Below are 57,671 nucleotides of genomic sequence, written 5' to 3' on the forward strand. Positions count from 1 at the left end.
ACTCAGCGACAACGCCAGATAAAATTTGCTGATTAAACGCGCGCTAAACATCTCGGTAAAACCCGCGGCGGCCTGCGGTGAGGTTGCCAATAACAACAAACCTGAGGTCACTTTATCCAAGCGGTGTACCGCATAGAGTTTTTGCCCGAGCGCAGCTTCAACCGCAACAACAAGGCCGGGTCCATCTTCAGAATGAAAACTGACCCCAGCGGCTTTATCCACTAAGACAAAATCTGCATGGCGAAACAACAAGCGAAAAGAAGCCTGCTCATCAATAACACCTGCCGGCATCAGATCGGTCATGCGCCCGCCGCAAGTGCAACGGCGCGGGCTTTTTCTAAATCCGCCGGCGTATCAACACCCAGTGCCGGTACTTCCAGTGCGGTATCGACATGAATGGCTTCACCTTGCCATAACACGCGCAGCTGTTCTAAGCATTCAATTTGTTCCAGTTCGGATACCGGCCAACTGACGTAATCGCGGATAAAACCAGCGCGATAAGCATAAATACCAATATGACGGCGATAGATCCGGGCAAATTCGGCCGTAAATGCGCCATCGCGGTCAAATGGCACCGTCGCACGACTGAAATACAGTGCATAACCAGCCTGGTCGCAGACCACTTTGACGACATTGGGATTAATGACATCGTCCTGATGCGCCAGTGGCACTGCTAATGTCGCCATCCGGGCTTTGTGCTGCCCCGCCAGATTCAACGCGACCTGCGCGATAATGGCCGGCGGAATAAACGGCTCGTCGCCCTGTACATTGACCACGACCTGTTCAGCAGTCAGTCCGAGACGCTCGACTACTTCGGCCAGCCGCTCAGTACCGGAATTATGTGCGGCAGATGTCATCACCACTTCGGCGCCAAAGGCTTGTGCCGCTGCTTCAACCCGCGAATCGTCTGTGGCGACTACCACCCGGCTGGCGCCGCTTAGCACTGCCTGCTCCCAGACGCGCTGGATCATGCTTTTACCGGCGATATCGGCCAGCGGTTTACCTGGCAAGCGGCTACTGGCGTAACGCGCCGGGATCACAACTACGAACGCCATTGTTCTGCCTCATCTGCGCTCAGTTCAGTCGATTCTGTCGCCAGCAACACCGGAATATCCTGTTTGACCGGATACGACAGCCGGTCAAAAGTACAGATCAGGCGCTGCTGCTCTTTATCCAGCTTTAGGCGGCCTTTACACAATGGACAGGCGATGATGTCCAGTAACGCAATATTAAATGCCATCAGAACTCCCTGCGACAGCCAACGGCTGCCGGATTATTTCAGCGCCTTCACACGCTCGATGATGAATGTTTCTACTTCGCTCGGCAGTACCGCCTGCACCGGTAAACTGTACCAACCCGATTTGGCAAATGACCGGCACTTCACCGCATCTTTTTCCGTCATCAGCAGCGGTGTCGGGATCTCTGCCAAATCACCTTCGGTAAATGGATGGTGATCAGCAAACCAGTGTGTACCGGCAATGCGATATCCCAACTGCTGTACGGTATGCAAAAACCGCTGTGGATTACCGATGCCGCTGACCAGCTGCACTGCGATTTCCGGCGCTAGGAGCGGGTTATTGGTAAGCAGAGGCTGTGGCGTCGAGGCCTGCAGCATAAAGCTACCATGGCTGTATTGCGCCAGCGGACTCTCTTTCAAGTCGCCATTACTGAGCACAACATCGGCCTTTACCAAACGCCAGCGTCCTTCACGCAACGGCCCGGCCGGCAATAACAAACCATTGCCAAGGCCACGGCTGGCGTCAATCAGCACAATTTCTAAATCACGTTTGAGCCCATAGTGCTGCAAACCATCATCACAAATGATGATGTCACAATCGGTATTCGCCAGCAGAAACTGCCCGCCCTGCACCCGATCGGGAAAAATCACCACCGGGCAACCGGAGCGCTGTGCCAACAACACTGGTTCGTCACCACTTTCAGACGGTGAATCATCAGGTTTTACCAGACGCGGCGCAGTTAACTTCACACCATAACCACGGCTGATAATGCCAGGACGCCAGCCGTTGGCTTGCAACATCTGACATAACCGGAGCGTCACCGGCGTTTTACCGGTACCACCGACACTGATATTGCCAACCACAATGACAGGCACCGGCAAACGATGACTGGCTTTTAAGCCGCAACGAAACGCCAGCCGCCGTATCCCACTCAGGCCCGCAAACAGCGCGCTGAGTGGCAATAACAGCCAGCTCCAGCCAAATTTTTGATACCAGCTGCGCTCCAGTGCGTTCACGCAGGATCGCCAAATTGCATTTTATACAAACTGGCGTAATAACCATTTTGTGCCAACAGGCTTTGGTGCGTGCCACATTCAACAATGCGGCCCTGATCCATTACCAGAATTAAATCGGCGTTTTCGATGGTTGATAAGCGATGCGCGATAACGATATTGGTGCGGTTTTTCAGCAGCTCATCCAACGCGCCCTGAATTTTGCGCTCCGATTCGGTATCCAGTGCGGACGTCGCTTCATCCAGCACCAACAGCGGCGACTGACGGAGTAATGCGCGGGCGATGGCGATGCGCTGGCGCTGGCCGCCGGATAAGGTCACGCCGTTTTCACCAATTTCGGTATCGAGGCCAAGCGGTAACTGGCTGGCGAACTCCAGCACATGGGCTTTTTCCGCCACCAACTCAAGTTGGGCGCGGCTTAATTCACCTTCAAAACCATAAGCGATGTTGTTGGCAATAGTGTCATTGAACAACACCACTTGCTGCGACACTACCGCAATTTGCTTGCGAAGACTGGCCAAAGTGCAGTCGCGAATATTGTGGCCATCGATCAATATTTCGCCGTCTTCCACTTCATAAAACCGCGGTAACAGACTGGAAATAGTGGTTTTGCCACTGCCGGAGCGGCCAACCAGCGCGACCGTCTGGCCTGCCTTTACGCTGAAATTGATATCCTGCAGCACCTGCTTGTCATGGCCCGGATAACGGAAATTCAGGCCCTTGACTTCAATATTGCCCTGCACACGGTTCAGTTCAGTGCTGCCGGTATCTTGTTCCGGCTGTTCATCCAGCACTTTAAACACTGCCGCAGCCGCTGCCATGCCTTTTTGGAAATCACTGTTCACTGTCGTCAGCTGTTTCAGTGGTTTTAACAGCAGCATCATCGACGTCAAAATGGCGGTGAATTTACCCGGTGTCAGCGTTTCCAGCATTTCCGGGAAGCTGGCCAGATAAATCACAAATGCCAGTGCACAAGAAGCAATCGTCTGGATCAGCGACACGCTGATCGCGCGGGTCGATTCGAGCTTGACGTCTAAATGCCGGTTGCGGTTATTGATGTCGCTAAAACGCTGATCTTCAATCGCCTGACCGCCAAAGGATAAAATCACTTTGTGACCATTCAGCATTTGCTCTGAACTGGAGGTAACATCACCCATCGCACCTTGCATCCGGTTACTGATCAGGCGAAAACGTTTGGATACCAGTGACACAATCACCGCAATCAATGGGGCGATCAGCAGGAAAATCGCCGATAACTGCCAGCTTTTGCTAAACATCACGATCAGCAGGCCAAGTACAAAGGCGCCCTCGTGGATCAGCACCACTAACGCTTTACTGGAGGCTTGTTTGATTTGTTCGGCGTCATAAGTAATTTTAGAAATCAGTTCGCCGGTGGAGTGTTTGTCGTGAAAACTGACCGGTAAACGCATCATCTGGCGAAACAGCTGCTGGCGTAAGTCTTTAACAATATGCGTCCCAGCCCAGCTCAGGCAGTAACTGGAGATAAAGTTAAACACACCGCGTATTGCAAACAGCAGTACCACGACAATAGGTGCCCAGAAGAAGTAGTTTTGATCTTTTTCGGTGATGCCGCGGTCGATAAAGGTTTCAAACTCGTTAATAAAATATACGTCGATCGCCGCGTAGCCGATCATGCCAAGAATGGCCAGGATAAAACCGCCACGATACGGTTTGGAGTAGCGCATCAGTCGCCGAAAGGTCGACACTGAGCCCTGTTGCTGAACTGTCAAAATTGCTTTCCTGTCAAAGACAAAACCCGTCTATTCTACTCGTTTGCGACAACAGTTTCAGCATCAGTGACGGAATTTTCCAGCCAGCGCGCGAAACGCCGCGGCCGAAACAGTTGATAACGCACTGTGGTGTCACTCAAATCGAGCCGGATATAGCCGCTGTCGGCGGTATTCAATAGCGGAATTTGCAATAGACTTAAGCGTGCACGAGTTTCTGGTGCCGGGTGACCAAACTGATTCTGATAACCACTGCTGACCAACGCCAGCTTCGGTTGTAATGCCTGCAAAAACCTCAGACTACTGGCTGTTTTACTGCCGTGATGGCCGAGCACCAGTACATCGACTGGGCCGGTGCTGGCTGCGAGTGCGTCCTCACGCGCGCCGATATCGCCAGGCAGTAATACGCGGTGATGACCCGTGTCCAGCAACAGCGCACAAGAATCTTCATTGGCCGGCTCCGGCCGGTAACTGCCGGCGCGGATCGCCTGCAAGCGCACGCCACGCCATTGCTTTGGCAGGTCAGTGCAATGAAAACGCGGCGCCAGCCGGCGAATATCACTGACCAGCTGCGCGCTGGGATAACGCGCCCGCAATGTTGGCCAGTCGCCGCTATGGTCGCTGTCGTCGTGGCTGATCAGCACATAGTCAAGCTGGCGGATGCCCTGATAACGCAAAAACGGCAACAGCACCTGGCGGGTCGCACTGACAGGACCGTAAGCCGGCCCTAAATCAATCACCAGTGCCGCGTCGCCTTGTTGCAGGACTGCCGCGCTACCCTGACCGACGTCCAGTATGTGTAACTGCAACGGGGCATCCGACACATCATGCGCAGTGTCGGATAGCAGTATCGGCAGCGAAATCGGCAACCATAAGGCCGCTGCCGCCAGCTGCCAACGACCTCGGCAACACCAGAACAATAACAGAGCGGGCAACAGCAACAACGCGTTTTGCCACGGCAGTGCCGGTAAACTCCACCAGCCATCCGCTTGCCCGGCCCAGTCTAACAGCCATAACAGCGGCCAATAAAGCGCATCGAGTAGCTGCCAGCACCAGGGCGCAACACTAAAGCCAAGACACATGATGCCAAACAACAGCAATAGCAGCGGGATACCAAGTATTGTCATCAGTGGCAATACCAGCAGATTGACCCAGAGCGCAAACGGCGCGATACCCTGAAATAGCAACAAACCAATAGGTAACAACAACAAACTGAAGCCACACTGGAAAAGCAAAAAACGCCTCAACAGTGCAGGAATACCGGGTTGTTGCGGATGCTGCCATTCCAATAATGCCAGCACGGCAAGCGCCGCCGCCGACAGCCAAAAGCTGAAACTGAGCAGTAAAAACGGCCACAGCAATAACAAGCAGGCACTGACCAGCCAACTGAATTGCCAGATTGACGCGCGATGCCACAACAAGCGCAGCAGCACCACGACAGATAGTGTCAGCACCGCCCGCAGCGTAGGCACGGCAAACCCGGCCAAAGCGGCATAAAACCAGGCCGCACCAAGCGCGAGGCTCCACAACGACAGGCTGCGCCACGGCTCTCGCAAGCCGAGCTGTGCCAGCAGCGGTTTGAACATTAAACACAACGCAAATAACAACGCGATGTGCATGCCAGAAATGGACAATAGATGCGCCAAGCCAGCGTGTTGCACGCCCTGCCACAGCTCTGCCGAAAACGGCCGCTCGCCGATGGTCAATGCCAGCCACAGCGGATACGCGGCATATTGCAGGCAGCAGTCGGCAAATTGATCGGCCAGTTGCTGACGCACAGAGGGGGTGTCTTGCAATAAACGGGCACCGGTTGCAGACGATACCGTCGCCACCGCCAAAACACCGTCGACCAGCGCATTGGCTTCACGCCATGGACTGCCGGGATTGGCAAGCCCCCGTACGGGTTTGATCAGCACCGGTAAACGCCAGTGCTGACCAGCTTTGATGGCGGGTAGTATTTCTCCGGCATTTGCGTACCAGCGCAGCTCCAGCCTGCCGCCGGCGCCAATTTGCTGTTTTTCTGCGCAGTCGTCACTCAACTGCAAGATAAAACGGCTACTTTCGACAAATTGGCGCGGCAGACTGACCACTTGTCCGCAAACTTCTGTGCTATGCTCGGCCACAATCTGCTGTACCGATTGCATCTGCCAGGCAAATTGCAATGACAGGCTCAACAGGTAAGCGAGCGCACCGCAATACAATGCCGTGTGCCGCCAGCACAAAAGTGCAGCACAGAATAAAATGGCCAGCGGGATCACCGGCGGTAATTGCTCCAGCCACAACGCCAACATTGCCGCGGCCAGCACACCAAAGCTAAAACGTTCCATGTTTCAATTTGGTTAATGAGTTGTAATGGCTAAGAACTTTATTAAAAAATACCTGCCAGATCCAGATCTGATCAGAAATCATAAATCGATGCAGATCTTCGGTAAATTTCTGCATGACGGTAATTTATGGCATCTGCACCGCCGCTCGGCGCGTGGGGCTTTTGCCGCAGGCCTGTTCGCGGCATTGATGCCGATGCCAGGCCAGACGGTACTTGCCGCCGCGCTTGCGATTATTTTCCGTTGTAATATCCCCATCGCAGTCGCGTTATGCTGGCTGACCAACCCTTTCACCATGGCACCAATTTTTTACATTTGCTACAACATTGGCACCTGGGTACTCGGCATGCCGCCGCTAAATGTCGAGTTTCACGCCACTTTTGAATGGCTGGTGGCGAGTATCGATTCGGTCGGCAAACCCTTTTTGGTTGGCAGTATTATTTTTGCCGCTTTTGTCTCAACAGCAGCTTGGTTTTTGATTGACTGGTGCTGGATCATTGCCGTGCGTCGTGCTTGGCGTAAACGTGCTGAACATCACAAAAAAGCTGACTGATGCCAACACCTCCCCGGCGTTTCTGGCAACTGCCCGATGCTCAAAGCCTGCAGCAACAAGCCTGGTTACAAAAATTTGGCCCCCGCCTGCATACTCCCGCCTTGTGGCGGCTACGTCGTCGCTCGCTGCAACGCGCTTGCCTAATCGGGATCTTTTGTGCCTGGCTACCGTTGCCCATCCAAATGCTTTTAGCCGGCGCTTTGGCAGTGCGATTTCAGGCACATTTGCCGCTGACGCTCGGTTTGGTCTGGCTGAACAACCCGCTAACGTTACCATTGTTGATTGTGGCTGGTTATCAGGCTGGTGTGGTGATCCTACAGCAGAGCGCGCAACCATTCGTGTTTGAAGCCAGCTGGCAGTGGTTTGCCAGTTCGCTGCAGCAGGTCGGATTACCGCTGTTATTGGGTTCTGTGGTATTGGGGATAGTCAGCGCACTGCTAAGCTGGCCGTTGTCGACGTGGATTTGGCGTTATCGCGTAAAGCGCCGTCGTGCCGCACAGCAGCTTGAACGGCGCGCACGCCACAACATCTAGTACGATCGGTTTAATACTGCCCCAGCACCTGAGCCGGCTCTACTTTTGCTGCGCGCCGCGCCGGGTAAATAGTTGCCAGCAAACTCAGTAACAAGGCCACTGTGACGGTTAACACCACATCCGGCCACTGAATTTGCGACGGCAGTGTGTCGATAAAATAAATGGTCGGATCTAACAGACTGCGGCCGAGTAAGCCGGACACCAGGCCAAACAAGTTCTCGATTTGCCAAGCCAGCAACAGCCCCACCGCCGCGCCCCACAGCGTACCTTTGATGCCGTTTAACCAGCCAAGCCAGACAAAAGCTTTTACCAATACGCCAGGCGCCGTGCCCATCGTTAGCATAATGGCGATATCGGCTTCTTTTTCCCGCACGGCCATGACCAGCGTCGCGACGATATTAAAACAGGCCACGCTAATCACCAGTGCCAGTACCAGATACAAAATACTGCGTACCATCTGGATATCCTGATACAGGTGGCCTTGCGTACGGAACCAATCCAGCATATAGACATAGTCGGTCGCCTGATTGCCCAGCTCCCGCGCCACATTGCCGGCCTGAAAAATATCCTGAATTTTAAAAGCAAAGCCCTGCACAGTAGCTGCCGGCATTTTCAGCCAGTCATTTAAAGCATCAAGTTGCACCCAGATCTGCTGATAGTCGAGCTGACCGCCGATCCCGACAATAGCGATGACTTCCAGCAGCACATTCTTCTGGCCGGCTAAATCGCCTTGTTCAGTCAGTTCGGGTAGCATCAGCTGGACCTGATCGCCGACTTTTACCCCAAGTTCCTGCGCCACGCCCTGGCCTAAAATGACCTGTTGCGCGGTAGGTTCGGTTAATGCACCGCTTTGAACAAAGCGGTCAAGCTGGCTGATGTTACTTTCATAAGCCAAATCGATGCCGCGCACCGCAATGGCTTTGACTTTGCCCTGTGCGCGCAATAGCCCATCGGTACGGATATAAGGCGCTGCGGCGACTACTCCGGGCTGCATGCTCAGTTGTTGCAACTTCGCCGGCCAGTTGGCAATAGGTTTATCCACCGCCTGCAGTTCAACGTGCGGGATCACGTTTAACAGTTTTTGCTCGAGTGCCTGCTCAAAGCCATTCATCACGGACAACGCCAGGATCAGAATGGCCACACCTAAACCGATGCCCCAAGTGGAGGATGCCGCAATAAAGCGGATAAAAGCGCTGCTGGAACGGGTGTGGCGATAACGCTGCGCCAGCTGCCAGGACAGGCTAGCCATGCAGCTCTCCTAACTTGCCGTCACGCATGTAAAGCTGGCGGTCGAGCTTGGCAGCAAGATCCGGATCATGTGTCACGACAATAAAACTGGTGCCTAAATCGCGGTTTAATTCGCGCATTAGCTGGTAAATGCTCTCGGCAGTTTGGTGGTCCAGATTACCGGTTGGTTCATCGGCCAGGATCAGCGAAGGTTCCCCCACCACAGCACGGGCAATGGCTACGCGCTGGCGTTCACCACCACTGAGTTCAGAGGGTCTATGCGTCAGACGATGCCCAAGCCCAACCCGCTCTAACATCATCCGGGCTTTTTTCAGCGCATCAGCTTGGGACATACCGCGGATCAACAGCGGCATCGCGACGTTTTCTTCAGCAGTAAAATCCATCAGCAAATGATGAAACTGATAGATAAACCCAAGCTGCTGATTACGTAGCTGGGATTTTTGTGTCGGGTTTAGCGCAGAAATTTTCTGACCGGCAAGGATGAGCTCCCCGCTGTCGGCCTGGTCCAGTGTACCAAGAATATGCAATAAGGTACTTTTACCAGAACCGGAACTGCCGACAATCGCCACCATCTGGCCGGCCGGTACCTGCAAATTGATATGATGCAAAACCGGTGTGACATGAGTGCCATCGCGGTAGCTTTTACAGATATTTTCACAGCGTAACATCATGATTTTGCCTGTTTTATATTATTCGTCGCGCAGCACTGCTGCCGGCTCTACCTGGACCGCACGCCAGGCCGGATAAATCACCGCCAAGGCAGTTAACAACACCGCTGACAGCATAATCAGCAGCACATCAGTCCACTGTAAAATCACCGGCAGCGCCATGCCCGGCACTAGCTGTAATCCGAGCAACGCCAGCAAGTCATTTAAACCCAGCGTCAGTAACACACCCGCTACCGCACCGGTGACGGCACCGGTGATACCATGGCTCATGCCCTGCGCGGCAAACACATAAAACAGCTGACGATTAGTCATGCCCTGAGTTTTTAGAATGGCGACTTCGCGTTGTTTTTCCGTCACCATCATCACCAGCGCGGAGACGATGTTAAAGGCGGCGACCGCTACAATCAGCAATAACATCAGCCACATCATGGCTTTTTCCATCGCTACCGCTGAAAACAGTTTGCCATGGCTTTGCCGCCAGTCGGTGACCTGACTGACACCTTCAAGCTGACCGATATCGCTTTGTAACTGTGGCGCTAAAAACGCATCGTTTAAGCCGATACGCCAGGCGGTTTCTTTGTTGCCGGTGAGTTTTTGCAAATCTTGCAGGCGGAGTAGCACCACGACTTTATCCACTTCAGAGCCGGTATCAAAAATGCCGGCCACGGTAAAGTTGCGCTGGCGTGGCATCCAACCGAGCGGCGTGTAGCTGCCGCCGGTCGGTAAAATAAGCCGGATTTGCTGGCCTAGTTGCACCCGCAGTTTGTCAGCGAGGCCACTACCGAGCACCACCTGATAGCGACTGGCGGCGAAGTCTTGCCAATCGCCCTGCTGCAACGACTGTTGTAAAAACTGCGGCAACACACTGACATCAACGCCCTGTAGCATGGCGCCAGTTAAATCTTTACTGGATTGAACCAGCGCTTCACTTTGCAAAAAAGGACTGATTTGTGCGATGGCCGGAAACTGTTGCTGCAGCCGCGCAGGCAATGTCACATCGCTACTATGGACAATTAAATGCGGGATCACACCCAGAATGCGCTTTTTCAGTTCACCTTCAAAACCATTCATCACCGAACTGACCACAGTCAATGCCAGTACACCGAGAAAAATCCCGGCCACTGAAAACAAGGTAATAAAAGACAGGAAGGCATTACCTTTACGGCTCTGGCTGTAACGTAACCCTATGAATATCGAAACCGGAACTTGCATCCTTTTCTCAGGACTTCAGCCATGCAAAGTGATAAAGTAGCGGAATCATAGAGATAAACGGGGGCGCTTACAAGCGCGGTGCAGCATGGAACCATCACAACTGAACCTGTTGAAAGACCAATACAACGATTATTTCATTATTGAACATGATATCCGCATCAACGTAAAACCCTTCAACGACGAAGAACCGGACGACCACGGTTTTGAGCGACTGATCCCGGAGCCTTTTTTGATGGCCGGCGAGCAGGTGATGCTGGAGCAGTCCGCGTTAAAGTCGCTAAATCGGCTTGGTGATTTGGCGGAAGAGCTCGCTGTTTATTTGCGCATTCAGGCGCGCAAAATTGACAGCATGATGCGTTATATCCTGCTGATGCAGGACGATCCGCAACATCGCTGCTTCAGCCACAGTTACGGCGGCTCTGCGCTGTGTTTTGACCATGAAACTGCTTTTGCTGAAGGTCAACTTCTGGAAGTCAAAATGTTTCTCGAACATAACGATGGCGCAGTATTCACCCTGGTCCGAGTCATTGGCGTAGAACCAGTCGGTGACAAATTCCGCATCCGCTCTACTTATACCAGATTACGTGATCAGGACCGAGAACTGATCGTTCGAGCCAGTCTGCACCAGCAATCACGCCAGTTAAAACGTAAAGCTGAACAGCGCATGAGCCAAGGGTCGTAATAGTGTTGTCAGGGTTTCGTTTACCGCCGGAATGGGCGCCACAGGATGCGGTGCTACTGACCTGGCCACACGCAGGCACCGATTGGGCCGATGACCTTGACGCTGTAGAACTGGTATTTGTTCAGCTCGCCGCTACTATTTTGCGTTATCAGGCGCTGGTCGTGCTGTGTCATGACGCACCGCTACGTGACCGCCTGAAAACGCTGTTTGCCAGCCAGACAGCAGCATTGCACCCGCTGTATTTTGCGTTAATCCCAAATAACGATAGCTGGGCGCGTGACCATGGCCCCATTACGGTGCTGGATAACACTGACGAACCGGTCTGGCTAAATTTCTGTTTTACCGGTTGGGGCGATAAATATAGCGCGACGCTCGATAATCAAATCAATGACCGCTTGTTCGGTGCGCCATTTATTGCGGTCAGAAAGATAGAACGGTTGGATCTGGTGCTTGAAGGCGGTGCCATTGACAGTGACGGCCGCGGCACTTTATTGGTGACTAAACGCTGTCTGCTGCACCCGAACCGCAACCCGGGCTTGAGCCAGAGCGAACTGACCGCACGGCTCAACGAATTGTTTGGCCTGCAGCAAATTATCTGGTTGGATCACGGCGCATTGGCCGGCGATGACACAGACGGTCATATCGATATGCTGGCACGTTTTACACCAAACGGCGCCATTGTGTATCAAGCCTGTGATGATAAGGCAGATCACCATTTTGCTGAGTTACAGTCGATGGCGCAGCAGTTAGCTCGGTGTTGCGATGCGCAAGGCCAACCTTATCCGTTGCTCGCCCTGCCCTGGCCATCCGCCAAGTTCAGCCCTGACGGCACTCGACTGCCGGCCAGTTACGCCAATTTTCTGATCATCAATGGCGCGGTACTCGTACCTCAATACGCAGACGAGGCGGACGCCCGCGCCCGTGCAGTGATCGGTCAGGCCTTTGCTGGCTACGACATCATCGGCATTCCTTGCCTGCCGCTTATCCGCCAGCGCGGTAGTTTGCATTGTGTCAGCATGCAACTGCCCCGTGGCGTTCTTCAGACTTTTGTCCAAGGGATCACGCATTAATGGCTTTGTTGACACTGCCTCAGATCAAACATGACACCGACCAGCTGGGCTGGGGCAATTTAGCCGGCGCCGCGCTGCCACTGGCCCTCAGTGAACTGGTGCGGACCGAACCGGCGTTATACCTGTTGATAGTACCAGATACGCCAACTGCACTGCGGTTAGAGCAGGAACTGGCGGTCTTTTTGGGTGACAGCGTGCCGCTGTATAGTTTCCCGGATTGGGAAACACTGCCTTATGACCAGTTCTCGCCGCATCAGGATATTATTTCACAGCGCCTGCGCACCTTGTATCAGCTGCCCGCTGTGACACATGGTCTGGTACTGGTGCCGGTCAGCACCTTAATGCTGCGATTAAGTGCGCCTGAGCATCTGCAACAACAAAGTTTGTTGCTTAAAAAAGGTCAGCGGCTGGATCTCGGCAGTCTGCGCCAGCAACTGGTGCAAGCCGGTTATCGTGCGGTTGAGCAGGTGATGCAGCACGGTGAGTTTTCGGTGCGCGGTTCTTTATTAGATCTGTATCCAATGGGCAGCCCGCTGCCGTACCGAATTGATTTTTTTGACGATGAAATCGACGGCCTGCGTACCTTTGACCCGGATAATCAGCGTACTGTGGCGCAGGTCAATCAAATAGAGTTGTTACCGGCGCACGAATTCCCGCTGGATAAAACTGCGATTGAACGGTTTCGCAGTCGTTACCGCGAACGTTTTCAGCAACGCAACGAAAAAGAATCGTTGTATCAGCAAGTCAGCAGCGGTGCTTTACCCGCCGGCATTGAATATTACCTGCCACTTTTTGCCGAAAGTACCGGTTCATTGTTTTCCTATCTGCCGGCCGCCACCCGTTTGCTGGCGCTAGGCGAGCTGGAAGCCAGCGCTCAGCGCTTCTGGCAGGACGTGCAGAACCGCTACCAGGACCGTGCTATTGACTTATTGCGGCCTATTTTGCCGCCGCAAGAATTGTATTTCACCGTCGATGAATTATTTGGCCTGCAGAAAAAATACAGCCGTATTCGCTTGTCGCGCGCTGAACTGCCGAACAAAGCCGGTGTACAAAATGCGCCTGCACTCGCCCTACCCGACTTAACCGTCAACCATCAGCTGGCGGAGCCACTAACGGCACTGCGGCAATATCTGACCGTGATTAAACAGCAGCAAGGCCGGGTGATCTTTCTGGTGGAATCGGAAGGACGCCGTGAAAGTTTGCTGCAATTACTGCATAAAAGCGGCATCCGCCTTAGTCAGTACAGCGATGTCCACACCGTGCTCAGCGCCGATGTCGATGTAGCTATTGCCGTCGGCGCGCTGGAACAAGGCGTGCAGCTTAACCTGCCATCACCGCTCGCGCTGATCAGTGAAAACGAGCTATTTGGCCTGAAAGTCAGCCAGCGCCGGCGGCGTAAACACAGCCAGCAGATCTCCAGCGAAACCATTATTCGCAGCCTGGCGGAATTATCGATTGGCCAGCCGATTGTGCATCTGCAACATGGCGTGGGGCGTTACCTTGGCTTGCAGGTGCTGGAAGCAGCCGGCATCGTCGCCGAGTTTGTCGCCATTGAATACGCCGGCGGCAGTAAGTTATATGTGCCGGTGTCGGCACTGCATTTACTCAGCCGCTATTCCGGCACAGAACCAGAACATGCGCCGCTGCATAAACTCGGCCATGACGCCTGGGACAAAGCGCGGCGTAAAGCGGCAGAAAAAGTGCGGGACGTCGCGGCAGAATTGCTTGATGTCTACGCTTTGCGCGCCAGTCAGAAAGGCTATGGTTTTAAAATTAATGCTGAATCCTATCAGCGCTTTGCCGACGGCTTTCCGTTTGAGGAAACTGCCGATCAGCTTGATGCGATTAATGCGGTACTGAGCGATATGCAAACGCCGCGGGCAATGGACCGGCTGGTCTGTGGTGATGTTGGTTTTGGTAAAACTGAAGTGGCCATGCGCGCTGCGTTTGTCGCAGTGGATGATGGCCATCAGGTAGCGATTCTGGTACCAACTACTTTGCTGGCGCAGCAACATTTTGAAAACTTCCGTGACCGCTTTGCCAACTGGCCGGTCCGGGTTGAAGTGTTGTCGCGGTTTATCAGCGCCAAAGAGCAAAAAGCCATTTTGGCCGATGCCGAGGCGGGCAAAGTTGATATCCTGATCGGTACGCACAAACTGCTGCAGGATGACATTAAATTCCGTGACCTTGGGCTTTTGATCGTCGACGAGGAGCATCGGTTTGGCGTACGGCAAAAAGAGAAAATCAAGGCGCTCAGAGCCAATATCGACATCCTGACCTTAACCGCGACGCCAATTCCGCGCACACTGAATATGTCACTGTCCGGCATGCGGGATTTATCCATTATCGCAACGCCACCGGCGCGCCGTCTCGCGGTCAAAACCTTCGTGCGGGAATACGAAACTGGTCTGGTACGTGAAGCAGTGCTGCGCGAAATTTTGCGTGGTGGCCAGGTGTATTTCCTACACAACGACGTTGCCAGTATCGAAAAAACTGCCACTGAATTACAAACGCTGGTGCCGGAAGCCATAGTGGGCATCGCGCACGGACAGATGCCGGAACGTGAGTTGGAACGGGTGATGGCGGATTTTTATCATCAGCGCTTTAACCTGCTGTTGTGTTCGACCATTATTGAAACCGGTATCGACGTGCCGACCGCGAATACCATTATCATCAACCGCGCCGATAATTTTGGTCTGGCCCAGCTGCACCAGTTGCGTGGCCGTGTCGGCCGTTCGCACCATCAGGCCTACGCCTATTTGCTGACGCCACCACCAAAACGCTTAACGGTTGACGCGCAAAAACGGCTGGAGGCTATCTCGAGTCTGGAAGATCTAGGTGCAGGTTTTGCTTTAGCCAGCCACGATTTAGAGATCCGCGGTGCCGGTGAATTGCTCGGCGATGATCAGAGCGGTCAAATCGAGTCGGTCGGCTTTACGCTGTATATGGAAATGCTGGAAGAGGCAGTACAGGCACTGAAAGACGGCCGTGAGCCGAGCCTAGATATGATGCTGAGCCAGCAAACCGAGCTGGATCTGAAAATTCCGGCGCTTCTGCCGGAGAAATTTATTCCCGATGTCAGCCTGCGCTTGTCGTTTTACAAACGCCTCGCCAGCAGCAAAGATGCGCAGGAACTCGATGAAATTCAGGTTGAACTGATAGACCGATTCGGCTTGCTACCGGATGCAGCTAAACATCTGGTCGCGCTGACACAGGCGCGCCAGGTTGCGCAGCACTTAGGCATTCGGCGCATTGAGATGAATACCAAAGGCGGTCTGGTCGAGTTCGCGGAACGGACCAAAGTCGCTCCAGCGTATATCATCAGGCTGATCCAGACCCAATCGCGCATTTATAAACTCGAAGGCGGCCAAAAACTGCGCTTCAATATTGAAAGCCCCGGCAGCAGTGAGCGGCTGGCCTTGTTAAAAACTATGCTGGCCGATTTTCAGGCCAACAGTCAGTGAAGTGGACCATGAACAGATTAATGTTACGCCGTATGATCACAGCGGTTTTATTATGCAGCATACCTGCAGTGCAGGCGCAAAGCGCTGACGATCCCTGGTTTGAAATTGAACTGATCGCCTTTGAGCGCGGCAGCCTGAACAGCACGCTGGAAAAATTCAACGACAGCGTCACGCCGATAGCCGTGCATCGCAGTCTGGATTTATTAAAACCGCTGTACCAGCCCGATATCCGGGCACTCTATAGTGCGTTACCAGTGTGCCAGCCAGATCAGCAGCTGCCGCTTGATGCAGAGTTACAGTTTGGCGCCTTTGTCGCACAGCCCTGGTTTGATGAGATCCAGCTGGCCGAACAGAGTTTGCGCCAGTTCAATCATGCTTTCCCGCCAGAGCCGCTGCTGCAATGGCCTTTGGCCTGTCGACAAGCACCACGCGTGCAGGAAGGCATCATTGCGCCACAGTTGCTGGCGGACAACAGCGATCAGTTAGTCGCCGGCCCGCAAGTGTTACCGGTGATCCCGGCTCTTGTCGCACCATTGCCACTCGCTCATCAAAACAGCCCTTATCTGACCGATGAATCGACTTTTTTACTGAAAGATCTGGCCTGGCAGCTCAGTCATCGCGCTGGCCATAAACTGTTGTTGCATACCGCCTGGCGCCAGCCGCTTGGCGTGAAACGCCGCAGTCAGAGCCTGCGTTTTTTCGCCGGCCAGCGTTTCAGCCCACAGTTTGATTATCAGGGGCAGGCAAAAAATCCAGCTGCGGAATTGCACGCTAATCAGGCTGATCTGCAAACTGCAATTGACCAAACCTATCAGCAACTCCAACAACAGCAACAATTGCAGCAGGATACCGCGAGCAAAACTGTGGTCGGCCTGCCGCAGCAAGTCTGGCAGTTGGATGGACTGATCCAGCCGTATAATGAGCGGATGTTGTTTGCTGATACTGAATTTAACCTGCGTCAGCTGGCGCCGGGTGCCGGTGGTGACAAACTGCAAACATTCTATGTCAAAGACAACGTGCGTTTATTGCTTGGTGAAATTCATTATCTTGACCATCCACGCTTTGGCCTGATATTACAGATCAGACGTTTCACCCCACCTGCCACGCCCCTCGCTGGCGAAGGAGTTAGCCCTTGAAAAAGTTAGTGATTTTAACCGGTGTTTTGTTGTTAGCCGGTTGCAGCAAATTGTCGATGGAAAACTACAATCAGCTTAAAGTCGGCATGAGTTATCAGGAAGTCACAGCGATTATTGGCGATGCCAGTAGCTGTGAAGAAGTGATAGGCACGCGCAGCTGCGTCTGGGGCGATGACAGTAAAAGCGTCAAAGCCGGATTTGTTGCAGACAAAGCCATTGCGTTCAGCCATAAAGGCCTGAACTGAGGTCAGATGTCGTTACCTGCCGCCACCGCACAGTCCCGTTTTGCATTGCGGGACTACCAGCAACAAGCAGTAACGGCCGTGATCCAGTATTTTCGGCGTCTGTCGGATCCAGCCGTGTTGGTGTTACCGACCGGCGCTGGTAAAAGTCTGGTCATCGCAGAGCTGGCCCGACTGGCGCGTGGCAGGGTGCTGGTGCTGACGCACGTCAAAGAGCTGGTTAGTCAGAATCAGCAAAAATACCAGAGCTATGGTTTGGATGGCGGTATCTATGCCGCCGGGCTTGGCCTGAAACAAACCTCCCAGCAGGTCATTTTTGCCTCGGTGCAATCGGTAGCGAGGAATCTGGCTGATTTCAGCGCGCAGTTCAGCTTATTAATCATCGACGAATGCCATCGGGTGCCACTGGCGGAAGACAGTAGCTATCGCAGTGTGATCAGCCACTTACAGCAACAAAACCCCGGCCTGAAAGTGCTGGGGCTGACGGCCACGCCGTACCGGCTCGGTCAGGGGTTTATCTACCAGTTTCATTATCAGGGTGCAGTGCGCGGTGACAGCGACTGCTTTTTTCGCTGGTGTATTTTTGAATTGTCGATCCGCCTGTTGTTGCAGCGCCAATATCTGACACCACCAAACCGGCTGGACTGCGCGGTACTCAGTTACGATTTCTCCGGCCTCAAACCTGCCAGCAACGGCCATTTCCGCGAGGCAGAGCTCAATCAAGTGATTAATCACTACAAAAGAGTCACGCCACAAATCATTCAGCAGGTACAGCAATACGCCGCCACACGAAAAGGCGTGATGATCTTTGCCGCCACCAGCCAACATGCCCGCGAAATTCTGGCGTTATTGCCGCCGGCGGAAAGCGCGTTAATTCTGTCCGCCACGCCTTCTTCGGAGCGCGCTGCGCTGCTGGAGCAATTTAAACAGCAGCAACTGAAATATCTGGTCAATGTCGCAGTACTGACTACCGGTTTTGATGCGCCGCATGTTGACCTGATTGCAATTTTGCGGCCGACTGAATCACTGAGTTTGTATCAGCAAATAGTCGGTCGGGGCCTGCGGTTATCTCCCGGCAAAACCGATTGTCTGGTGTTGGATTATGCCGGCAATCTCTATGATTTATTCAGCAATGATCCGGGCCCGCCACCGCCGGATAAAACGTCCGTTCAGGTGACAGTGCCCTGCCCATTGTGCCAATACCCAAATCAATTCTGGGGCAAACAAAATCCCGATGGGCTGGTATTAGAACATTATGGCCGGCAATGTCAGGGCATGCGGCTGGACACATCGCAACAACCGGTGCCCTGTGGGTTCCGGTTTAAAGCACGGTTTTGCCCGGAATGTGGCACGGAACATGACATCGCTGCGCGTCTATGCCGCAGTTGTGGTTTTGTACTGGTCGACCCGGATAAAAAGTTGCAGGACGCGCTGAAACTAAAAGATGCACTATTGCTGTATCCGACCCAGCTTGAGGCGCAAACCGAAACCGACAGCAACGGTAAAGCACGGCTACGCTTGCGTTATGTCGATGCTGAAGGCCAACAACTGCAGGAGTTTTTTAGTCTGCACAGCCGCAGCCAAATTCAGCGTCTGTGCAAGGTCGTGTTACCGCCGTTTATCGTGGACCGCCATGTCCCGTTTCAAGCCAATACAGTGTTACAACTGGAAGCCCAGCTACACCGCCTGATCGCACCCGCCGTGGTGATTGCGCAAAAAGACGGTCGATTCTGGAAAATACGTGACAAATTATTCGAAATTAACAAATCAGCCTAGTTTCTTCACATTATTATTTATATTCAAACACTTAGAATTAGCCATTTAAAATTCTATCACTGGCTTTACATTGAGATTCGCTTAGGCAAGAATAGAACCATTGGCCGCATAGGAAGCAACGACCGTGTATAAACTGTTTTATTCACCTGGCACTGCCAGTATGGTCATCCATCAGCTGTTAATTGAGCTAAAGCAGCCTTTTGAGCTGGTGTTAGTCGATTTTGCTGCCGGGCAACAAAAATCTGCCGAGTTTTTACAGTTAAACCCACAGGGCCGGGTCCCGGTATTGGTTGATGCAGAGGTAAGCATTTATGAATCTGCTGCCATTTTGTTGTATCTGACAGAAAAGCATCAAGCATTGACGCCGCCTCCAGGTACTAAAGCCCGTGCCTTGTTTTTACAGCAGATCGCCTTCCTGACCAATAACCTTGCCCCGCAATTTCGCTTTTGGTTTTATTCGCCAGATTTAGGTTTCGACGAATACCCACTGGCATTAAAACAACAACTGCAACAGAACATTACCAGTATTTGGCAACAACTTGACGATCAGTTAACCAGCAATGGCCCTTATTTGCTCGGTGACGAGTTTAGTGCCGCCGACCTGATGCTGACCATGTATATGCGCTGGTCGAGGAATATGCCGACGACTGCGCTAGCTTGGCCTGCACTGCAGCGTTTAGCTGATTTGGTTCGTTCAAGACCCAGCTGGCGACAGTTATATCAACAGGAAGGCCTCACTGAATGGGCAGGCTTCTAATAAACAGGGAACAGTAACACTAATGCAACTGGTTGATATCGATAAAAACACCTACCGCAGTCATCTCAATGTCGTCATTGTGTCCGCCGTTGCTGTTTTTTCTGCACTGGGAGTGGGGATTTCCGCAGCACTGGTGTATTGGTTTGGCGCTGCACAAGGCCAGAACTTTTACCTGAACTTATTAGGCGTCTGCGTTGGCGGCGCTATTGCAGCATGGTGTCTGCACCGCCTAAAACGGACGCGCTATTTCTATGAAGTCGCTTATGTTTGGGATTTGAAACAAGAACTTAATCTGATCAACCGCAAACTTACGGTGTTAAAGAAAGCGGTTGAACTGCAGGACCCGGATGCCATGCTGGTTATGCTCTACAATCTGCAGGGCTCTAAACAGCTGTGGCAATTAGATGATAATATTTTGAATTTACAAGAATTAGAGCTCGAATTAATTCAACTGGAACACAAGATCCGCGGCTGTGGCCTAACGCTCGATGCAAACCAGTATCAACGGACTTTATTAGAAAAATTTTAATTTCTATTGGATCCGACTTCTCGTTGATGACCTGACTAAGCAGATGATCTAGAAGTTGTTTTTAATCACACTATCGCATTTTATTTTTTAATTTTTTTTTATTTCCGGCTGTGAAAGCGCTCTGAGTTGGACAATAATCAACTTCATCGTGACTCACATCTTCTGTGTACATTAGAGACAAGGTTCTTATTTATGCCAGTTCAAAATGCCTTATTAACTATTCTGATTGAAAAAGTCCGCACCGATACACTGGTTTTACCCAGCTTGCCGGAAATTGCTCTGAAAATCCGCAAACTGGCGGAAGATCCAAACGTGAATCTGGCCAAAATGGCCGAAATGATTTCACATGATCCGGCGCTGTCTGCCCGTATCATGAAAATCGCCAACAGCGCTTTTGTTGGCCGCGGCGTACACGTCAATACGCTGCAACAGGCGACTACTCGTATCGGTTTAAGGTACATTAAAAACGTCGTCACTGCAATGGCAATGGAACAGTTGTTTGTCTCTAAAAGCCCGATGATCAAAAAGTACATGGACAATGTCTGGTCTGAGACGCTTGAACTGACCGCTTTTGCATTAGCCGCTATGCAGCAATACAACTCAAACTACAAATACACAGCGGTCAATTTCGATACGATGACACTGGCGGGTCTTGTGCATAACATTGGCGCATTGCCGGTATTGACCGAAGCTGAAAAACAGCTGGATGTGTTTGGCAATGAAGAGTTTTTGAAACAGGCGACTGCTTCTATCGCTGGACCTATCGGCTCTACTATCCTGCGGTCTTGGGGATTCCCGGACGAACTGATTGAAGTTGCTGAACACTGGGATCATCCGGATTATCAGCCGAAACACCCATCATATGTCGATTTCATCCGCATCGCGGCGATCAAACAAGGCCGTTATCATGCAGAAGGCGAAATCGCCGACCTGCTGACACCTTATGTTGAATTAGGCTTAATTCCATCAAATGAATTCTACCGCTCACCTGAGTTCGTAGCGTCATTTAACGAAATCAAACAGTTGTTTGTATAGAACTGAATAAACCCTGAGTGGATTTCAACAAATACTCTCAGGGTTTAGTTGCGTGCCTTTCGATTAAAAAAGCCAGTGTGAACGCTGGCTTTTTTTGATGACTCAGGCTGCCTGAAACAAAGCCTGATGCAGCTCTTTGACGACACCTGGCGCTTCATTGTCCTGCACCAGGAAACAGAGATTGTGCCGGCTAGCGCCGTGACAAATCAGCCGCATATTGATTTGCTCGAGGGCCTGGAACAAAGATCCTGTAATGCCCCGCGTGCTATGCAGGTGATTGCCAATCACCGCCACCAGACTCAGCCCCTGCTCGACTGTCACTTCCGAGAATTCACGCAGAGCCGCTAATGCTGGTTCAATCGCAGTACCAAAAGCACTGCCCGGCGCATCATCCAACGTCAGCGCCACGCTGATTTCAGAGGTTGTGACTAAATCCACTGAGATCTGGTGTTGGCTTAAAATGGCGAACACGCGGGTCAAAAAGCCGGCGGCATGCAACATCGCCGGGCTTTTAACCGTGATCAACGTTTGATTCTTGCGCAGTGCAATAGCGCGATAAGATGGGCGTGCATCGACCTGTTTTGAGATCCAGGTACCACCCGCTTCCGGTTCACGGCTAGAGCCGACAAACACCGGAATATTCTGCCGCATCGCCGGAATTAACGTTGCCGGGTGTAACACTTTGGCACCAAAAGTCGCCATTTCGGCGGCTTCATCGAAGCTAATTTCCGGGATACAACGAGCGTCCGGTGTCAGGCGTGGATCTGTGGTGAAAATACCTACTACATCAGTCCAAATCTGTACCACTTTGGCGCCGATGGCTTCGCCCAGAATCGCAGCGCTATAGTCTGAACCGCCGCGTCCAAGCGTGGTGGTCTGATTGGCACTGTCAGCGCCGATAAAGCCTTGTGTCACAATAATCTGGGAATTCAGTAAAGGGGCCAGATATTGCTGAGTCAGCGCAGTGATCTGATCAACCTGTGGTTCGCCTTTGCCAAAACGCGAATCAGTCCGCAACACCTGACGTACGTCAAAACTGCTGACCGCCGCGCCGCGCTCAGCAAGTACCTGCGCAAACAACACCGAACTTAACCGCTCACCAAAAGATTGTACCAGGTCTTTTTCACTGTCAGTAAAAGCCACAGTACGGCCAATCAGCGTTTTGAGCTCCAGCAGCAGCTGTTCAATAGCGGCGCCGACCGCAGCTTGCTGCTGCAGCTTTTCCAGCACCGCGTAAGTGATACGTTCGATACCGGTATAATGGGCAAAACGCCCTTCAATGATGTCTTCTTTAGTGATAGCGACTAACAGGTTGGTGACGCCAGAACTGGCACTGACGACAACTAACCGGATCGAAGGGTCAGCAAGGACAATATCCGCGCAGCGCGACATGGCGGCGAAATCTGCCACTGAGGTACCGCCAAATTTGGCGACGATAAATTGATTAGACAAGGTGTCTCTCCTTATGGACAAAATAAGAAGAGCATGGCATTTGCAGAGCAACAATCAGATACAACAAACCCCGGACGCAGCAGCGCGGTGTTGTTGTCTACTTGCAGACACAACAAAGGCCAGAAGCTCTCCACCGAAGTTTCAGGTGACAGTCGCAGGGATTCAGCCCTGACAACCGAAAAACATGTTGCTACTGCATGTTTTCCTCGGCGTTCATCCCCCTCCTTCAGTCTGCGGTGTATAGCCACCTACACTGAATTACCTGGTGAACGCTCCTCTTCTGGTCTATCAGAATGATTGACGCAGCTACCTTACCCTGACTTGCCGCAAAAGGCAACAGCCTTTTAGACGTCTGTAATAAAATTACAGAATTTACCAAAGCGACACAGCTCACTGTGCAAGTTTCGGCTGGAAAATAATGCCAAACAGCTACACCGTTTGTACAAGGCGCTCCAATTTAGTAATAAAAAAACGGCGCCGTAGCGCCGTCTTTTATCAGTGTCAGCGTTAACAAGCGAACTGTCCGATAACAAATACACCGGCATAACCGAGGCTGTAGCATAACAGCAGGTAGCCACCCATTTTCAGATAGCTGCCAAAAGTCAGTTCTTTTAACTTACTCATCGCGATGATACCGGCCGCAGAACCAATAATCAGTAACGAACCACCAACACCCACGGCGTAGGTCAATAGCAGCCATTCCGCAGTGCTCAGAGCCAGGTCTGCTTTTAACAGCGCGGCAGTCAAAGGTACGTTATCGATCAATGCAGAAGACAAGCCCATCAGATAGTTCGCTTGCACCGGCGGCATCACCGCATAGAGATTGGTGAAGTTCTGCAGGAAATTCACTTCTTTTAGTACGCCAACCAACAACAACACACCTAAGAAGAACAGTAACGTTTCAAATTCCACTTCACGCACGTAATTCAAAATACTTTGTGTGGCTTTTTTGCGGAACAAAAACTGTGCGCTGAGGAACATCAAGCCCAGGCCAAACAGGAACGTCAGCACCGGCGGGATCGAAAACAGAATGTTAAACACTAAAGTCGCGAAGATAGTTCCTACGAAAATACCGGCGATCACCGCATCCCGCTTTTCAAATGGTTTGGTATTTTTTTCTACAGTCAGCGCCTGATCCATACCGCGGGATAGCAAAATTGCCAATAACATCACAGCACCAAAAGCCGGCGGCACCAGCCACAGCAAGTTCGGGATCGTCACTTTATCCGCAAGGAAGAACATCAGTGTGGTGACGTCACCAGTGATCAGCGATACACCACCACTGTTCACCGCGAAGATAATCAACGCACCAAATTTGATTTTTTTCGCTGCTTCGAGCTTCACACCAGAGATCACCGCAATAGTCACCAAAGTGGCTGTGACGTTGTCAGCGAACGAGGAGAAAACAAAGGCAAAAGTTGCGACGATAAACATCAATTTGCGTTCGGTCAGTTCAGACGGCAGAATGCGCTGAACCAGCTGGGCGATAAAGCCTTTGCTATTTAAATAAGCGACAAAAGTCATAGTTGACATTAAAAATAACCACAACGTGGCGATTTCTAACAAATTGTGTTCCAGCTGATGCTGAACATGCTCACGCGAGGCATCACCGTCTGCAAAAATAAACAGTAAAATCCAGCACAGAGTACCGAAAAAAAGTGTCGTTTTTGCCTTGTTTACGTGGATAATATCCTCTATAACGATCAGCATAAAGGCAAGCGCAACCAAGCCCAGTAAAATACCCGTTAGCATAAATGACCACCCGCAATTATTAATAAATTATGAAATATTGTCGGGGCGGCATTCTAGCACCGCGGTTCGTCGCACTCTACTGGAAATTGGTCGTAGATCTTGTAATGAATCAAATAATCACCGGATGAAGCAACTCCCCTCATGTTATCAGCAAAAAAAATACTGAAATGCCTGGATGATGACTGGCCGGTACTCGAAGCGCTGGCCAATCGCAGTCAGCTCTACAGCTTTAGTTTTCAGGACGTGCAGGCGTTATTCACGCGCTATTTTCCGCAACTTTCGAGTGAGCAGGTATTTCGCGAAGCACAAAAGCTGCTGGCGCAGGACATCCTGATCCCGCAGGCCAAATCCAGCCAACTGGAACTGAACCGCTCGGTACTGGAGTTCATTCAGTTTCTGACGCAGGAACACAATCTCGGCACTGTCGGCGACATCCAAAGCCGGATTGACGAATTAGACCGGCTGCGGGCCCGCCTCGATGGCGCGGTTCGGCAAAAAGATGTGCATGAGATGCGCCGGTTTGTCCGGTTGATGGACGAACGGGTGCGTGAAGTGGTCAAACATTTCCGCAAAAACGAAAGTGCCATTTTACATCTGGTAGATAAAGCCAAGGCCGATGACAGCAATATGTCACTGGCGCGCCGTTACGCCGCGGTGATGGAAGCTTTTGATGAATATATCGAGCCGGTGCTGCAGATGATCGACATCAATGGCCCGTTCCAGCACAGTATTGAAACGCTGGAACATTGTCTGTCTGACTTAGTGCAGTTTATTGAAGACACCGGCTTTATGTCCGGTGACAAGGAGCCGCTGGTGCAGCTGCGCACGCGCCTGCTCGACATGAACCAGATTGGCCGTGAATCGCTGACCAGAAGTACTGATGTGTTAATGCCACTACGCGAAGAACTGCGCAAAAACACCTTGATTTCACGCAATGCCAGTCTGGTGCTGGCAACTTTGCGCAAACAGGGTTTTGAGCCAATCATGGAGCAACTTGCGGCAAAATTCAGCTCGGATCACCAGAAATTCAGCCTTGGTAGTGCCAACCAAATCACCAGCTATATGGCAGAACTGGTCGACTACCAGGACGACAACTACCAGTTGCCGGATGCAGTTGACAGTCAACCCGGTGCCAATATCCGCGTACCGGACCTGCAGGATGTACTGAAGTCAGCGCGCACGCAAAAATCCAATACCGACTTATCTAAATGGCTGGCGCATAGCTACCCACAACTGCCGGTCGACGAATTGTTATTTTTATATCAGGAACTTAGTCGCGCTCCGGCGTTAAAACTGGAACATCAGGACGACGTCAGTGAAATGGAAGTCAATGGCTTCCGGCTGCGTCTCCATCCTTTTGTCACCCGCCACAGCGACAGGACATAAATGATGCAGATAGATCTCGAAAAATTGCCAAATCTGGCAGACATCTCTAAACGCCTGACCACCGGTTATCACATCAGTGAGCAGGACTTTGCGCTCTGGACTGAGCTGGACGCCAACGAAGACGCCTACAGTGCCTTGTTTGCCGCGCTTGGCAATCAACTCAAACGCGACAGTCGTGGTTTTTTCTATTTTGATGTCGACGACGCGACCGTCAATATGGGCAAAATTTCGCGTTTGTTTGCACTGACGACTTACGCTTTGGTCGAGTTTTTTGCCGATCAGGGCCAGGACCCACTGCGAGCGCTGTTTGAAACCGAAATTAATCACGAGATTTTATCCAGCATTTTGCAGCAGCAATATCACCTGTTTGAACAACTGGAAATTTACTCCGCTACCGATTTAAAACGTGAAGTTGGCAACCGGATGCTGCGCTATGGTTTTGCCAAAACGCAGGGCGACAATTTTAAGTTGTTGCCACCGTTGTACCGGTATCTCGATGCGTTAGTTGCCGTCGATTCATTAGCCGAAGAAGAGGGTCACCAGCATGTCTGAGTTATATGGCTTAACCAAACTGGCCCTGTTAAACACCGCCGGCTATGCCAAATGTGTCATTCCACTGGACGACGCTGCATCGATTTGTGCGCCCAATAACACCGGTAAAAGTTCGGTGATTAATGCACTGCAGTTTCCGCTGATCAACGATTTACGTCTGACCGAATGGGACGGCCACGATCTGGACGAAACCCGTAAATTCTATTTCGGCACCGATCAGAGTTATATCCTGCTCGAAGCCAATCTGCCGGAAGGCCCGGTGGTGATTGGTGTGGCAGGCCTTGGCAAAATTGCCGGTTATCAGTTCCAGTATTTCTGTTATCGCGGCAAACTCGATCTGGCGCATTATGTCAGCGAAAACAGTATCATCCGTTACAACAAACTCGATCATCACCTGCGTAACTTAGGCTTTGAACCGCTGGAGTTAAAACCGTCAGAGCTGAACGCGATGCTGACCGGCGGCGCCACGCCGTATGACAGCAAAATCAATTTACGGATGATCCCACTGACCAACGTCAGTGACGCACCGGTGTATAAAGATATTTTCCGCCGGATTCTGAACCTGCACCGCCTGACGGCGCAGGACGTCAAACGCCTGTTATTGCCGGTTTTTGCCCGCCATTTAAGCGACCCGAAAGTCGATTTTTATACAGTTTGGCACAATGCCTTTGAAAAAGTGAACCGCGATCGGCGCGAGCTCAAAGCGCTGGAAAATCAACAGGAAGCGGTGGAAGCTTTAGAAAATTTGATCGACAACCGCGCGGTACTGAAAGGCCGCCTCGCCGCCTATGCGCCGAAACTGGATAAAGCGTTAATTGAATTTCAGAGTTACCTCGACGAACAACAGCAGGAACTCGGCTCTCAACTGGATGCGCTCAGTCAGGAAAAACATCAGCTGGAAGACAAACAGCGGCTGTATGTTGGCCAAATTAAAGAGTTATCCAGCAAGCAGCTGGGCCTCAAAAGCTGGTTTGACGAACATGATGCCTTGGCCCAGCGTTTTGGCCTGACCAACCTGCCGACACTGCAGTCCAATCTGGCCAATATCCGTGCCCAATACGAGAGCTTAAGTCACAGTCTGCAAGGCGCGGCAAACTTAAATCCGGCGACGCTGGCCCATCAACAGCAACAAACGCAGAAACAGCTGAAAAGTCTGAAACTGCAGCTGAAAAACCTGGAATACAACCTGTATTCCAGATTACGCGAAGATTTGTCACTCGGTGAAGTGCAGCAGCTGACTAAGTTACTGAACCCGGATGTGCTGTCGTTGTCGACCGCCAGCGGCGGTGATGTGGTGATTCACGACGATGACGCTTTTGCTGAGCAGCTCGGCCAAATTGCCGACGCTTTCAAAGGTGGCAAACTGCATCTCGCCGGCATCACCATCGACCTCAGTCATTTAGCAGCACCGGATATGGCCGGTAGCGAAGGTAAAATTCAACTCAAAGAGCAGATTGAAGCGCTGCAGCTGACACTGGCCACTTTAGAGCAACAAGCAGAAGTTGCGCAGGATTTCACGGGCAAAAGCCGCGAAAAAGAACGCTTGTACCAGGACATGCTGCAAGCAGAAGAGGACCTGAAACGTTTTGCCCGCTACAGCGAAATGGCGCAATTGCTCAACGAGCAGCAACTGTTGTCTGAACAGCTGACGCAGGAAGAAGAGATCGTGCACGAACAACTGGCGCAAGTGCAGCAAAAAGCCAGCAGTCTGTCAGACCGGCGCAATCTCATCACCAACAAGCAGGATCAGCTAAAACGTCAGCTGGAACGCATTGAACACGAGAAAAAAGACCGCATCGACTTCCAGCTCGATTTTTATTCTGGCCGGGTAACGCCCTATCCGATTGAAATCAATCTGGAATATGACAATCTGTCCGATGAGCTGCGTAGCTACAACAAACACTGTCAGGAGCTGAAGCTGCTGGAGATCAACATTAAAAATACCTACTTGTTTATTTTTAATGCTGGCATCAGTAAGTTTGAAGCGGAAACCGACGAAGAAAGCAAATATCAAAAACTGATCAGTGCCTTTCATCACCTCGACAAAGAGCGCGAAGCCATCGAGCGCCGCGCACGTGTCGCCCTGACCGAAGTTGCCAGTACTCTCAAAGGGTTACGCTCAGATTTGGAGCGGCTGCACCGCGAGCTGAACAGCTTTAACCGCGGCATCTGGCGCCACCAAATCTCGAATTTGCAGGATTTTAAAATCGAGATCGTTGACCGCAAAATCTTAGTCGGCCATATCGATACGATTTTGGCGACTTCGGATGCCTATCAACAAGGTGACACGCTCGACTTGTTAGCACCTGGCGTCACCAGCGCTGAGCGCGATATCAATTCAGCGAAGGATTATCTAATCCAGGCCGCCAGTGAAAAAGGCGGTCTGACGCTGTCAGACTTATTTGATATTCGTTTTAAAGTGGTCAATCGCGCCGGCGACGTGGAGTTTTTCGACAAAATTGATTCCGCCGGTTCTAACGGCACCCGCATCACGATTAAGTTATTGTGTGGCATGTTGTTTATCCGTCAGCTGCTGGCTGAACGCGAACGCGGCAAGTACCGTATCCCGATTTATATCGACGAAGCCGCTGATATCGATCCACACAACCAACAGGCGCTGATTGAAACGGCACTGAACTTTGGTTTTGTGCCGATTTTTGCCTCGGTCAAACCACAAACCAGCTGTCGTTACATTGTGCCAATCCGTACCGTGAAAAATGGCGCACAAAACTGGGTCGACGAAAAAGACTGGATCATCTGTGAACAACTGCCAAGTCAGGATACAGTCACAGCTGCAACTGAAGTATTGGACGAAAATCAGTCAGTTGATGCCTGATTGCAGCCAAGGGCCGGAACTTCCGGCCCTTGGTCGCAGCCCAATAGGCAATTCATACGCAACCCGCTACACTGAGCCGGTCGCCGACGACAGGGAGTTCGTATTCTGCCTTATCTCAAGTCTTTGAATTTATTACTACTATGCGTGCTTCTCGCGACGATGTTGTTCAGCGTCAAAGCGCAGGCTGCCAATCGCATTGAATTCACAGGCGTAACCCTCGAACGTCGTCAAAATATTGAGCTGTATTTATCAGCGATCAGTCCCGCCCAAATCAATAAGTCGGCACGATTTAAGAACCGCGTGGCACGTGAGATCAAACAAGCGCTGCGTGGCCTCGGTTATTACCAAGTGTTGATTGAATTTGAAGATAAATCCGACGGTAAAGACTATGTGCTACTGGCAAAAATTACTGCCGGTAAATATGTGTTTATTGAAGTGGCGGATTTGCAACTGAATGGCGAAGCCGTGCGCGATGCTGAATTCCTGGCGCTGCAAAAAGCCAAAGCGCCAAGAAAAGGCGAACGGATGCACCATGGCATCTATGAAGACTATAAAAAAGCCTTGCTCAGTCTGTCGCATCGCAAAGGTTATTTTGACGCAGAGTTCAGTCGCGCCGAACTGGAAGTCACGCCAGGCGATCGGCGCGGTAAAATGCATCTGCATTTTCAAAGTGGCCCGCGCTACCGCTTTGGCGAAATAAAATTCGTCGGCGGCCAGATCCGCGACGCCCGGCTACAAACTTTATTACCGTTTAAAAGCGGCGATTTCTATTCAGCAGAACGCCTGGCTAAACTCAGCCAAAACTTGGCCAATACGCTGTGGTTTGGCAGTGTGGATCTAATCGCTGATCCAGATAACCGTAAGGACGGCGCGTTGCCTTTGACCATTGAGCTGCAACCCGCAGTGAAAAATACGGTTGAAACCGGTATCGGTTATGCCACAGATGTTGGGGCTCGTATTAAGACCAGTTGGTTTAAGCCCTGGGTCAATGACCGCGGTCATAGTCTCAATGCTGATCTGGCGCTATCACAACGCGAGCAGTATCTGGAAACGAGTTATAAGTTTCCGCTACGCGATGTTGCCAATGACTATTACCAGTTATCTTTCGGCTATAAAAACAAAGACTTACTCGACACCGACAGTACCAGTTACAACCTGAAAGGTGAACGACACTGGTTACTCAGCAACCAATGGCAACGGACGTTGTCACTGCGCTGGCTGTATGAAGATTATGTGCAGGGTGCGCAACGCGACACATCCAATCTGGTGCTGCCAGGCTTTGCTTTTAGCCGTAACCGGGATACCGGCGGCAGTATGCCATTGGATGCCGACAATTATTTGCTGTCGGTCGAAGCCGCCAATACCAGCTGGGGCTCAGATACGGATTTTGTCCGGCTCTACGGTCGGGCTGGCTGGATTGGGTCGTTCAGTGAAGATCAACGTTGGCTGGTGCGGCTAGACGCTGGCGCGATCTTACAGGAACAAATTGCCAATATTCCGCCCTCTTTACGCTTTTTTGCCGGCGGTGATAGTAGCCTGCGTGGTTATGGTTATCAGACACTCGCGCCAGTTAATGACAAGCAGGAACTGATCGGTGGCATTCGTCTGGCTACGGTTAACCTCGAGTATCAACATCGGGTCAAAGGTGATTGGTGGCTGGCGCTGTTTACCGATTACGGCAGTGCCTGGAATGATCAGCCTGATTGGAAACAGAGTGTCGGCATTGGTGCGCGTTGGGCGTCCCCGGTCGGTCCTATCCGCCTCGACCTTGCCTACGGCCTGGATCATGAACCAAACGGGCGCTTCCGCATTCATTTCACGCTGGGGCCGGAATTATGAGTCAGTCAACGCCGCAGGTGCCTTTGTCCGCTGAGCCGAGCGCAGCGCCTATTCGCCGCACCAAGTCCGTCTGGCTCTGGCTGCGGCTTGTTGTATTAACCGCGCTGCTATTGTTGTCGTCTGTACTGGCGTTGTTTGGTAGCAACCCAGGCCTACAATTGCTGTGGCTGCTGCAGCCCCAACTGCTGCCTGCACTGCAGATGCAAGAAGTTAGCGGTGACTTGTGGCAAGGCGTGCGGATCAAACAATTGCAGTATCAGCAGCCGGATCTTCAGGTGGCAGTAGCCGAACTGGCGCTGAAAGTCGATTTAAGCTGCCTGTGGCAGCGCCAACTGTGTTTGCCGCTGGTGCAGGTCACGCAACTACAGGTCAGTCAGACGGTAGCAGAGTCAACGCTGCCAGAATCAGCACTGCCGACCAGTCCTGCAGAGTCTGCCGCAAATGGTCGGCAACTGCCATTCAGTGTCCGCATTGGCCGGTTAGAATTTATCGACAGCGCGGTGCAATTGCCGACCCAGCACATTCGGATTGGTCTTTTGCACACAGCACTGGATCTGACAGCGGAGCGGCTGACGCTGCAGAGCCTGACGCTGGCAAAAAGCAGGCTCAGTCTGCAGAAAGACACCAATAACAGCGCTGCAAACAACCCATTGCCGGCATTGTTGCAACTGCAACTACCCGTGGAACTGGCGCTGCCGCAGCTGCATGTGACCGATTTTACCTTAATGCAAGCCCAACAAACTCTGCTGCAACTGCAATCCCTACAAACTGATGTGCTGCTCACTGCCAATCAATGGCAGTTGCAGAATACGCAGCTGCAACTGCAACAGCCTGAGCTGCAAGCCAGCGGTGATGTGCTGCTAGAACGGTTGACGCAGCAACTGGCACTGCAGCTGCAACTGGAAGCAAGCCACGCGCAGCTGTCAGCACCGGTTAAGGTCAACATAGACGGGCGAGGTCCTCTGGCAACATGGCAATTGCAAGTAAACAGCACCAGCCCGTGGCCGCTGCAACTCGAACTGAAAACCGATCTGGTAAGCCCGGGATTGGCTTTTCAGGGTACCTTGCATGGCGACGATTTGCATTGGCCCTTACCAACGAAGGTCCAAACACCTATCACCGTGCCAGCGGATCCTCAAGCTGCCACCCCCATGGCGACAAAACCCACCATGCAGCCAGCAGATTTGACGTTACGTCAACTTGGTGTGCAGTTCAGTGGTGACCTCAACCAACAACAGCTGACATTGAATGTCGCCACTGAGTCGCCGGCCCTGCCCCAAGCCGAATGGACGTTGAGCGCTACTCAGCACCAAGGCGTGCTGGAACTCAGCGCCCTGCAATTGCGCACATTAAATGGACAAGCGGATCTCAGTGGTAAACTGCAGCTAAACACGCTGGAGCTGACGGCAGCGTTACAACTCAACGGTATCCAACCCGGCCTGTATTGGGCTGATTACCCCGGCGAATTGAGTGGCCAGGTTGAACTGGATGCTAATTTTGCCGCCAATCCTGCCCGCCAATGGCAGCTACATGCCAATACGCTGCATTTAAATGGCGAGCTGCGCGGTCAACCGCTATTGCTCGACGGTAAATTAACCCTACAACAACCCCGTAGCGGTCTGCTGCAACTGGAAACGCTGGGACTAAAACTGCAACACGGTCCGAACCTGTTACAGCTAAATGGCGCATTGGGCGAGCAATTGACGTTGGATGCGACCTTGCACATTGCCGATCTGGCACATTCGCTCGCACTGGCCGAAGGCGAAATTGACGCGAAGTTCCAACTGCGCGGTGACATGAAAAAACCTGATCTGCAGCTGAGCCTGAGCGCCCGAAAGCTCAGTTATCTGGACGATTATTCCCTGGCGGAATTCACTGTCAGTGCCAATTTACCGGCCATGGGAGAAAAAAGCAGTCAAATCAGTCTAAACGCCAAAAACGGTCAGGCGCCCGGTTGGCAATTACAACAGCTCGACTGGCAATCCGAAGGGACACAACAACAACATCAAACCCACCTGACGTTGGACAGTCATCAGCTCAAAGCGGTGCTCGCGATGCAAGCCGGCATCAAAGAACAACAGTGGCGTGCCAATGTTCAGGAGTTTCGACTGCAATCCGACATGGGTGATTGGCAGCTGCAAAAGGCTTGGCCGATCCGGTTGGATTTGGCTAAACAACAAGCAGAACTCGGCGCAGCCTGCTGGTTACAGGCCGACGCATCGATTTGCCTGAGTAAAACCAAGCTGCTCAGCAGCAAACAAGGCGAACTTGCGCTGCAACTGCAGCAACTTCCACTCAACAGCCTCGATCCGGTATTACCGCCAAATCTCAGCCTCGAAGGCAGCGCCAGTGGTCAACTGGCATTCAATTGGCTGAAAGGCCGGTTATCTGAGTTGAGCTGGCAACTGCAAAGCGCGACAGGCTTGCTTCGACACCAGCTCACCACGCCGCTAGATCTGCCCTGGCGTGAACTGAGTTTAACTGGTGGCCTGAAAAACTTTCAGTTAACCAGCAGTTTGCAGGCGATCTTAAGTAAAGACAGCGCCATTGCCGCGAACATTGAAATCAAAGCCTTAAACAGCGCAGCGCCAACTCTCAAAGCTAATTTACAGCTGGCGCCATTGTCGCTGACATTCCTGCAGCCGGTGTTTAATGAATACAGTAAATTTGATGGTCTGCTGAGCGCAAACCTACGTGCCGAAGGTGCACTGGGCAATCCGGCGATTTATGGCAGTCTGGCTATTGACGCGCTGCAACTGACTGGCCAACAAGCTCCACTGGAACTGACCAAAGCCAATCTGCTGGCCAGTTTCCGCGGCTTTGCCGCCAGTCTGAACAGTGACTGGCAGACACCGGAAGGCCGACTCAGTGTGACTGGCGATGCAAATTGGCTGACGCCGGACGCCTGGTTTAGTCAGGTCGACGTCAAAGGCGACAAATTGCAGTTGCAGCTGACGGATGCTGAGCTGACCGTCAGCCCGCAGCTGCGACTGACCGCGAGCCCACATTCAGGCCAAGTCAGCGGCACTATTGATATCCCAGCCGGAAATATTCGGTTTAATAGCCTGCCGGAAAATGCCACCAAAGTCAGCGCCGATGAAATCGTGATCTCGGCACAGCAACGCGCCGGCGAAAAATCAAACTGGATACTCAGCTCCGATATCCGGCTCAAAATTGGCGAGCAGGTCCGGCTGGCCGCTTTTGGACTGAAAACCCGCTTACAAGGTGATTTACGCGTCCGCCAGCAAGGCATGGTTCCAACGCTGCATGGACAGGTTCAGCTGAAGGACGGTAGTTTTCGCGCCTATGGTCAGGACTTAAAATTGCGTAAAGGCCGACTGACCTTTAATGGCCCGGCCAGCCAACCGTTGCTGGCCATTGAGGCAATCCGCAATCCGGAGAAAACTGAAGATAATGTCATTGCCGGCCTGCGGGTTAATGGTTTAGCGGACAACCCTCTGGTTGAAGTGTTTAGTGAACCCTCTAAACCACAGGCCAATGCGCTGGCTTATCTGCTGTTAGGGCGTGACATCGGCAGTAGTGCCGGTGACGGCGCTGTCACCACTGGCTTGATCGGCATCGGTATCGCCAATTCGGGGCAACTGGTTGGGGCGATTGGCGAAGCCTTTGGCATCTCAGATCTGAGTCTGGATACAGCCGGCAGCGGTGACAAATCCAAAGTGACTGTCAGCGGTTATTTATCCCCAAGACTGCAGGTCAAATATGGCGTCGGGATCTTCAGTCAGTTTGGCGAGTTCACATTGCGTTACCGGCTGATGCAACAGGTTTATGTCGAAGCCGTACAGGGCCTCGCGACCTCGGTTGATGTGTTATATAAAATGGAATTCGACTAGGGGCTAGTCTGCAGCAGCTAATGGTCCTGCTGCAGAGCTTGCTATGCCGGCTTGTGCAATAACAGGTGCTGGTAGCGCCCCAACGACGCATACGGCTCGGTGCGGCTGTAACGCAGTTCCACTTCCAGTAACTTATCAAACTCGCTTTCCTGCTCTGACCGGTCGCGCAGATAATCATGAAAACAGCGCACGCCGGTTTTACTGAGCTGAACAAAACCAGCATCCTGACACCATTGACTGACCGCGCGCGGATCGAGCGGATTTTGTGGGCTCAGACTGACTTTTTTCTTGTACGCCAGATCGCGCAACACATAGTTAAAATTACCATACACAATGTTCGAAAAACGTTTGGCATCAATGTTATAGAACATCAGACTCAGCACACCGCCCGGCTCCACCAGGTGCCATAACTGGTCAATCGCTTGTTGCGGATCTGCCAGCCATTCCAGCACTGCGTGACAGAGTACCACCGGTGCAGTGAATGTTTGCTCAGCCAGTTGTTGCAGTGACAAATGGCTGATCTGCAGGCTGAGTTGCTGTGCCGTCGCAGCTTGCTGCGCCAGTGCCAGCATTTCTGTGGATAGATCAGTTAACGTCACCTGGTGACCCTGCGCTGCCAACCACAACGCCAGCTGCCCTTGCCCGCCGCCCACATCCAACACCCGGGTGCTCGCCTGATTTAACGCAGGCAGTTCCAGCAAATCACGTTGTAACACCAATTGGCGTAAGCGGCCTTTGGTCGTGTTATAGATATTCTGCTGGAATTTGCCGGCAATGCTGTCAAAATTGCGGTCCGACTTGGTTTTTACTGTAGTTTTTCTGGTCATAAACTCATGGATCTGTTGATTAAATTGTTGCTGACGCCGGTAGTTCAGCTGCTGTTGTTACTGTTGCTAAGTATGTTGGCCGCCTGGCGAAACAGTCATCATCTGAAAAAACTGCTGTTACTGCAACTTGCATGCGGTCTGCTGCTGACCAGCAAACCTATTGCTGACTGGCTTGCCGCGCCGCTGGAACTGGCCTATCCGGCCTTTGCACAGCAACAGGTAAAGCATATTGCGGTGCTTGGCTGCAGTCACGCCAATGCCACGTTTTTACCGATCAGCAGCCAGCTGGACTCCTGCAGTAGCGCCCGATTACTTGAAGCCACGCAGATTTGGCGCCGGCAGCCCCAGGCGCTGATACATCTGAGCGGGTCGATCAAAGATCGACGCGAAGCCCATACTGAGGTGGCGCGGCGGTTTTTAGTCGCGCTGGGTGTCCCCGACCAACAAATCCGCCTACATCCTGATGCGACCGATACTGAAGGCGAGATCACATTGTTAATCAAGGCAATACCTGCGACTGAGCCGATGGCATTAGTGACCTCTGCGATGCATATGCCTCGCGCGATGCGTTGGTTTACCAGCGCAAACCGCCTGCCGGTTGCAGCGCCTGCCGACTATCACCTGCGTCGCAATCCTGAAGACCCGTTGCGCTGGCAAGCCTGGTTGCCAACCGTTAATGCGATGGAGACTTTTGGCTACGCATTTTATGAGTACGCTGGCTTGCTGGAACAACACATTCGTCTGCACCAGCTTAACCGCCAGTTCCAGAATTAAGCCGGATTATAAATATCGGCAAAAATCACTTCGATACCGGTCTCTGCTGCCAACCATTCGCCCAGCGCTTTGATGCCATAACGTTCCGTGGCGTGATGACCGGCGGCGATAAAATGAATACCCAGTTCGTTGGCACTATGAATGGTTTGCTCGGATACTTCGCCACTGATAAACAGTTGTGCGCCGGCAGCTGCCGCCTGATCGATATAACCCTGACCGCCACCGGTACACCAGGCGATTTGTGTAACGGCGCCGATACCGGCGTCATGGACAAACACCTGCCGACCCAGCTGCTGTTGCAGCAGCGCCACGATCTCAGTTAAGGCTTGAGGTTCAACCAGACTGGCCTGCCTGACCACCCCAACCGGCTCCACGCTGGCCAGAGCGCTGATCTCAGTCAAGCCCAGCAAAGCGCCAAGTCTGGCGTTATTGCCGAGCTCAGGATGAATATCCAGCGGCAAATGATAGGCCAGCAGGTTGATATCATGCTGTAACAACGTCTGCAGGCGACGTTTTTTCATTCCAGTGATTTCACTGCTTTCGCCTTTCCAGAAATAACCATGGTGTACCAGCACCGCATCAACCTGCTCGGCAACCGCCCGCTCCAGCAGCGCCTGTGACGCTGTCACCCCGGTCAGCACTTTGCGGATCTGCTGACGGCCTTCCACTTGCAGCCCGTTCGGGCAATAGTCGCGCACACGCGTGATCTCTAGTTTCTGGTTCAGCAACTGGACCAACTGGTCGCGGCTTAACGGACTATTTAACATCGGAACACTCCTGCGATTCTTGTGCGGCCAGCTTATTTTTCGCTTCGATCCACTGCGCCATAAATTTTGTACTGCGATGATGATGATACTTTAACATGCTACCCAGAAAAGCTTCAGAGCGGTGGCTGCTCAGTTGCTGCTGCACCGCTGCAATGCGCTGCCAGAGCTGCGGCTGCAGAAGTTCGGCAGAAAATTGCGCCAAACAGGACGGAGCTTTGTCCTGTGCTTGTTTCCACAGCTCTTGCTGCTGATACAAGGCGACGGCTGCGTCAAGCAGCGCGGTATCCTCGTCCGCTATCGCGCCAGGAAAATCAATGAAGCCTGGCTGCTGACTAATGCCTTCCGCACCAATTTCAGTCGTCACTACCGGCGTGCCATAACGCATCGCATCAATGATTTTACCTTTGAGGCCCGCGCCAAAACTCAGCGGCGCCAGACAGAGGCGATAATCGTGAAACGCCTCTGCAGCATGATCAGCCCAGCCTTTGATGAAAAAACCTTGTTTGGGTGCATGCAATTGGGTAGCTTTGGGCGGCGGATACGCGCCATAGATATGCAATTCAACGCCAGGCAAGCGGGCACGCAACGCTGGCCAAAGCTGTTTGAGGCGCAATACCGCCTGCCAGTTCGGTTCATGACGAAAATTGCCAATAAAACTGATGTGCCGGCGCGTAGCAAAAGTCACCGAGGTATCCACTGTGACGTCGTCCAGTAAAAACGGGCAATACAACAGCTGCGAGACCGGCACCTGATAAAACTCGGTTAACAATCGATGTTCTGCCATCGAAATGGTCAGCGTCAGGTCGCAGCGTAAGATCGCCGCCACTTCACGCATGGCCAGTTCTGAACGCAAATCTGCTGCCGTCACAGCCCTATTGGCGCTAAACGCCTGCTGGCGGGCAAAACGCAGGCAATGCAGGTCTTCACTATCGAGTAGTTTCAGTGCCTGCGGACAGACATCATCCACCCACCAGCCAAATTGTTCTTCCAGCATAAAGCGGTCAAATAACACCACCGCCGGTTGCCATTGCTGCAGCTGAGCGGCAAAACTCTGGCAATTCAGCGCCACGCTCGCTTCCTCAATACCCCAGTTGGATAAATCGAAACGGTGGGGTGATTTTTCCGCCGCACTGGCAAAAATAATGCGAAAACCCTGCTGACGATAAAGCTGTAACAAACTCAGCATTCGCCAGCCCGCCGCAGAGGAATTCGGTTCGGGCCAAACATAACCCAACACCAGTAATAATGGCATAACAACCCCCGAACACGGTTTATTGCCGCGCATTGTAGCGGTTTCTGCCAACGAGGCAATCGGCGTCGCTGTCGCCGGTTTCGTCAGATGTGGTAAGCTGAGCCGACCAGAAACAGTAAAGAGAATTAATTCTGTGGATTTAAGATACCAAGGCTATGACGAAACCCTGCATGCGCTAAGTCACGCCATCGGCGCTGTGTTAAGTGTCATTGGCCTCGGCCTGATGTTATGGCGCCTGCCCGCAGGTGAACCTGCAGCTTTATTTGCCGTGCTGGCATTTGGCCTCAGTCTGATTTTGTTATACAGCTGCTCAGCGTGTTACCACGCCAGCACAGATGCCAAACGCAAAGCGTTTTGGCGCAAGCTGGATCACAGCGCCATCTATCTATTAATTGCCGGCACCTATACCCCATTTACGCTAATCAGTCTGAAAGACAGTTGGGGCTTTTATCTGGTGCTGGTGGTATGGGGTATCGCCTGCCTGGGCGTCGCACTGGAATTTGTCGCCCATCTAAAGTTCAAACGTCTGAGTCTGATGCTGTATCTGCTGATGGGCTGGCTGGTGCTGATCGCTGCCGGGCCAATGCTGGACCATGTACCGGCCGGTGGTTTGTGGTGGTTATTGGCCGGCGGCTTATGTTATTCCGGCGGCGTAATTTTTTATTTGTGGCACCGTTTGCGCTACCACCACCTGATTTGGCACTGTTTTGTTGTAGCAGGCAGTATCTGCCATTTCTGGTCGGTTTATCGTTATGTACTATCGCCCCAATAAAGTATCTGGGGCGCAACAAACCGGCACAATTAAACCGCTGGTTCGGCGTATAGCCGGGCCAGCCGGATCCAGAACTGCGTACCGACATGTTCGGTGCTACTAAAACCAATTTGACCGCCATGACTTTCGATGATGCGTTTGCAAATCGTAAGACCGAGACCTGTGCCTTCTTTTGAACGGCTGTCGGATGCATCTGCCTGCGAAAATTTTTCAAAGATCCGCGGTTTAAACTGATCCGGGATCCCTTGGCCCTGATCGATCACTTCAACTAATACCATGTCATTCTGCTGCGACAACCGCAGGATCACCGTGCTGTCTGGCGGGGAAAACTTCACCGCATTGGAAAGCAGATTATCCAGCACCTGTCGTAAGCGCAACTGATCTGCCTGCACCATTACCGGTGGCTGCTGCAGCAATTGCGTTTCAACCTGCACCTGATACCGCAAGGCATAACTCTGGATCCCATGCACTGCGGTTTGACACAATTCAAACAGGTCGAGCGGCTTTAACTGCAGCACAAACTTACCGGCTTCAAATTTTTGCACATCCAGCAGGTCGTTAATCAGCTGCGATAAACGCTCACAATTCTGCTGCGCGGTATCGACCAGTTGTCGGTAAGCATCTGAGCCGAGGGGGACCACGCTCTGGGCAACCAAGCCTATTGCGCCGCGGATCGAGGTCAGCGGCGTACGTAATTCATGAGACACTGTGGAGATAAATTCATCTTTAAGCTTATCCAGTCGCTTGAGCTCTTTATTCGCCTTGGCGATCTCAGTCAGACTTTTTTCCAGCTGCCGGGTCCGTAGCGATAACGTCATCGAACTTTCTTCCAGTGCCCTGGTGCGCTCGGTTACTTTAGTTTCCAGAATGAGTTGTGCTTTGGCACGCTCCTGGACTGAGTTCTGCAGCAATTTATTGATCTGATGGATGTGACGTAAACGGTATTGATGGAATGTCAGGATCAACAACATCGTCAGGACAAAACCAAGTGCCTGCACTGAGCTGTGTTGCCACCAGCTTGGCAATACCTGAACCCGCACCTGCTCCGGTACCTGATTAAATAGACCATGGTTATTAGAGCCTTTGAGTTCCAGTTCGTAGTCACCGGCTGGCAAATTGGAGTAATAGGCACCGCGCCGGCCAGGTTGCAGGATCCAATCCTGATCAAAACCAGTCAGTTTATACATGTATTGATTGCGCGTCGGATCATGGAAATCAAGACTGGCGAATTCAAACTCAAGACTGGTGTCTGTCGGCTTTAGCACAATATCCGGCCAGCGGGCGGTGTTTGCCTGCATCGGCAGTGGTTTGTTATTGACCAAAATGCGCGATACGGCCACTTTAGGTTCAATCTGATTAATCCAAATCAACGCAGGTTCCATCAGCGTCAATCCTTCGATAGAGCCAATGTAAAAGCTGCCTTGCTGGTCATCAAAAAATGACTTGAACACTTGCTCTGTCGCCACCAGGCCATCCTGTCGGGTAAAGGTGATCAGGCGTTGACTGTCGCTGTGTTTCAGACTCAATCCTTTTGCCGACAATAGCCAAATATTCTGTTGCTGATCAGCGTAGGCACCGATGATGTTGCTGGTCGGTAAGCCACTGCGTTCATCGAGTAAATGCTGAGTGTCTGTTTGCGGATCGTACACAACCAGACCTTGCTGCGTACAAATCAGTAACGTTGCGGCCGGGCCATGCTCGAGGCATTGCACGTCCTGACTGGGTAATGTCAGTTTGTTCGCTGCGGCTTCACTGAAATGCTCGACCTGACCATTTTCATGCCGGATGCGGAACACACCGGAATAACGGGTACCGACCCAGGTATCGTCGCCACTGACCAGCATCGCTTGCACGGCATCGCCGGTTTTATGCCGGATCTCCGGCTGCAAATAGGTTGTTGAGGTATTTGCTGCCGGGTCCCAGTGAATAACCCCATCACCCCACAAACCAATCCAGAAACTACCATCAGCCTGAATACTTAAATCGCGGATATTGGCCGCCACCTGCGGATTCTGCCGGAATGGCTCAGTGACCAGAACAACCTGATCGGCGGCTTGATCCACGCGGTACAAACCAACATCGGTTGCTGCAAAAATTTGACCGGTCTGGTCCGGTCGGATCGCGTTAACCCGTCCGTCGGTCAGGAAGGGCTTTAAGGTGCCGGAACTACGGTCAAACCGATAAAGATTTTCGGCGCTGCCTAGCCAAATCGCGTCTTTATCCGCAAACACGGCGGTGACGGTAAACTGTAGTTGCGCGGCATCCAGCTGCGGTGCTAAATCATGCAGTGATGCGAATGCTGATTTGCTGTGACGGGTGTAATACAAACCGTTCTCACGTGAACCTAGCCATAACACACCAGTCCGGTCTAAAAATACCGAACGGATATTCACGGTGGGCAACAACGATTGTTGTTCACGGAATTTTAGAAATTGCTGTAATTGCGGATGAACCCGAAACAATCCGTTGTATGTTCCAAGCAGTAACATGCCATTTTGATCTGCGGAGATCACATTAATAATCGGCGCATTACGACCGGCAAAAAATGGGATCTTTTGGAAGGTTCGTTGCTTGGGTTCCAGTACAAATAATCCCTGACGAGTGCCGACCCATAACTTATCGCCGGCGCTATACAAGGCTCTGATTTCATTGTCACGGCCTGTGCCGTTCGGAAATGGCAACATCACTTCAGACAACCCGGTATCTTCCCGCCAGGCATGTAACCCAGCGGACGTGCCGATCCAAAGCGTATTGTCCTGGGTTTGGCTCAGACTCCAGATGCGGTTGTGCGCCAGCTGCCTGTCAGATAACTGCAAACGCTGCCATTGGCCGTCTGCGGTCATCCGGTTAATGCCGCGGGTACTACCCACCCACAGATTCTGCTGTTTATCTTCAAACAATACCTGAACCTGCATACTGGCCAGACTGTCCGGATCCGACGGGTCTGTAACAAAGCGGCGTAACTTACCGGTCTTGGCATCAATACGACTTAGGCCGTATCCCCAGGTACCAGCCCAAATATTGTGTTGATTATCAATCAGTAAACTACCGACATCCTGTGACCCCAACGTATTCAGTTCTTCCGGCGTCAGTACTTGAAATTCGGTAAACTGATAGCCGTCGTAGCGCAATAAGCCTGAATTGGTCGAGCTTAACCAGATAAAGCCTTCCACATCCTGTGCTACACCATAAATGGTGGCATTTGGCAGGCCGTCATCGACGCCAATTCGTTTAAACAACGCATCGGCGGCATGCGCCGGCATAACCAGCAACAGCAGCCAGAACCATAAAAACAGTCTCAGAGAAACCTCCGCTCACAGACGTCGGGACGTTCGTAGTCATTTGCTGACCACACCTAATGAGGCTAAATTAGCACAGCAGTCCCGACTTTACAGTCAGGCCGAAATAAATTTAGTCCCCGACTTTGACTTCCGGTTGCAATCCAATAGAATCGGCCCCACGTAGAGACCAAGCCTTATCTTGTTCAGATTTATCTCGGGGATATTCATGTCAAATCCAAAACACAGCCGCCTGCTCATTCTCGGTTCAGGACCGGCCGGATATACCGCAGCTGTTTATGCCGCCCGCGCCAACTTAAAACCGGTGTTACTGACGGGGATGCAGCAAGGCGGTCAGCTGACCACCACCACAGAAGTTGAGAACTGGCCTGGCGACCCACATGGTTTGACCGGACCAGCGCTGATGGAGCGGATGCGTGAACACGCTGAAACGTTCAACACTGAAATCGTCTTTGATCACATTCATACCGTGAACCTGCAACAACGCCCTTTCCTGCTGACCGGAGACAATGGTCAGTACAGTTGTGATGCACTGATCATCGCAACCGGTGCATCGGCCAAATACCTCGGACTTGAATCTGAAACTAAGTTCAGCGGTCGTGGCGTATCTGCCTGCGCAACCTGTGATGGCTTCTTTTTCCGTAAGCAAAAAGTGGCGGTCGTCGGCGGTGGCAACACCGCAGTGGAAGAAGCCCTGTATTTGTCGAATATCGCTGCAGAAGTACACCTGATCCATCGCCGGGATAGCTTTAAAGCGGAAAAAATTCTGATCGACCGTTTAAATGCCAAAGTTGCCAGCGGCAATATTGTGCTGCATACCCATCGTGAACTGGCAGAAGTGCTGGGCGATGACAATGGCGTCACCGGCGTCCGGCTGTCATCGACCAACGGTCATTCCGACGAGCAAGTCGAGCTGCAAGGCGTATTTATCGCCATTGGTCACAAACCAAATACCGATATCTTTGCCGGACAGCTTGAGATGAACGGTGGTTATCTGGCAGTCCAAAGCGGCCTGCATGGCAACGCGACACAAACCAGTATTCCTGGGGTATTCGCGGCGGGTGACGTCAGTGACCACATCTATCGCCAGGCCATCACGTCAGCCGGCACCGGCTGTATGGCTGCACTGGATGCAGAACGTTATCTCGACGCCTTAGCCAAGTAAAAACTGCGATGACGCTGTGGCTGCCAGAACTGGATGCAGACTCTCTCTGGTTCCCTGCTGCTGAGACAGCGCTAAGGGAACCAGACGGATTACTTGCCTTTGGTGGTGACTTATCAGTCGCGCGGCTGCAGCAAGCTTATCACCAAGGTATCTTTCCATGGTTCAGAGACGGTGACCCTTTGTTATGGTGGTCACCGGGCACCCGGGCTGTATTCCGGCCCGGAAGCCTGCACGCTGGCCGTAGCCTGCGTAAAGACTGGCAAAAACATCAATATCACTTCAGCTGTGATCAGGCTTTTCCTGCAGTGATTGCTGCATGTGCAGCACCGCGGGCCCGCCAGCGTGGCACCTGGATCTCGGACGACATCCAGCAAGCCTATATCGCGTTACATCACGCCGGCGTCGCGCATAGTCTGGAAGTCTGGCAACAAGACAGGTTAGTCGGTGGTTTGTACGGCGTGCAGGTCGGGGCGTTATTTTGTGGTGAATCGATGTTTAACCTGGTGCCTAATGCCGCCAAGCTGGCTCTGGTGCAGCTACAGCACTATTTGCAGTCATTTGGCCTCGGCTGGATTGATTGCCAGCTCCCCAACGCTTTTTTATTACAATGCGGCGCTTCAACACAGCCCAGGCATGAGTATTTGCAACTCCTGCAACAACAGGCTTCGCAGCCAATTCCCGCAAGTTTGTGGCAGACCGGCGCCATTCCGTCATTGATTCGTGCGCAATGAGTGATAAATTTTTACTAGGCGTCAGCCAGCCGCACCATTGCAGTTATCTACCGGAACAACAAGAACGTCTGCTATTCAGTCTGCCGGACCAACCATTGTCACCAGAAATATATCAATGGCTAACCGAGCATAACTTTCGTCGCAGTGGTGAACAGCTGTATCGGCCTTATTGTCTGAATTGTCAGGCTTGTCAGGCAGTCCGGCTTGATGTCAGTACTTTAAAACTGAACCGTAGCCAACGTCGGTTACAACAACAGGCAACTAAACTGAACTGGAGTTGGCGCTGGCAACAACAGCCGTTACTCTGTGATTATTTTCCGCTCTATCAAGCTTATATCAGCGCACGCCACTCCGAGGGCGTGATGTACCCGCCAGCCCCCGAGCACCTGCAACAATTGCTGAACTGTCACTGGTTACCGGTGAGTACGCTGGAACAATATGTTGATGGTGAACTGGTTGGCGTATTGGTACTGGATCATCTGCCGGAAGGCTTATCCGCCGTCTATAGTTTTTATCAGCCTGAACATGCATTGGCGCTTGGTATTCTGGCAGTATTAGCCGGCACCGAATTATGCCGTCAGCAACAGTTACCTTATTTGTATCTCGGTTACCTGGTCAGTGACTCCGATAAAATGCGTTATAAAAGCCAGTTTCGGCCACAACAGCGTCTTATTCAGGATGAATGGCAAACTTTTTGCTAAATCACTGCTTGTCGCTTTACTTATCGCCGGCTTTTCGGCACAATCTGCGCTGTTTTTTTCTGTTTAAATTAAAATCTGAAGGGGCTCGTACGCTGCATGGCGAAAGAAGACGTGATTGAAATGCAAGGCACCATCCTTGAAACCTTGCCAAATACCATGTTCCGGGTAGAACTCGAAAACGGTCACGTGGTCATCGCGCATATTTCTGGGAAAATGCGCAAAAACTACATCCGCATCCTGACAGGTGACAAAGTGACGGTTGAACTGACGCCTTATGACTTAACCAAGGGCCGGATCGTCTTCCGTCAACGTTGAGTACCAAACTGCTGTGAAGAACCAGCAAAATAAAACCCGGCATGGCCGGGTTTTGTTTTTTCAGCTTGGCGACTCGGTTAAATCAAACGACCGCTGCGTCTTCATGATAATCGAAGCTGAGTTCGTCACCGTGCAGATCAATCCGTACCTCACCACCATGGCTCAAACGGCCGAACAGGATCTCATTGGCTAACGGCTTTTTCAGCTGTTCCTGCACAACCCGTCCCATTGGCCGAGCGCCCATCGCTTGGTCGTAACCTTTGTCCGCCAGCCATTGCCGCGCGGTTGGACTGAGTTCCATTTGCACTTGTTTTTTGTCCAGTTGCACTTGGAGATCACAGACAAATTTGTCGACGATTTGCAAAATAATGTCACGGCTTAAATGCTGGAACCAGATGATGCCATCAAGCCGGTTACGGAATTCCGGGCTGAAAGTACGATTGATTTCGGCCAGCGCGTCGTGACTATGATCCTGCTGTTTAAAGCCGATAGTTTTGCGCACCGTTTCCTGCACACCGGCATTCGTCGTCATCACCAGCACCACGTTACGGAAGTCTATTTTCCGGCCGTTATTATCGGTCAGCGTACCGTGGTCCATCACTTGGAGCAGGATATTGTAAATATCACTGTGCGCTTTTTCGATCTCGTCCAGTAACACAACAGAATACGGATGTTTAGACACCGCATCAGTCAGCAAACCGCCCTGCTCAAACCCCACATAACCCGGCGGCGCACCGATTAAGCGGCTGACCGCATGACGTTCCATGTATTCGGACATATCAAAGCGCAGCAATTCGACGCCCATGATCCGCGCCAGCTGTTTGGTGACTTCAGTTTTGCCGACGCCGGTCGGTCCGGCAAACAAGAAACTACCGATCGGTTTTTCTTCATTGCCAAGACCAGAACGCGACAAGCGGATGGCGGAAGTTAGCACTTCAATCGGCGCATCCTGACCAAATACCACCAGCTTCAGATTCCGATCGAGGTTCGCCAGCACGTCTTTGTCTGACGCAGAAACAGATTTTTCCGGGATCCGCGCCATTTTCGCGATAATGTGCTCAATCTCTGGCACGTTAATCACTTTTTTCCGTTTCGAAGCCGGCAGCATACGTTGGCTGGCGCCTGCTTCATCAATGACATCAATGGCTTTATCCGGCAGATGCCGTTCATTAATATACTTCGCTGAAAGCTCTGCAGCGGCACGTAAGGCCTTTTGTGTGTAACGCACGCCGTGGTGCTGTTCGTAGCGCTCTTTCAATCCCTGTAGGATTTGTGTGGTGTCGTCGACACTCGGCTCTGTGATATCAATTTTCTGGAAGCGCCGCACAAGTGCAGTATCTTTTTCAAAGATACTTTTGAATTCCTGATAAGTCGTAGAACCGATACAACGCAGACGCCCGCTCGACAGTAACGGCTTAATCAGATTCGATGCATCCATCACACCGCCGCTGGCTGCGCCGGCGCCGATCACCGTATGGATTTCATCGATAAATAAAATGGCGTCTTTTTCGCGTTCAATTTCTTTTAATAACGACTTCAACCGCTTTTCAAAATCACCGCGGTATTTAGTGCCGGCTAATAGCGCGCCCATATCAAGGGAATAAATGGTCGCATTGGCGATGACTTCAGGAACCTGATTCTGAACGATACGAAATGCCAGGCCTTCCGCGATAGCAGTTTTACCGACACCGGCTTCACCAACCAACAGCGGGTTATTTTTCTTACGGCGACACAACACCTGAATGGTGCGTTCTAATTCCATATCGCGACCAACCAACGGGTCTATCTGGCCATTCTTAGCTAGTACATTCAGATTTGATGTGAAATTTTCCAGGTATTTATTGTCTTCAACGGCGACTTCCCCGTTTTCGTCTTGTTGTTGCTCGTCGGATTGTTCAAGTTTCTCCGATTTGATCACGCCGTGGGAGATAAAATTAACGATATCTAGGCGGCTGATATCGGTTTTTTTCAACAGATATACCGCCTGCGATTCCTGCTCACTAAAGATTGCCACCAGCACATTGGCGCCGGTTACTTCAGATTTACCAGACGATTGGACATGAAACACCGCGCGCTGCAATACGCGTTGAAAACCGAGGGTTGGTTGAGTATCACGCTCTAAGTCGCCATCAGGGATGAGCGGCGTGGTGGAGTCAATAAAATTGGCCAGTTCAAGGCGCAGACGTTCAATATTAGCGCCGCAGGACTTTAATGCATCACCGGCAGCAGGGTTATCAAGCAAAGCCAGCAGCAGGTGCTCGACGGTCATATATTCGTGGCGGCGTTCTCTGGCAAAGCGAAATGCCAGGTTCAGCGTTAACTCAAGATCTTTATTTAACATAAGACAACTCCCAATCCACCTGAGTTATAAAAAGCTGAGAGACTACAGTCAGGCACGCTCCATAGTACAAAGTAACGGATGTTCATGTTCTCTGGCATATTCGCTGACCTGCTGAACTTTGGTTTCGGCAATGCCTGCAGTAAACACGCCACAGACCGCTTTACCTTCGTAATGAACTTGCAACATCACTTCGCTGGCTTTTTCATATTGCATATTAAAAAACCGGGTCAGCACGTCGATGACAAAATCCATCGGGGTGTAATCATCATTGTGCAACACCACTTTATACATCGGCGGGGGTTCGACTTTCTGTCGTATCAGCTCCGCCAGCCCTTCGGAATGTCCGTCACCAAATTTAGTGTTGCTCATAGACTATAGTCACGCCTGTTGCTTCCATCAAAGGATGTTGTGTTGATTCTGCCGCATTTCAAGTGGTCTTACTTCCGTAAAAAACTTGACTAGTTGCGCAAATTATCTACAGTAATTTTTGGAGCATTGCGCACGGCAATAACTCCGAACCTAAGAATACAGATTTTAGCTAACGAAGAGAAGGAAGTAAGTAGTATGGCTACCGGTAAAGTAAAATGGTTCAACAATGCCAAAGGTTTTGGCTTTATCCGTGAAGAGGGTCGTGACGAAGACATTTTCGCCCACTACTCCACCATCAGCATGGATGGTTACCGGACACTGAAAGCTGGTCAAGACGTTACATTTGAACTGTCAGAGGGACCGAAAGGTCTGCATGCAGTGAATATTGCACTGCCAGAAGGTGAAAAACCTGAATAACCACTGAGGCGAACTGACGATGCAGGGCGTCAACCAGCTCAAGTGCGGCGACAGGCCAACTGCCTGTGAAAGCGGTCTGTGATACCCCCGATATCACGGCCGTTTTTGTTTTTTAGCCCCTCCTCCCGCTTTAATCCATCTTGAGATTATTTCTGGTGAGCCGCATAGCCAGTCAGTAGCAGTTCGTGCAATACCGTCCAGCAAATAAAGAAGGCACCCGAAGGTGCCCTCTGTATTTTACGACTGACCGACGGCTCAGACCGCGGCTAACGCGGCATTTAACAGCGCACTTGGCCGCAGTGCGGCACTGGCTTTAGCATCGTCCAGACGGTAATAGCCGCCGATATCCACTGCCTTGCCCTGCACTGTGTTCAGCTCAGCAACAATTGCAGCTTCCTGTTCGCTCAGTGTCTTCGCCAGTGGTGCAAAACGGGCCGCCAGTGCCGCATCTTTGCTCTGTGCGGCAACAGCCTGCGCCCAGTACAATGCCAGATAAAAATGGCTACCACGGTTATCCAGCTGACCCAACTTGCGGGTTGGTGATTTGTCGTTATCGAGGAACTTCGCCGTTGCCTGGTCCAGCGTTTCTGCCAGCACTTGGGCACGCGCGTTGCCCGACACCTGACTTAAATGTTCCAGCGATGCAGCCAGCGCCAGAAATTCACCCAATGAATCCCAACGTAAATGGTTCTCTTCGACAAACTGCTCAACATGTTTAGGTGCTGAACCACCAGCGCCAGTTTCGAACAGACCACCACCATTCATCAGTGGCACAATCGACAGCATTTTGGCGCTGGTGCCGAGCTCAAGAATTGGGAACAGGTCCGTCAGATAATCGCGCAGTACGTTACCAGTCACAGAAATCGTATCCAGACCTTGTTTGATCCGATCCAGACTAAAACGCGTGGCCGCTTCCGGTGACATGATCTGAATATTCAGACCACTGGTATCATGGTTTTTCAGGTAAGTTTCCACTTTCTGAATGATTTGCGCGTCATGGGCCCGATTAGCGTCTAACCAGAACACCGCTGGCGTATTGGACAGACGAGCACGGCTGACTGCGAGTTTCACCCAATCCTGTACCGGCGCATCTTTAGTCTGGCACATCCGCCAGATGTCGCCGGCTTCGACTACATGACTCATTAATACCGCACCGGCAGCATCGACGACCTGTACAGTACCGCTAGCTGGGATCTCAAAAGTTTTGTCGTGTGAGCCGTATTCTTCAGCTTTTTGCGCCATCAGGCCCACGTTCGGTACCGAACCCATAGTGCGCGGGTCAAAAGCACCGTTGGCGATACAGAAACTAATGGTTTCCTGATAAACGCCGGCATAGCAGCGGTCCGGGATCACGAATTTAGTGTCTTGTAACTTGCCGGCCGCGTTCCACATCTGACCTGAACTGCGGATAGCCGCTGGCATTGACGCATCGATAATGACGTCGCTTGGAACGTGCAGGTTGGTGATGCCTTTATCAGAATTCACCATCGCCACACCCGGCTGCGCGGCATAAGCTGCCTGCAGATCGGCTTCGACTTCAGCGCGCTGCGTCTCCGGCAATTGCTGGATCTTCGCCAGTAAATCGCCAAGGCCATTGTTCACGTCTACGCCTAAGTTGGCGAACAATGCTGCATGCTTATCAAACACTGATTTGAAGAACACAGTCACAACATGACCAAACATGATTGGGTCAGACACTTTCATCATCGTCGCTTTCAGATGCACTGAGAACAGCACGCCTTTGGCTTTGGCATCGGCGATTTCAACTGCGAGGAATTCGCGCAGAGCAGTCTTACTCATCACTGCGGCATCGATGATTTCGCCAGCAGACAAATTGGTTTTTTCTTTCAGCACTTTGACAGTGCCATCAGCTTGTACTAGCTGAATTTTTACCGGGCCAGCTGCTGATACAGTTACAGATTGTTCGCTGCCATAAAAATCGCCATGTGTCATGTGTGACACATGTGATTTGGAATCTTTTGACCAGGCGCCCATCGAATGTGGGTTTTTCCGGGCATATTGCTTCACTGACAGCGGCGCACGGCGGTCAGAGTTACCTTCCCGCAGCACTGGGTTCACTGCACTGCCTTTGACTTTGTCGTAACGCGCTTTTACGTCTTTTTCCAACGCAGTTTGTGGCTCTTCCGGATAATCCGGCAGCGCATAGCCTTTTGCCTGCAGCTCTTTAATTGCTGCTTTTAACTGAGGAACAGAGGCACTAATATTTGGCAGCTTAATAATGTTGGCTTCCGGTTTGGTTGCCAGCTCACCCAGTTCAGCCAGCGCATCGGCTTGTTGCTGTTCAGGTTTCAGGAATTCAGGAAACAACGCAATAATGCGACCGGATAATGAAATGTCACGGGTTTCCACCACAACATCTGCCGCTTTGGCAAAGGTCTGCACTATTGGCAGGAAAGAATAAGTCGCAAGCGCTGGCGCTTCATCGGTTTGGGTATAAATGATTTTAGAAATTTCAGTAGTCATATCAGGTCCTGGCTAGCTCTCGACAAGCACCGCTATTGCAGCAGCCACGCACATCCAGCGGTACGTTGCAGCGAAATACCGGTAAATTAAAAAACGGTCCAAACAAAACGGCCACAGTGTAGCAGCAAGCGACCAACAAGCAGAAGAGCCTGTACAGGCCCGGCCATCTTTGTGCGCTGTGAAATTTGCTATCAGGGACTGTCAGTGGCGCTTTAGTGTACGCTTTTCAAGCGCATGGAAAAACCTTTTGTGGACTGACCTGTGCTTAATCCGTATAACAAAGAAAATTCAACAGGGATCAACAAGTGCCAGATCGTTCATCGCTACATCTGACCGTTGCTGCGGTCGTCTGCCATCAACAGCGTTTTTTGCTGGTCGAAGAGCGCGACAAAATCACCGGTGCGCTGGTGCTGAATCAACCAGCTGGTCATGTCGAAGCTGGCGAAGACTTATTCAGTGCTGTGCAACGGGAATTGCAGGAAGAAACCGGCCTGATTTTAACTCCGACCGCCTGGCTCGGTATTTCACAGCTGCAAGCCGCCAACGGCCACTTCTATTACCGGGTGAATTTTGTGTTTGAACCGGTCACTTTACCTGAACACTATCAGCCGCAAGACGCCGATATTCTGGCATTGCATTGGCTGAACGCTGATGAACTGCAACAAGCTGCACTGCCGGTGCGTAGTAGTCTGGTCAGCCATGCGATCAGCGAATACCTGCAAGGTGTGCGACTGCCACTTGATGCATTACAGCCAATGGTCAGGATGGTCTGACCGACCTTTGCGCCGGCGCAGGCTGTGTTGGCGCACAAATGATGCTATAATCCGCGCCTCTTTTTTTCCACAAAGCGCAGGTTATGTCAGAAAACAGCAGCAAAAAAGTCATTGTCGGCATGTCCGGCGGCGTTGATTCCTCCGTCTCAGCCTACTTGTTAATCCAGCAGGGTTATCAGGTGGAAGGCCTGTTTATGAAGAACTGGGAAGAAGACGATAATGACGAATATTGTGCCGCTGCCGAAGACTTAAAAGATGCGCAGCAAGTCTGCGATACACTTGGTATCAAGCTGCACAAAGTCAATTTCGCCGCCGAGTACTGGGACAATGTGTTCGAGTATTTCCTCGCCGAATACAAAGCCGGCCGCACGCCAAACCCGGACATCATGTGCAACAAGGAAATTAAGTTTAAAGCTTTCCTTGAATTTGCCGCCGAAGCACTCGGCGCCGACTATATCGCCACCGGCCACTATGTGCAGCGCCGCGAAGTGGATGGTCACTGGCAACTGCTACGCGGCCTCGACACCAATAAAGACCAAAGTTATTTCCTCTACACCATCGGCGAACAACACGTCGCACAGACGTTGTTCCCGGTTGGTCATTTGGAAAAACCGGCGGTTCGCGCCATCGCCGAGCAGCAGGGCTTAATTACCCATAATAAAAAAGACTCGACCGGCATTTGTTTTATCGGCGAGCGCAAATTCAAAGATTTCCTGCAGAAATATCTGCCGGCACAACCGGGCGATATCATCACGGTTGATGGTGAAAAAATTGGCCGCCACGAAGGCCTGATGTATCACACGCTGGGCCAACGCAAAGGCCTTGGTATTGGTGGTACCAAAGATGGTGGTGAAGATCCGTGGTATGTCGTCAGCAAAGATCTGATTAACAACCAGCTGATTGTGGCGCAAGGCCATGACCATCCAAGCCTGTTGTCGCGTGGCCTGACCGCGACGCAATTGCATTGGGTTGACAGGCAAGGCCCGGCCGACACGCTGCGCTGCACCGTCAAAACCCGCTATCGCCAGCAGGATATCCCTTGCACACTACGCCGACTGAGCAATGATCACATTGAAGTCATGTTTGATGAGCCGCAAAAAGCAGTGACACCTGGCCAGTCAGCGGTATTTTATCTGAACGAAGTCTGCCTCGGTGGCGGCATCATTGATGAGGCATTACAGTGATGAATCAATCTGTTTCGACCCAAGTACTGGCGCTGTCGGCGTTATGTCTGGCTGTACGCGCCGTGCAGCAAATTGCCCGTGGTGAAGCGCTGGAACCCGGCGTATTGTCAACCTTATTACAAAGCGTCGCTGAACAAAATCCGGCGGACGCCATTGATATCTACGGTGGCAAACTGGCAAATCTGCAAGGTGGCTATCATATTTTGGCCGCTCAGCTGGGTGAGCAGCCGCGTAAAGATTTGGAACTGACCCGTTATGTGATGGCGGTGTTAGCGCTGGAACGTTTACTGAATAAATCGACCGATAGTCTCGGCGCTGTTGGCAAACGCATTGAACGGCTGCAACAACAGTTACAGCATTTCCAGGTCACTGATGACAATATTATCGCCAGCATTGCTGACATTTACGTCGAGCATTTGAGCCCGCTTGGCAACCGGATCCAAATCGCAGGTGTGCCGGAACAGCTCAAACAAAGCGCCGTGCAGCAGAAGATCCGTGCTTTGCTATTGTCTGCAGTCAGAGCCGCCGTATTGTGGCGGCAGTCGGGTGGCCGTCGCTATCATTTTCTGTTTCAGCGCAAGAATTTACTGCGCGAAACTCAGCAAGTTTTACAACAATTAGCTTAAGGGAGTCGTCATGGAACTCAACGCATTAACCGCCATTTCTCCGGTGGACGGGCGTTACGGCAGCCGCACTACAGAGCTGCGGGATATCTTCAGTGAATTTGGTCTGATTAAATTCCGCGTGACGGTAGAAGTCCGCTGGTTACAACAGATGGCGACCATCGCCGGCATCAATGAAGTCCCGGCGTTGTCCGAAAGCGCCAATGCGTTATTAAACTCGATTGTCGACAATTTCAGCATGGCCGATGCCGAGCGCGTCAAAGAAATCGAGCGCACAACCAACCATGACGTCAAAGCGGTCGAGTACCTGCTGAAAGAGAAAGTAGCAGGTAATACTGAGTTAGCCGCCATCAGCGAATTTATTCATTTCGCCTGTACTTCTGAAGATATCAATAACTTATCGCATGGTCTGATGTTAACGACCGCGCGGGATCAGGTACTGCTGCCGTTGATGGATCAGTTACTTGCGTCAATCAAAGCTTTGGCTGTGCAGTACAAAACCATTCCGATGATGGCGCGTACCCACGGTCAGCCGGCCTCTCCCACCACCCTTGGCAAGGAAATGGCAAACGTTTATATCCGTCTGCAACGCCAGCGTAATCAGGTTGCTGCGGTAGAAATGCTCGGTAAATTTAACGGCGCTGTCGGTAACTACAATGCACATTTGTCAGCGTATCCGTCGCTTGACTGGCATCAAATCTCTGAGCAGTTCGTTACCAGCCTGGGCCTGAGCTGGAACCCGTACACCACGCAAATTGAACCGCATGATTATATTGCTGAACTGTTTGATGCAGTCGCCCGCTTTAACACCATCCTGATCGATTTTGATCGGGACGTCTGGGGTTACATTGCGCTTGGCCACTTCAAGCAACGTACGATTGCTGGTGAAATCGGCTCTTCTACGATGCCACATAAAGTCAATCCGATTGATTTTGAAAACTCAGAAGGCAACCTCGGTGTCGCCAATGCGATTTTCCAGCATCTGGCCAGCAAGCTGCCGATTTCACGCTGGCAACGTGATCTGACCGACTCCACTGTCCTGCGTAATCTTGGCGTTGGTTTTGGATATACACTGATTGCTTACCATGCCACGCTCAAAGGCATCAGCAAACTGGAAGTCAACGAAGTCAATCTGTTGACCGAGCTGGATCAAAACTGGGAATTGCTGGCAGAGCCGGTCCAAACAGTGATGCGACGTTACGGCATCGAAAAACCATACGAAAAGCTGAAAGAGCTGACTCGCGGTAAACGGATTTCGCCGGAAGATCTGGCGCTGTTTATCGACAAGCTGGCACTGCCAGATGCAGCCAAGGCCGAGTTGAAACAAATGCGGCCGGACAATTATCTCGGCGCCGCCATCGCACTAGTTGACAGCCTGCAGTAACAACTTGAAGGGCGGTATTACCGCCCTTTTTTATCAGGAACGCTTATGTACAAGCTTCATTTAGGTCAGCTCAGCGCTGCCGAATTTATGGCCGAATACTGGCAGAAAAAGCCGGTGTTGTTAAAGGGTGGTTTTGCCAACTTCGTCGATCCACTAACGCCGGACGAACTGGCTGGCCTTGCCATCGAAGAAGAAATCGAATCCCGGATCGTGGCGCAAACCAGCCCGGGCCAGTGGCAGCTGGAAACAGGGCCGTTTCAGGATTACAGTCCGTTTGGCGAACAAGGCTGGACTTTGCTGGTGCAAGCGGTCGACCACTGGCACCCGGAAGCAGCGCAGCTGATTGAACCGTTCCGGTTTATTCCGAACTGGCGCATTGACGATTTGATGGTCAGCTACTCCACACCAGGCGGTGGTGTCGGTCCGCATTTGGACCAATATGATGTATTTATCATTCAGGGCCAGGGCAAGCGGCATTGGCGTGTCGGCATGCCGGACGCCAGTCTGCAGCCGATCTGTCCGCACCCGCGGCTGTTGCAGGTCACGCCTTTTGTCGATTGTATTGATGTGATCACCGAACCGGGTGACATTCTGTATATTCCGCCAGGTTGCCCGCATGATGGTATTTCAGTCGATGCCAGCTTAAGTTATTCCGTTGGCTTTCGCGCTCCGGCACAAAAAGACCTGTTAACCGGTCTTGCCGACTATCTGATTGAACAGGACCAAAGCGGTTCGCGCTATACCGATCCGCAGCGACTGCCACTGACGGATATTGGCCGCATCAGCGACAGCGATTTGGATCAGGTGCAGCAGTTGCTGTTGGGCTTAGTCAATAACCGGGCCTTGCTGGCCAGTTACTTCGGCAGTTATATCAGCCATGCCAAACATGAGCTGGATGCGACAGAACCTGAACCGCATTATGCCGTGGATGAAATTATCGAATATCTTGAAGAAGGTTCGGTACTGGCCCGCCTTGGTGGTTTGCGGATTTGTTACCATCAGGCTGGTTCTGCTGATGACATTCAATTGTTTATCAACGGGCTAACGATCACGCTGCCGGCCGCAGCGTTGCAGTTTGTCCAGTTATTAAGTGAACAGGTCCAGCTCGATGAAACTGCCTGCCAATGGATCGCGGCTGATCAAAACAGAGCCGGTTTATTGACTGAACTGATCAACCTCGGTTATTGGTATTTTGTTGAGTAACACATCGAGTCAGTACGCTGTGTTATCAATAACAAAACCCCCGGCTTAACCGGGGGTTTTTAGTTTAAGCTGGCTGACTATTCCAGAAATCATCCGCTTCAAACAGCTGATACAACTGCTCAGCACGGTTGATCAGCAGCTTGACGTAATCGGCGCCGGTCTGATCCCGAATGCCAGTGTCGATGAGTTGCTGCGCTTGCGCCTGCCAACGGAACGAAAAGGCCCGCAGCGCTTCACGCGGATTGGCTGCGCTGCCAAAAGCCATCACATCAGTCGGCAAATCGCCGCTGATCGCCCAATAGCTTTTCCGGTCAATACCATTAATTTTCCAGATCGCGACAAAAGGTGGCAAATAACGTGATTCCTGTACGGCGACAGAGTCCATCACCACACCTTGCTCTGCTAAAAATAAATTGGCTTTTTGGAACTGGGCGCGCACCCATTCGCTGACCTGCTGCTCGGTCATCGGTTCAGCAGCTTGTTGTTGCTTGTCCATACTACTTACCTGCAAAAAATCTGAACCCGCACTTTATGACAGCAGCTGCGATTTCGCAACTATCAACAAATATTGTCGACAATCCACTGGAATGACCAGACGATTTATCACAGATTTGATAGCACTGGCAGGCCCAAAGTGGTAAATTCCGCCGCGAAAAACCGGCCCTACCCCAGACTTTGTCTGGCATAAATCGGAGCATAAGAAAGTGGCAGTATTTAACCACCCTGAGTTCGACAACCATGAACAAGTCGTATTTTGCAGTGACCGTGAATCCGGTCTGCAGGCAATAATCGCTATCCACAGTACAGCATTAGGCCCAGCCTGCGGTGGTTGCCGTATGTGGGACTATGTATCAGATGAAGACGCCCTGATCGACGTGTTACGTTTATCTCGTGGCATGACCTATAAAAACGCCATGGCAGGTTTGCCACTTGGCGGCGGCAAAGCCGTCATCATCGGTGATGCGAAAACCATTAAATCTGAAGCGTTGTTCCGTAAGTTCGGGCAATACGTGCATTCACTGAGCGGCCGTTACATCAGCGCCGAGGACGTCAACATCACCACCGCTGATATTTCCATGGTCAATCAAGAGACACCTTATGTCGCTGGCCTCGAAGGGAAAAGCGGCAACCCGGGGCCTTTCACTGCCATCGGTACTTATCGTGGGATTAAAGCTGCGGCAAAACACAAATTCGGCTCCGATGATTTATCCGGCCGGACTGTTGCAGTTCAGGGTCTTGGCAGCGTTGGTTTTTATCTATGCGAGCATTTACACAAAGAAGGCGTGAAGCTGATTGTTAGTGACATCAATCCAGTCGCTGTAGACCGTGCAGTCAGTCAGTTTGGCGCCACAGCTGTGGGCCTCAATGACATTTATGCTGTCGAGTGTGAT

The 57,671-nt window shown here is 51.8% G+C and carries 48 protein-coding genes and 1 riboswitch (2 of these 49 cut by a window edge); of the genes, 29 read left to right on the top strand and 19 right to left on the bottom strand.

Annotated features, from left to right (window positions below):
• The 6 genes in view from ACFFJP_RS16550 to ACFFJP_RS16575 are tightly spaced (at most 35 nt apart) and all read right to left on the bottom strand, a layout consistent with a single transcriptional unit that may run on beyond the window.
• On the bottom strand, window positions 1–303 hold the beginning of the coding sequence (locus tag ACFFJP_RS16550; RefSeq protein WP_377246678.1) for a TIGR01621 family pseudouridine synthase. It extends 477 nt beyond the left edge of the window; the window shows 303 of its 780 coding nt (coding positions 1–303); the start codon lies at window positions 301–303; its stop codon lies beyond the left edge, outside the window.
• Window positions 300–1,055, bottom strand: coding sequence for a 3-deoxy-manno-octulosonate cytidylyltransferase (gene kdsB / locus ACFFJP_RS16555; RefSeq protein WP_377246681.1), 756 nt, complete (start codon window positions 1,053–1,055; stop codon window positions 300–302). Before kdsB ends, ACFFJP_RS16550 begins: the two co-directional genes overlap by 4 nt.
• Window positions 1,043–1,240, bottom strand: coding sequence for a Trm112 family protein (locus ACFFJP_RS16560; protein ID WP_377246684.1), 198 nt, complete (start codon window positions 1,238–1,240; stop codon window positions 1,043–1,045). The genes kdsB and ACFFJP_RS16560 overlap by 13 nt, the downstream gene beginning before the upstream one ends.
• Window positions 1,241–1,273: 33 nt before the next feature.
• Window positions 1,274–2,254 carry a tetraacyldisaccharide 4'-kinase gene (gene lpxK, locus ACFFJP_RS16565; protein WP_377246687.1) on the bottom strand — a complete coding sequence of 327 codons (981 nt, stop codon included), beginning with the start codon at window positions 2,252–2,254 and terminating at the stop codon, window positions 1,274–1,276.
• Window positions 2,251–4,002, bottom strand: coding sequence for a lipid A export permease/ATP-binding protein MsbA (gene msbA, locus ACFFJP_RS16570; protein WP_377246690.1), 1,752 nt, complete (start codon window positions 4,000–4,002; stop codon window positions 2,251–2,253). Before msbA ends, lpxK begins: the two co-directional genes overlap by 4 nt.
• A gap of 35 nt (window positions 4,003–4,037) precedes the next feature.
• Window positions 4,038–6,326, bottom strand: a complete 2,289-nt coding sequence (locus tag ACFFJP_RS16575) for a DNA internalization-related competence protein ComEC/Rec2 (protein ID WP_377246693.1) — start codon at window positions 6,324–6,326, stop codon at window positions 4,038–4,040.
• Window positions 6,327–6,351: 25 nt separating this feature from the next.
• Here ACFFJP_RS16575 and ACFFJP_RS16580 point away from each other — a divergent pair, with 25 nt between their 5' ends.
• Both ACFFJP_RS16580 and ACFFJP_RS16585 read left to right on the top strand, forming a co-directional pair.
• Window positions 6,352–6,876, top strand: a complete 525-nt coding sequence (locus ACFFJP_RS16580; protein ID WP_377246696.1) for a DUF2062 domain-containing protein — start codon at window positions 6,352–6,354, stop codon at window positions 6,874–6,876.
• Window positions 6,876–7,409, top strand: a complete 534-nt coding sequence (locus tag ACFFJP_RS16585; protein ID WP_377246699.1) for a DUF2062 domain-containing protein — start codon at window positions 6,876–6,878, stop codon at window positions 7,407–7,409. Before ACFFJP_RS16580 ends, ACFFJP_RS16585 begins: the two co-directional genes overlap by 1 nt.
• Before the next feature lie 10 nt (window positions 7,410–7,419).
• Here the strand turns inward: ACFFJP_RS16585 and ACFFJP_RS16590 are convergent, their stop codons facing one another.
• Genes ACFFJP_RS16590 through ACFFJP_RS16600 form a run of 3 tightly spaced genes read right to left on the bottom strand, consistent with a single transcriptional unit; the run spans window position 7,420 to window position 10,537 of the window.
• The gene (locus ACFFJP_RS16590; RefSeq protein ID WP_377246702.1) at window positions 7,420–8,658 is read right to left on the bottom strand and encodes a lipoprotein-releasing ABC transporter permease subunit; all 1,239 of its coding nucleotides are present in this window, start codon (window positions 8,656–8,658) and stop codon (window positions 7,420–7,422) included.
• Complete coding sequence (gene lolD, locus ACFFJP_RS16595) at window positions 8,651–9,328, bottom strand: lipoprotein-releasing ABC transporter ATP-binding protein LolD (RefSeq protein ID WP_377246705.1); 678 nt, start codon at window positions 9,326–9,328, stop codon at window positions 8,651–8,653. Before lolD ends, ACFFJP_RS16590 begins: the two co-directional genes overlap by 8 nt.
• Before the next feature lie 18 nt (window positions 9,329–9,346).
• Entirely contained in the window at window positions 9,347–10,537 is a 1,191-nt protein-coding gene (locus ACFFJP_RS16600) for a lipoprotein-releasing ABC transporter permease subunit (RefSeq protein WP_377246708.1), read from the bottom strand.
• An 85-nt stretch (window positions 10,538–10,622) separates the two neighbouring features.
• Here ACFFJP_RS16600 and ACFFJP_RS16605 point away from each other — a divergent pair, with 85 nt between their 5' ends.
• The 9 genes from ACFFJP_RS16605 to ACFFJP_RS16645 all read left to right on the top strand — a co-directional run bounded on the left by ACFFJP_RS16605 (window position 10,623) and on the right by ACFFJP_RS16645 (window position 21,228).
• A complete protein-coding gene (locus tag ACFFJP_RS16605) occupies window positions 10,623–11,219 on the top strand; it encodes a PilZ domain-containing protein (protein ID WP_377246711.1) in 597 nt (198 codons plus the stop codon).
• Window positions 11,220–11,221: 2 nt separating this feature from the next.
• Window positions 11,222–12,289 (top strand): agmatine deiminase family protein, encoded by a 1,068-nt coding sequence (locus ACFFJP_RS16610; RefSeq protein ID WP_377246714.1) that lies wholly within the window; start codon window positions 11,222–11,224, stop codon window positions 12,287–12,289.
• On the top strand, window positions 12,289–15,753 hold the full coding sequence (mfd, locus tag ACFFJP_RS16615; RefSeq protein WP_377246717.1) for a transcription-repair coupling factor: 3,465 nt from the start codon (window positions 12,289–12,291) through the stop codon (window positions 15,751–15,753). Before ACFFJP_RS16610 ends, mfd begins: the two co-directional genes overlap by 1 nt.
• Window positions 15,754–15,761: 8 nt before the next feature.
• The gene (locus ACFFJP_RS16620; RefSeq protein WP_377246720.1) at window positions 15,762–16,889 is read left to right on the top strand and encodes a CsiV family protein; all 1,128 of its coding nucleotides are present in this window, start codon (window positions 15,762–15,764) and stop codon (window positions 16,887–16,889) included.
• Window positions 16,886–17,134 carry a DUF3862 domain-containing protein gene (locus ACFFJP_RS16625; protein WP_377246723.1) on the top strand — a complete coding sequence of 83 codons (249 nt, stop codon included), beginning with the start codon at window positions 16,886–16,888 and terminating at the stop codon, window positions 17,132–17,134. Before ACFFJP_RS16620 ends, ACFFJP_RS16625 begins: the two co-directional genes overlap by 4 nt.
• A 6-nt stretch (window positions 17,135–17,140) precedes the next feature.
• Complete coding sequence (gene radD / locus ACFFJP_RS16630) at window positions 17,141–18,907, top strand: DNA repair helicase RadD (RefSeq protein WP_377246726.1); 1,767 nt, start codon at window positions 17,141–17,143, stop codon at window positions 18,905–18,907.
• 124 nt (window positions 18,908–19,031) lie between these two features.
• On the top strand, window positions 19,032–19,664 hold the full coding sequence (locus ACFFJP_RS16635; RefSeq protein WP_377246729.1) for a glutathione S-transferase family protein: 633 nt from the start codon (window positions 19,032–19,034) through the stop codon (window positions 19,662–19,664).
• A 22-nt stretch (window positions 19,665–19,686) separates the two neighbouring features.
• A complete protein-coding gene (locus ACFFJP_RS16640; protein ID WP_377246732.1) occupies window positions 19,687–20,193 on the top strand; it encodes a DUF3087 family protein in 507 nt (168 codons plus the stop codon).
• 192 nt (window positions 20,194–20,385) lie between these two features.
• Window positions 20,386–21,228, top strand: a complete 843-nt coding sequence (locus tag ACFFJP_RS16645) for an HDOD domain-containing protein (protein ID WP_377246735.1) — start codon at window positions 20,386–20,388, stop codon at window positions 21,226–21,228.
• A 102-nt stretch (window positions 21,229–21,330) separates the two neighbouring features.
• Here the strand turns inward: ACFFJP_RS16645 and lysC are convergent, their stop codons facing one another.
• Both lysC and nhaD read right to left on the bottom strand, forming a co-directional pair.
• On the bottom strand, window positions 21,331–22,680 hold the full coding sequence (lysC, locus tag ACFFJP_RS16650) for a lysine-sensitive aspartokinase 3 (protein WP_377246738.1): 1,350 nt from the start codon (window positions 22,678–22,680) through the stop codon (window positions 21,331–21,333).
• A gap of 115 nt (window positions 22,681–22,795) precedes the next feature.
• Window positions 22,796–22,968, bottom strand: a riboswitch (Lysine riboswitch).
• Window positions 22,969–23,187: 219 nt separating this feature from the next.
• A complete protein-coding gene (gene nhaD / locus ACFFJP_RS16655) occupies window positions 23,188–24,432 on the bottom strand; it encodes a sodium:proton antiporter NhaD (protein WP_377246741.1) in 1,245 nt (414 codons plus the stop codon).
• Window positions 24,433–24,573: 141 nt separating this feature from the next.
• Here nhaD and ACFFJP_RS16660 point away from each other — a divergent pair, with 141 nt between their 5' ends.
• The 5 genes from ACFFJP_RS16660 (at window position 24,574) to tamB (ending at window position 34,899) form a co-directional block, all read left to right on the top strand.
• Window positions 24,574–25,818: an MksB family condensin complex protein gene (locus ACFFJP_RS16660; protein WP_377246744.1), complete on the top strand. Its 1,245-nt coding sequence runs from the start codon at window positions 24,574–24,576 to the stop codon at window positions 25,816–25,818.
• Window positions 25,819–26,370 (top strand): condensin complex protein MksE, encoded by a 552-nt coding sequence (locus tag ACFFJP_RS16665; RefSeq protein ID WP_377246747.1) that lies wholly within the window; start codon window positions 25,819–25,821, stop codon window positions 26,368–26,370.
• Entirely contained in the window at window positions 26,363–29,206 is a 2,844-nt protein-coding gene (locus ACFFJP_RS16670; RefSeq protein WP_377246750.1) for an Mks condensin complex protein MksF, read from the top strand. Before ACFFJP_RS16665 ends, ACFFJP_RS16670 begins: the two co-directional genes overlap by 8 nt.
• 123 nt (window positions 29,207–29,329) lie before the next feature.
• Window positions 29,330–31,045, top strand: coding sequence for an autotransporter assembly complex protein TamA (gene tamA, locus ACFFJP_RS16675; RefSeq protein WP_377246753.1), 1,716 nt, complete (start codon window positions 29,330–29,332; stop codon window positions 31,043–31,045).
• The gene (gene tamB, locus ACFFJP_RS16680) at window positions 31,042–34,899 is read left to right on the top strand and encodes an autotransporter assembly complex protein TamB (RefSeq protein WP_377246756.1); all 3,858 of its coding nucleotides are present in this window, start codon (window positions 31,042–31,044) and stop codon (window positions 34,897–34,899) included. Before tamA ends, tamB begins: the two co-directional genes overlap by 4 nt.
• A gap of 41 nt (window positions 34,900–34,940) precedes the next feature.
• Here the strand turns inward: tamB and ACFFJP_RS16685 are convergent, their stop codons facing one another.
• Window positions 34,941–35,726: a methyltransferase domain-containing protein gene (locus ACFFJP_RS16685; RefSeq protein ID WP_377246759.1), complete on the bottom strand. Its 786-nt coding sequence runs from the start codon at window positions 35,724–35,726 to the stop codon at window positions 34,941–34,943.
• A gap of 6 nt (window positions 35,727–35,732) precedes the next feature.
• Here ACFFJP_RS16685 and ACFFJP_RS16690 point away from each other — a divergent pair, with 6 nt between their 5' ends.
• Window positions 35,733–36,500, top strand: a complete 768-nt coding sequence (locus ACFFJP_RS16690; protein WP_377246762.1) for a YdcF family protein — start codon at window positions 35,733–35,735, stop codon at window positions 36,498–36,500.
• Here the strand turns inward: ACFFJP_RS16690 and ACFFJP_RS16695 are convergent.
• Both ACFFJP_RS16695 and ACFFJP_RS16700 read right to left on the bottom strand, forming a co-directional pair.
• Window positions 36,497–37,267, bottom strand: a complete 771-nt coding sequence (locus tag ACFFJP_RS16695) for a Nif3-like dinuclear metal center hexameric protein (protein ID WP_377246765.1) — start codon at window positions 37,265–37,267, stop codon at window positions 36,497–36,499. The two genes, ACFFJP_RS16690 and ACFFJP_RS16695, sit on opposite strands and share 4 nt — an antisense overlap.
• On the bottom strand, window positions 37,257–38,519 hold the full coding sequence (locus ACFFJP_RS16700) for a glycosyltransferase (protein ID WP_377246768.1): 1,263 nt from the start codon (window positions 38,517–38,519) through the stop codon (window positions 37,257–37,259). The genes ACFFJP_RS16695 and ACFFJP_RS16700 overlap by 11 nt, the downstream gene beginning before the upstream one ends.
• A 133-nt stretch (window positions 38,520–38,652) precedes the next feature.
• Here ACFFJP_RS16700 and trhA point away from each other — a divergent pair, with 133 nt between their 5' ends.
• Window positions 38,653–39,291, top strand: a complete 639-nt coding sequence (gene trhA / locus ACFFJP_RS16705; RefSeq protein ID WP_377246771.1) for a PAQR family membrane homeostasis protein TrhA — start codon at window positions 38,653–38,655, stop codon at window positions 39,289–39,291.
• 29 nt (window positions 39,292–39,320) lie between these two features.
• Here the strand turns inward: trhA and ACFFJP_RS16710 are convergent, their stop codons facing one another.
• Window positions 39,321–42,554 carry an ATP-binding protein gene (locus ACFFJP_RS16710; protein ID WP_377246774.1) on the bottom strand — a complete coding sequence of 1,078 codons (3,234 nt, stop codon included), beginning with the start codon at window positions 42,552–42,554 and terminating at the stop codon, window positions 39,321–39,323.
• Window positions 42,555–42,798: 244 nt separating this feature from the next.
• On the opposite strand from ACFFJP_RS16710, the gene trxB reads away from it, so the two are divergent.
• The 4 genes from trxB (at window position 42,799) to infA (ending at window position 45,502) form a co-directional block, all read left to right on the top strand.
• Complete coding sequence (gene trxB / locus ACFFJP_RS16715) at window positions 42,799–43,755, top strand: thioredoxin-disulfide reductase (RefSeq protein ID WP_377246777.1); 957 nt, start codon at window positions 42,799–42,801, stop codon at window positions 43,753–43,755.
• Window positions 43,756–43,763: 8 nt separating this feature from the next.
• Window positions 43,764–44,486, top strand: a complete 723-nt coding sequence (gene aat / locus ACFFJP_RS16720) for a leucyl/phenylalanyl-tRNA--protein transferase (RefSeq protein WP_377246780.1) — start codon at window positions 43,764–43,766, stop codon at window positions 44,484–44,486.
• Entirely contained in the window at window positions 44,483–45,187 is a 705-nt protein-coding gene (locus ACFFJP_RS16725; RefSeq protein WP_377246783.1) for an arginyltransferase, read from the top strand. Before aat ends, ACFFJP_RS16725 begins: the two co-directional genes overlap by 4 nt.
• Window positions 45,188–45,283: 96 nt before the next feature.
• Window positions 45,284–45,502, top strand: coding sequence for a translation initiation factor IF-1 (gene infA, locus ACFFJP_RS16730; RefSeq protein ID WP_377246786.1), 219 nt, complete (start codon window positions 45,284–45,286; stop codon window positions 45,500–45,502).
• A gap of 82 nt (window positions 45,503–45,584) precedes the next feature.
• Here the strand turns inward: infA and clpA are convergent, their stop codons facing one another.
• Together clpA and clpS are read right to left on the bottom strand one after the other, a co-directional pair.
• Window positions 45,585–47,843, bottom strand: coding sequence for an ATP-dependent Clp protease ATP-binding subunit ClpA (clpA, locus tag ACFFJP_RS16735; protein WP_377246789.1), 2,259 nt, complete (start codon window positions 47,841–47,843; stop codon window positions 45,585–45,587).
• A 48-nt stretch (window positions 47,844–47,891) separates the two neighbouring features.
• Window positions 47,892–48,212, bottom strand: a complete 321-nt coding sequence (gene clpS / locus ACFFJP_RS16740) for an ATP-dependent Clp protease adapter ClpS (protein ID WP_377246792.1) — start codon at window positions 48,210–48,212, stop codon at window positions 47,892–47,894.
• Between the two features lie 195 nt (window positions 48,213–48,407).
• Between clpS and cspD the strand changes: the two genes are divergently transcribed.
• A complete protein-coding gene (gene cspD, locus ACFFJP_RS16745) occupies window positions 48,408–48,629 on the top strand; it encodes a cold shock domain-containing protein CspD (RefSeq protein WP_031570768.1) in 222 nt (73 codons plus the stop codon).
• Between the two features lie 255 nt (window positions 48,630–48,884).
• On the opposite strand, the gene ACFFJP_RS16750 is transcribed toward cspD, so the two are convergent.
• Window positions 48,885–51,113: an NADP-dependent isocitrate dehydrogenase gene (locus ACFFJP_RS16750; protein ID WP_377246795.1), complete on the bottom strand. Its 2,229-nt coding sequence runs from the start codon at window positions 51,111–51,113 to the stop codon at window positions 48,885–48,887.
• Between the two features lie 305 nt (window positions 51,114–51,418).
• On the opposite strand from ACFFJP_RS16750, the gene ACFFJP_RS16755 reads away from it, so the two are divergent.
• From ACFFJP_RS16755 to ACFFJP_RS16775, 5 genes are all read left to right on the top strand, one after another.
• The gene (locus ACFFJP_RS16755; RefSeq protein ID WP_377246798.1) at window positions 51,419–51,886 is read left to right on the top strand and encodes an NUDIX domain-containing protein; all 468 of its coding nucleotides are present in this window, start codon (window positions 51,419–51,421) and stop codon (window positions 51,884–51,886) included.
• A gap of 83 nt (window positions 51,887–51,969) precedes the next feature.
• The gene (mnmA, locus tag ACFFJP_RS16760) at window positions 51,970–53,070 is read left to right on the top strand and encodes a tRNA 2-thiouridine(34) synthase MnmA (RefSeq protein WP_377246801.1); all 1,101 of its coding nucleotides are present in this window, start codon (window positions 51,970–51,972) and stop codon (window positions 53,068–53,070) included.
• Window positions 53,070–53,696, top strand: coding sequence for a high frequency lysogenization protein HflD (gene hflD, locus ACFFJP_RS16765; protein WP_377246804.1), 627 nt, complete (start codon window positions 53,070–53,072; stop codon window positions 53,694–53,696). The genes mnmA and hflD overlap by 1 nt, the downstream gene beginning before the upstream one ends.
• A gap of 10 nt (window positions 53,697–53,706) precedes the next feature.
• Window positions 53,707–55,077, top strand: coding sequence for an adenylosuccinate lyase (gene purB / locus ACFFJP_RS16770; RefSeq protein ID WP_377246807.1), 1,371 nt, complete (start codon window positions 53,707–53,709; stop codon window positions 55,075–55,077).
• Between the two features lie 45 nt (window positions 55,078–55,122).
• The gene (locus ACFFJP_RS16775; protein WP_377246810.1) at window positions 55,123–56,280 is read left to right on the top strand and encodes a ribosomal protein uL16 3-hydroxylase; all 1,158 of its coding nucleotides are present in this window, start codon (window positions 55,123–55,125) and stop codon (window positions 56,278–56,280) included.
• Window positions 56,281–56,344: 64 nt separating this feature from the next.
• Here the strand turns inward: ACFFJP_RS16775 and ACFFJP_RS16780 are convergent, their stop codons facing one another.
• The gene (locus tag ACFFJP_RS16780; protein ID WP_377246813.1) at window positions 56,345–56,776 is read right to left on the bottom strand and encodes a DUF4826 family protein; all 432 of its coding nucleotides are present in this window, start codon (window positions 56,774–56,776) and stop codon (window positions 56,345–56,347) included.
• A 208-nt stretch (window positions 56,777–56,984) separates the two neighbouring features.
• Between ACFFJP_RS16780 and ACFFJP_RS16785 the strand changes: the two genes are divergently transcribed.
• On the top strand, window positions 56,985–57,671 hold the 5' portion of the coding sequence (locus tag ACFFJP_RS16785) for a Leu/Phe/Val dehydrogenase (protein WP_377246816.1). 357 nt of this gene lie beyond the right edge of the window; only the first 687 of its 1,044 coding nucleotides appear in the window; the start codon lies at window positions 56,985–56,987; its stop codon lies beyond the right edge, outside the window.

Origin of the sequence: Rheinheimera tilapiae, assembly GCF_042432165.1 — a bacterium.
Taxonomy (GTDB): Bacteria; Pseudomonadota; Gammaproteobacteria; order Enterobacterales; family Alteromonadaceae; genus Pararheinheimera; species Pararheinheimera tilapiae.

Bases quoted from the DNA above. Each gene is read 5' to 3' on its own strand.
- ACFFJP_RS16780 (WP_377246813.1), bottom strand. From the start codon at position 56,776: ATGGACAAGCAACAACAAGCTGCTGAACCGATGACCGAGCAGCAGGTC.
- infA (WP_377246786.1), top strand. From the start codon at position 45,284: ATGGCGAAAGAAGACGTGATTGAAATGCAAGGCACCATCCTTGAAACC.
- trxB (WP_377246777.1), top strand. From the start codon at position 42,799: ATGTCAAATCCAAAACACAGCCGCCTGCTCATTCTCGGTTCAGGACCG.
- cspD (WP_031570768.1), top strand. From the start codon at position 48,408: ATGGCTACCGGTAAAGTAAAATGGTTCAACAATGCCAAAGGTTTTGGC.
- ACFFJP_RS16645 (WP_377246735.1), top strand. From the start codon at position 20,386: ATGCCAGTTCAAAATGCCTTATTAACTATTCTGATTGAAAAAGTCCGC.
- ACFFJP_RS16590 (WP_377246702.1), bottom strand. From the start codon at position 8,658: ATGGCTAGCCTGTCCTGGCAGCTGGCGCAGCGTTATCGCCACACCCGT.
- ACFFJP_RS16700 (WP_377246768.1), bottom strand. From the start codon at position 38,519: ATGCCATTATTACTGGTGTTGGGTTATGTTTGGCCCGAACCGAATTCC.
- ACFFJP_RS16620 (WP_377246720.1), top strand. From the start codon at position 15,762: ATGAACAGATTAATGTTACGCCGTATGATCACAGCGGTTTTATTATGC.
- kdsB (WP_377246681.1), bottom strand. From the start codon at position 1,055: ATGGCGTTCGTAGTTGTGATCCCGGCGCGTTACGCCAGTAGCCGCTTG.
- hflD (WP_377246804.1), top strand. From the start codon at position 53,070: ATGAATCAATCTGTTTCGACCCAAGTACTGGCGCTGTCGGCGTTATGT.
- ACFFJP_RS16640 (WP_377246732.1), top strand. From the start codon at position 19,687: ATGCAACTGGTTGATATCGATAAAAACACCTACCGCAGTCATCTCAAT.
- aat (WP_377246780.1), top strand. From the start codon at position 43,764: ATGACGCTGTGGCTGCCAGAACTGGATGCAGACTCTCTCTGGTTCCCT.
- ACFFJP_RS16580 (WP_377246696.1), top strand. From the start codon at position 6,352: ATGGCTAAGAACTTTATTAAAAAATACCTGCCAGATCCAGATCTGATC.
- ACFFJP_RS16775 (WP_377246810.1), top strand. From the start codon at position 55,123: ATGTACAAGCTTCATTTAGGTCAGCTCAGCGCTGCCGAATTTATGGCC.
- tamB (WP_377246756.1), top strand. From the start codon at position 31,042: ATGAGTCAGTCAACGCCGCAGGTGCCTTTGTCCGCTGAGCCGAGCGCA.
- ACFFJP_RS16695 (WP_377246765.1), bottom strand. From the start codon at position 37,267: ATGTTAAATAGTCCGTTAAGCCGCGACCAGTTGGTCCAGTTGCTGAAC.
- ACFFJP_RS16605 (WP_377246711.1), top strand. From the start codon at position 10,623: ATGGAACCATCACAACTGAACCTGTTGAAAGACCAATACAACGATTAT.
- ACFFJP_RS16585 (WP_377246699.1), top strand. From the start codon at position 6,876: ATGCCAACACCTCCCCGGCGTTTCTGGCAACTGCCCGATGCTCAAAGC.
- mnmA (WP_377246801.1), top strand. From the start codon at position 51,970: ATGTCAGAAAACAGCAGCAAAAAAGTCATTGTCGGCATGTCCGGCGGC.
- purB (WP_377246807.1), top strand. From the start codon at position 53,707: ATGGAACTCAACGCATTAACCGCCATTTCTCCGGTGGACGGGCGTTAC.
- ACFFJP_RS16600 (WP_377246708.1), bottom strand. From the start codon at position 10,537: ATGCAAGTTCCGGTTTCGATATTCATAGGGTTACGTTACAGCCAGAGC.
- ACFFJP_RS16690 (WP_377246762.1), top strand. From the start codon at position 35,733: ATGGATCTGTTGATTAAATTGTTGCTGACGCCGGTAGTTCAGCTGCTG.
- ACFFJP_RS16710 (WP_377246774.1), bottom strand. From the start codon at position 42,554: ATGCCGGCGCATGCCGCCGATGCGTTGTTTAAACGAATTGGCGTCGAT.
- mfd (WP_377246717.1), top strand. From the start codon at position 12,289: ATGGCTTTGTTGACACTGCCTCAGATCAAACATGACACCGACCAGCTG.
- nhaD (WP_377246741.1), bottom strand. From the start codon at position 24,432: ATGCTAACGGGTATTTTACTGGGCTTGGTTGCGCTTGCCTTTATGCTG.
- clpS (WP_377246792.1), bottom strand. From the start codon at position 48,212: ATGAGCAACACTAAATTTGGTGACGGACATTCCGAAGGGCTGGCGGAG.
- clpA (WP_377246789.1), bottom strand. From the start codon at position 47,843: ATGTTAAATAAAGATCTTGAGTTAACGCTGAACCTGGCATTTCGCTTT.
- ACFFJP_RS16725 (WP_377246783.1), top strand. From the start codon at position 44,483: ATGAGTGATAAATTTTTACTAGGCGTCAGCCAGCCGCACCATTGCAGT.
- ACFFJP_RS16685 (WP_377246759.1), bottom strand. From the start codon at position 35,726: ATGACCAGAAAAACTACAGTAAAAACCAAGTCGGACCGCAATTTTGAC.
- ACFFJP_RS16660 (WP_377246744.1), top strand. From the start codon at position 24,574: ATGTTATCAGCAAAAAAAATACTGAAATGCCTGGATGATGACTGGCCG.
- ACFFJP_RS16665 (WP_377246747.1), top strand. From the start codon at position 25,819: ATGATGCAGATAGATCTCGAAAAATTGCCAAATCTGGCAGACATCTCT.
- radD (WP_377246726.1), top strand. From the start codon at position 17,141: ATGTCGTTACCTGCCGCCACCGCACAGTCCCGTTTTGCATTGCGGGAC.
- ACFFJP_RS16575 (WP_377246693.1), bottom strand. From the start codon at position 6,326: ATGGAACGTTTTAGCTTTGGTGTGCTGGCCGCGGCAATGTTGGCGTTG.
- ACFFJP_RS16670 (WP_377246750.1), top strand. From the start codon at position 26,363: ATGTCTGAGTTATATGGCTTAACCAAACTGGCCCTGTTAAACACCGCC.
- ACFFJP_RS16560 (WP_377246684.1), bottom strand. From the start codon at position 1,240: ATGGCATTTAATATTGCGTTACTGGACATCATCGCCTGTCCATTGTGT.
- ACFFJP_RS16750 (WP_377246795.1), bottom strand. From the start codon at position 51,113: ATGACTACTGAAATTTCTAAAATCATTTATACCCAAACCGATGAAGCG.
- lolD (WP_377246705.1), bottom strand. From the start codon at position 9,328: ATGATGTTACGCTGTGAAAATATCTGTAAAAGCTACCGCGATGGCACT.